The 57,671-nt window shown below is 38.3% G+C and carries 58 protein-coding genes and 2 riboswitches (2 of these 60 running past the window's edge); of the genes, 36 read left to right on the top strand and 22 right to left on the bottom strand.

Going from position 1 to position 57,671, the window contains the following annotated elements; genetic code table 11:
* Positions 1–140 carry the 3' portion of a cell wall hydrolase gene (locus ACXAE4_RS21415; protein WP_165635670.1) on the top strand. The gene continues 574 nt to the left of window position 1, outside the view, so 140 of the gene's 714 nt are visible here — the last part of the coding sequence; the start codon falls outside the window, past its left edge; the stop codon is at positions 138–140.
* Between the two features lie 162 nt (positions 141–302).
* On the opposite strand, the gene ACXAE4_RS21410 is transcribed toward ACXAE4_RS21415, so the two are convergent.
* Positions 303–662 carry a YueI family protein gene (locus ACXAE4_RS21410; protein WP_033578386.1) on the bottom strand — a complete coding sequence of 120 codons (360 nt, stop codon included), beginning with the start codon at positions 660–662 and terminating at the stop codon, positions 303–305.
* Between the two features lie 675 nt (positions 663–1,337).
* Here ACXAE4_RS21410 and ACXAE4_RS21405 point away from each other — a divergent pair.
* The 5 genes from ACXAE4_RS21405 (at position 1,338) to ACXAE4_RS21385 (ending at position 4,419) form a co-directional block, all read left to right on the top strand.
* Complete coding sequence (locus tag ACXAE4_RS21405) at positions 1,338–1,619, top strand: hypothetical protein (protein ID WP_033578387.1); 282 nt, start codon at positions 1,338–1,340, stop codon at positions 1,617–1,619.
* Between the two features lie 230 nt (positions 1,620–1,849).
* Positions 1,850–3,148 carry an NCS2 family permease gene (locus ACXAE4_RS21400; RefSeq protein ID WP_028414142.1) on the top strand — a complete coding sequence of 433 codons (1,299 nt, stop codon included), beginning with the start codon at positions 1,850–1,852 and terminating at the stop codon, positions 3,146–3,148.
* A 173-nt stretch (positions 3,149–3,321) separates the two neighbouring features.
* On the top strand, positions 3,322–3,696 hold the full coding sequence (locus ACXAE4_RS21395; protein WP_099000146.1) for a cytochrome-c oxidase: 375 nt from the start codon (positions 3,322–3,324) through the stop codon (positions 3,694–3,696).
* A gap of 204 nt (positions 3,697–3,900) precedes the next feature.
* Entirely contained in the window at positions 3,901–4,164 is a 264-nt protein-coding gene (locus ACXAE4_RS21390; protein ID WP_013055998.1) for a hypothetical protein, read from the top strand.
* Positions 4,165–4,212: 48 nt separating this feature from the next.
* On the top strand, positions 4,213–4,419 hold the full coding sequence (locus ACXAE4_RS21385) for a hypothetical protein (protein WP_014461041.1): 207 nt from the start codon (positions 4,213–4,215) through the stop codon (positions 4,417–4,419).
* Between the two features lie 57 nt (positions 4,420–4,476).
* On the opposite strand, the gene ACXAE4_RS21380 is transcribed toward ACXAE4_RS21385, so the two are convergent.
* The 3 genes from ACXAE4_RS21380 to ACXAE4_RS21370 all read right to left on the bottom strand — a co-directional run bounded on the left by ACXAE4_RS21380 (position 4,477) and on the right by ACXAE4_RS21370 (position 10,934).
* A complete protein-coding gene (locus ACXAE4_RS21380; protein ID WP_028414140.1) occupies positions 4,477–5,274 on the bottom strand; it encodes a Cof-type HAD-IIB family hydrolase in 798 nt (265 codons plus the stop codon).
* Between the two features lie 377 nt (positions 5,275–5,651).
* Positions 5,652–9,095 (bottom strand): methionine synthase, encoded by a 3,444-nt coding sequence (gene metH, locus ACXAE4_RS21375; RefSeq protein WP_098112874.1) that lies wholly within the window; start codon positions 9,093–9,095, stop codon positions 5,652–5,654.
* On the bottom strand, positions 9,096–10,934 hold the full coding sequence (locus tag ACXAE4_RS21370) for a bifunctional homocysteine S-methyltransferase/methylenetetrahydrofolate reductase (RefSeq protein ID WP_014461038.1): 1,839 nt from the start codon (positions 10,932–10,934) through the stop codon (positions 9,096–9,098).
* Positions 10,935–11,041: 107 nt separating this feature from the next.
* Positions 11,042–11,148, bottom strand: a riboswitch (SAM riboswitch).
* A gap of 332 nt (positions 11,149–11,480) precedes the next feature.
* Here ACXAE4_RS21370 and ACXAE4_RS21365 point away from each other — a divergent pair.
* The 9 genes from ACXAE4_RS21365 to ptsP all read left to right on the top strand — a co-directional run bounded on the left by ACXAE4_RS21365 (position 11,481) and on the right by ptsP (position 22,048).
* A complete protein-coding gene (locus ACXAE4_RS21365; RefSeq protein WP_223546455.1) occupies positions 11,481–12,515 on the top strand; it encodes a YkvI family membrane protein in 1,035 nt (344 codons plus the stop codon).
* A gap of 106 nt (positions 12,516–12,621) precedes the next feature.
* A riboswitch (FMN riboswitch) is annotated at positions 12,622–12,772 on the top strand.
* A gap of 278 nt (positions 12,773–13,050) precedes the next feature.
* Complete coding sequence (gene ribE / locus ACXAE4_RS21360) at positions 13,051–13,710, top strand: riboflavin synthase (protein ID WP_028414136.1); 660 nt, start codon at positions 13,051–13,053, stop codon at positions 13,708–13,710.
* A 16-nt stretch (positions 13,711–13,726) separates the two neighbouring features.
* Positions 13,727–14,920 (top strand): bifunctional 3,4-dihydroxy-2-butanone-4-phosphate synthase/GTP cyclohydrolase II, encoded by a 1,194-nt coding sequence (locus ACXAE4_RS21355; RefSeq protein ID WP_028414135.1) that lies wholly within the window; start codon positions 13,727–13,729, stop codon positions 14,918–14,920.
* A 91-nt stretch (positions 14,921–15,011) separates the two neighbouring features.
* Complete coding sequence (gene ribH / locus ACXAE4_RS21350; RefSeq protein WP_013056007.1) at positions 15,012–15,482, top strand: 6,7-dimethyl-8-ribityllumazine synthase; 471 nt, start codon at positions 15,012–15,014, stop codon at positions 15,480–15,482.
* 382 nt (positions 15,483–15,864) lie between these two features.
* Positions 15,865–16,737, top strand: a complete 873-nt coding sequence (locus ACXAE4_RS21345) for a hypothetical protein (RefSeq protein ID WP_165635675.1) — start codon at positions 15,865–15,867, stop codon at positions 16,735–16,737.
* A gap of 131 nt (positions 16,738–16,868) precedes the next feature.
* On the top strand, positions 16,869–17,717 hold the full coding sequence (glcT, locus tag ACXAE4_RS21340) for a glucose PTS transporter transcription antiterminator GlcT (RefSeq protein ID WP_165635676.1): 849 nt from the start codon (positions 16,869–16,871) through the stop codon (positions 17,715–17,717).
* A 270-nt stretch (positions 17,718–17,987) separates the two neighbouring features.
* Positions 17,988–20,042: a glucose-specific PTS transporter subunit IIBC gene (ptsG, locus tag ACXAE4_RS21335; RefSeq protein ID WP_028414132.1), complete on the top strand. Its 2,055-nt coding sequence runs from the start codon at positions 17,988–17,990 to the stop codon at positions 20,040–20,042.
* Between the two features lie 18 nt (positions 20,043–20,060).
* Positions 20,061–20,327: a phosphocarrier protein HPr gene (locus ACXAE4_RS21330; RefSeq protein ID WP_013056011.1), complete on the top strand. Its 267-nt coding sequence runs from the start codon at positions 20,061–20,063 to the stop codon at positions 20,325–20,327.
* Positions 20,327–22,048, top strand: a complete 1,722-nt coding sequence (ptsP, locus tag ACXAE4_RS21325; RefSeq protein WP_045292764.1) for a phosphoenolpyruvate--protein phosphotransferase — start codon at positions 20,327–20,329, stop codon at positions 22,046–22,048. Before ACXAE4_RS21330 ends, ptsP begins: the two co-directional genes overlap by 1 nt.
* A gap of 41 nt (positions 22,049–22,089) precedes the next feature.
* Here the strand turns inward: ptsP and ACXAE4_RS21320 are convergent, their stop codons facing one another.
* The 3 genes from ACXAE4_RS21320 to ACXAE4_RS21310 form a co-directional block, all read right to left on the bottom strand.
* Positions 22,090–22,776, bottom strand: coding sequence for an LrgB family protein (locus tag ACXAE4_RS21320; protein ID WP_013056013.1), 687 nt, complete (start codon positions 22,774–22,776; stop codon positions 22,090–22,092).
* Entirely contained in the window at positions 22,773–23,141 is a 369-nt protein-coding gene (locus ACXAE4_RS21315) for a CidA/LrgA family holin-like protein (protein ID WP_014461029.1), read from the bottom strand. Before ACXAE4_RS21315 ends, ACXAE4_RS21320 begins: the two co-directional genes overlap by 4 nt.
* A 497-nt stretch (positions 23,142–23,638) precedes the next feature.
* The gene (locus ACXAE4_RS21310; protein ID WP_033578395.1) at positions 23,639–24,514 is read right to left on the bottom strand and encodes a LysR family transcriptional regulator; all 876 of its coding nucleotides are present in this window, start codon (positions 24,512–24,514) and stop codon (positions 23,639–23,641) included.
* 241 nt (positions 24,515–24,755) lie between these two features.
* Between ACXAE4_RS21310 and ACXAE4_RS21305 the strand changes: the two genes are divergently transcribed.
* Positions 24,756–25,532, top strand: coding sequence for a hypothetical protein (locus ACXAE4_RS21305; RefSeq protein WP_033578396.1), 777 nt, complete (start codon positions 24,756–24,758; stop codon positions 25,530–25,532).
* A gap of 139 nt (positions 25,533–25,671) precedes the next feature.
* Here ACXAE4_RS21305 and ACXAE4_RS21300 read toward each other — a convergent pair whose 3' ends face one another.
* Positions 25,672–26,367 (bottom strand): GNAT family N-acetyltransferase, encoded by a 696-nt coding sequence (locus ACXAE4_RS21300; RefSeq protein ID WP_033578397.1) that lies wholly within the window; start codon positions 26,365–26,367, stop codon positions 25,672–25,674.
* A 140-nt stretch (positions 26,368–26,507) separates the two neighbouring features.
* On the opposite strand from ACXAE4_RS21300, the gene ACXAE4_RS21295 reads away from it, so the two are divergent.
* Positions 26,508–27,293 carry an SDR family oxidoreductase gene (locus tag ACXAE4_RS21295; RefSeq protein WP_028414127.1) on the top strand — a complete coding sequence of 262 codons (786 nt, stop codon included), beginning with the start codon at positions 26,508–26,510 and terminating at the stop codon, positions 27,291–27,293.
* A 36-nt stretch (positions 27,294–27,329) separates the two neighbouring features.
* Here the strand turns inward: ACXAE4_RS21295 and ACXAE4_RS21290 are convergent, their stop codons facing one another.
* The 5 genes from ACXAE4_RS21290 to ACXAE4_RS21270 all read right to left on the bottom strand — a co-directional run bounded on the left by ACXAE4_RS21290 (position 27,330) and on the right by ACXAE4_RS21270 (position 30,686).
* Positions 27,330–27,941: a nitroreductase family protein gene (locus ACXAE4_RS21290; protein WP_014461024.1), complete on the bottom strand. Its 612-nt coding sequence runs from the start codon at positions 27,939–27,941 to the stop codon at positions 27,330–27,332.
* A gap of 152 nt (positions 27,942–28,093) precedes the next feature.
* Positions 28,094–29,257, bottom strand: a complete 1,164-nt coding sequence (locus ACXAE4_RS21285; RefSeq protein WP_289578823.1) for an aminotransferase A — start codon at positions 29,255–29,257, stop codon at positions 28,094–28,096.
* A 96-nt stretch (positions 29,258–29,353) separates the two neighbouring features.
* A complete protein-coding gene (locus ACXAE4_RS21280; RefSeq protein ID WP_047751393.1) occupies positions 29,354–29,575 on the bottom strand; it encodes an IDEAL domain-containing protein in 222 nt (73 codons plus the stop codon).
* Positions 29,576–29,778: 203 nt separating this feature from the next.
* Entirely contained in the window at positions 29,779–29,973 is a 195-nt protein-coding gene (locus ACXAE4_RS21275; RefSeq protein WP_013056022.1) for a hypothetical protein, read from the bottom strand.
* A gap of 113 nt (positions 29,974–30,086) precedes the next feature.
* Entirely contained in the window at positions 30,087–30,686 is a 600-nt protein-coding gene (locus ACXAE4_RS21270; protein ID WP_013082269.1) for a TetR/AcrR family transcriptional regulator, read from the bottom strand.
* A 297-nt stretch (positions 30,687–30,983) separates the two neighbouring features.
* Here ACXAE4_RS21270 and ACXAE4_RS21265 point away from each other — a divergent pair, with 297 nt between their 5' ends.
* Positions 30,984–31,889 carry a chemotaxis protein gene (locus tag ACXAE4_RS21265; RefSeq protein WP_033578400.1) on the top strand — a complete coding sequence of 302 codons (906 nt, stop codon included), beginning with the start codon at positions 30,984–30,986 and terminating at the stop codon, positions 31,887–31,889.
* 50 nt (positions 31,890–31,939) lie between these two features.
* Here ACXAE4_RS21265 and ACXAE4_RS21260 read toward each other — a convergent pair whose 3' ends face one another.
* Both ACXAE4_RS21260 and ACXAE4_RS21255 read right to left on the bottom strand, forming a co-directional pair.
* Entirely contained in the window at positions 31,940–32,407 is a 468-nt protein-coding gene (locus tag ACXAE4_RS21260; RefSeq protein WP_013056025.1) for a YkyB family protein, read from the bottom strand.
* Positions 32,408–32,667: 260 nt separating this feature from the next.
* Positions 32,668–33,180 carry a L,D-transpeptidase family protein gene (locus tag ACXAE4_RS21255; RefSeq protein WP_289578824.1) on the bottom strand — a complete coding sequence of 171 codons (513 nt, stop codon included), beginning with the start codon at positions 33,178–33,180 and terminating at the stop codon, positions 32,668–32,670.
* Positions 33,181–33,282: 102 nt separating this feature from the next.
* Here ACXAE4_RS21255 and ACXAE4_RS21250 point away from each other — a divergent pair, with 102 nt between their 5' ends.
* The gene (locus tag ACXAE4_RS21250; protein ID WP_289578825.1) at positions 33,283–34,809 is read left to right on the top strand and encodes a Ppx/GppA family phosphatase; all 1,527 of its coding nucleotides are present in this window, start codon (positions 33,283–33,285) and stop codon (positions 34,807–34,809) included.
* A gap of 73 nt (positions 34,810–34,882) precedes the next feature.
* The gene (locus ACXAE4_RS21245) at positions 34,883–37,006 is read left to right on the top strand and encodes an RNA degradosome polyphosphate kinase (protein WP_034268157.1); all 2,124 of its coding nucleotides are present in this window, start codon (positions 34,883–34,885) and stop codon (positions 37,004–37,006) included.
* A 39-nt stretch (positions 37,007–37,045) separates the two neighbouring features.
* Here ACXAE4_RS21245 and ACXAE4_RS21240 read toward each other — a convergent pair whose 3' ends face one another.
* A complete protein-coding gene (locus ACXAE4_RS21240; protein WP_014461015.1) occupies positions 37,046–37,384 on the bottom strand; it encodes a hypothetical protein in 339 nt (112 codons plus the stop codon).
* A 145-nt stretch (positions 37,385–37,529) separates the two neighbouring features.
* A complete protein-coding gene (locus ACXAE4_RS21235) occupies positions 37,530–38,396 on the bottom strand; it encodes a metallophosphoesterase (RefSeq protein WP_013082275.1) in 867 nt (288 codons plus the stop codon).
* 171 nt (positions 38,397–38,567) lie between these two features.
* Between ACXAE4_RS21235 and fadH the strand changes: the two genes are divergently transcribed.
* From fadH to ACXAE4_RS21220, 3 genes are all read left to right on the top strand, one after another.
* The gene (fadH, locus tag ACXAE4_RS21230; RefSeq protein ID WP_028414119.1) at positions 38,568–39,332 is read left to right on the top strand and encodes a 2,4-dienoyl-CoA reductase; all 765 of its coding nucleotides are present in this window, start codon (positions 38,568–38,570) and stop codon (positions 39,330–39,332) included.
* 105 nt (positions 39,333–39,437) lie between these two features.
* Positions 39,438–40,649: an EAL domain-containing protein gene (locus tag ACXAE4_RS21225; RefSeq protein ID WP_013056032.1), complete on the top strand. Its 1,212-nt coding sequence runs from the start codon at positions 39,438–39,440 to the stop codon at positions 40,647–40,649.
* A gap of 156 nt (positions 40,650–40,805) precedes the next feature.
* Entirely contained in the window at positions 40,806–41,288 is a 483-nt protein-coding gene (locus tag ACXAE4_RS21220; RefSeq protein WP_028414118.1) for a DUF3993 domain-containing protein, read from the top strand.
* 29 nt (positions 41,289–41,317) lie between these two features.
* Here ACXAE4_RS21220 and ACXAE4_RS21215 read toward each other — a convergent pair whose 3' ends face one another.
* Entirely contained in the window at positions 41,318–41,554 is a 237-nt protein-coding gene (locus ACXAE4_RS21215; RefSeq protein WP_013056034.1) for a glutaredoxin domain-containing protein, read from the bottom strand.
* Between the two features lie 280 nt (positions 41,555–41,834).
* Between ACXAE4_RS21215 and ACXAE4_RS21210 the strand changes: the two genes are divergently transcribed.
* The 6 genes from ACXAE4_RS21210 to ACXAE4_RS21185 all read left to right on the top strand — a co-directional run bounded on the left by ACXAE4_RS21210 (position 41,835) and on the right by ACXAE4_RS21185 (position 46,310).
* Entirely contained in the window at positions 41,835–42,071 is a 237-nt protein-coding gene (locus ACXAE4_RS21210; protein ID WP_013056035.1) for a YkuJ family protein, read from the top strand.
* Between the two features lie 382 nt (positions 42,072–42,453).
* Positions 42,454–42,909 carry a cyclic-di-AMP-binding protein CbpB gene (gene cbpB / locus ACXAE4_RS21205; protein WP_013056036.1) on the top strand — a complete coding sequence of 152 codons (456 nt, stop codon included), beginning with the start codon at positions 42,454–42,456 and terminating at the stop codon, positions 42,907–42,909.
* A gap of 99 nt (positions 42,910–43,008) precedes the next feature.
* Entirely contained in the window at positions 43,009–43,887 is an 879-nt protein-coding gene (locus ACXAE4_RS21200; protein WP_013056037.1) for a LysR family transcriptional regulator, read from the top strand.
* A 129-nt stretch (positions 43,888–44,016) separates the two neighbouring features.
* Positions 44,017–44,736, top strand: coding sequence for a 2,3,4,5-tetrahydropyridine-2,6-dicarboxylate N-acetyltransferase (gene dapD, locus ACXAE4_RS21195; protein ID WP_098112880.1), 720 nt, complete (start codon positions 44,017–44,019; stop codon positions 44,734–44,736).
* A gap of 144 nt (positions 44,737–44,880) precedes the next feature.
* The gene (locus ACXAE4_RS21190) at positions 44,881–46,008 is read left to right on the top strand and encodes an N-acetyldiaminopimelate deacetylase (RefSeq protein ID WP_098112881.1); all 1,128 of its coding nucleotides are present in this window, start codon (positions 44,881–44,883) and stop codon (positions 46,006–46,008) included.
* Between the two features lie 56 nt (positions 46,009–46,064).
* Positions 46,065–46,310 (top strand): YkuS family protein, encoded by a 246-nt coding sequence (locus tag ACXAE4_RS21185; protein WP_013056040.1) that lies wholly within the window; start codon positions 46,065–46,067, stop codon positions 46,308–46,310.
* 35 nt (positions 46,311–46,345) lie between these two features.
* On the opposite strand, the gene ACXAE4_RS21180 is transcribed toward ACXAE4_RS21185, so the two are convergent.
* Positions 46,346–47,209: a mechanosensitive ion channel family protein gene (locus ACXAE4_RS21180; RefSeq protein ID WP_071276184.1), complete on the bottom strand. Its 864-nt coding sequence runs from the start codon at positions 47,207–47,209 to the stop codon at positions 46,346–46,348.
* Between the two features lie 356 nt (positions 47,210–47,565).
* On the opposite strand from ACXAE4_RS21180, the gene ACXAE4_RS21175 reads away from it, so the two are divergent.
* From ACXAE4_RS21175 to ACXAE4_RS21150, 6 genes are all read left to right on the top strand, one after another.
* The gene (locus ACXAE4_RS21175) at positions 47,566–48,114 is read left to right on the top strand and encodes a peroxiredoxin (protein ID WP_014461006.1); all 549 of its coding nucleotides are present in this window, start codon (positions 47,566–47,568) and stop codon (positions 48,112–48,114) included.
* A 102-nt stretch (positions 48,115–48,216) separates the two neighbouring features.
* Entirely contained in the window at positions 48,217–48,663 is a 447-nt protein-coding gene (locus ACXAE4_RS21170) for a TlpA family protein disulfide reductase (RefSeq protein ID WP_028414116.1), read from the top strand.
* A 187-nt stretch (positions 48,664–48,850) separates the two neighbouring features.
* Positions 48,851–49,747, top strand: a complete 897-nt coding sequence (gene gnd, locus ACXAE4_RS21165) for a phosphogluconate dehydrogenase (NAD(+)-dependent, decarboxylating) (protein ID WP_025749395.1) — start codon at positions 48,851–48,853, stop codon at positions 49,745–49,747.
* A 260-nt stretch (positions 49,748–50,007) separates the two neighbouring features.
* Complete coding sequence (locus tag ACXAE4_RS21160; RefSeq protein WP_033578405.1) at positions 50,008–51,744, top strand: ABC transporter ATP-binding protein; 1,737 nt, start codon at positions 50,008–50,010, stop codon at positions 51,742–51,744.
* 15 nt (positions 51,745–51,759) lie between these two features.
* A complete protein-coding gene (locus ACXAE4_RS21155) occupies positions 51,760–53,565 on the top strand; it encodes an ABC transporter ATP-binding protein (RefSeq protein WP_098112884.1) in 1,806 nt (601 codons plus the stop codon).
* Between the two features lie 149 nt (positions 53,566–53,714).
* Positions 53,715–54,377 carry a potassium channel family protein gene (locus ACXAE4_RS21150; RefSeq protein ID WP_028414113.1) on the top strand — a complete coding sequence of 221 codons (663 nt, stop codon included), beginning with the start codon at positions 53,715–53,717 and terminating at the stop codon, positions 54,375–54,377.
* A gap of 42 nt (positions 54,378–54,419) precedes the next feature.
* Here the strand turns inward: ACXAE4_RS21150 and rnjA are convergent, their stop codons facing one another.
* Together rnjA and ACXAE4_RS21140 are read right to left on the bottom strand one after the other, a co-directional pair.
* Entirely contained in the window at positions 54,420–56,087 is a 1,668-nt protein-coding gene (gene rnjA, locus ACXAE4_RS21145) for a ribonuclease J1 (RefSeq protein WP_013056048.1), read from the bottom strand.
* A 5-nt stretch (positions 56,088–56,092) separates the two neighbouring features.
* The gene (locus tag ACXAE4_RS21140; protein WP_013056049.1) at positions 56,093–56,302 is read right to left on the bottom strand and encodes a DNA-dependent RNA polymerase subunit epsilon; all 210 of its coding nucleotides are present in this window, start codon (positions 56,300–56,302) and stop codon (positions 56,093–56,095) included.
* Positions 56,303–56,850: 548 nt separating this feature from the next.
* On the opposite strand from ACXAE4_RS21140, the gene ACXAE4_RS21135 reads away from it, so the two are divergent.
* Positions 56,851–57,633 carry a Cof-type HAD-IIB family hydrolase gene (locus ACXAE4_RS21135; protein ID WP_048020014.1) on the top strand — a complete coding sequence of 261 codons (783 nt, stop codon included), beginning with the start codon at positions 56,851–56,853 and terminating at the stop codon, positions 57,631–57,633.
* A 29-nt stretch (positions 57,634–57,662) separates the two neighbouring features.
* Here the strand turns inward: ACXAE4_RS21135 and def are convergent, their stop codons facing one another.
* A protein-coding gene (gene def / locus ACXAE4_RS21130; protein ID WP_028414111.1) for a peptide deformylase crosses the window boundary here: on the bottom strand, positions 57,663–57,671 show its 3' end. It continues 546 nt past the right edge of the window; only the last 9 of its 555 coding nucleotides appear in the window; its start codon lies beyond the right edge, outside the window — the gene reads right to left on this strand; the stop codon is at positions 57,663–57,665.

Raw genomic sequence — 57,671 nt, 5'->3', positions numbered from 1 at the left:
AAGCAGTAGAGCAAGCGTTGACTAGAAAAGATCGTTTAGACGATTCCATTTACTTTTATAATCCAAAAACAGCTACCGATAACTGGATTCGTTCACGTGCTGTAATTAAAACAATTGATCATCACGTGTTTGCTAAATAAAAAAGAGGCTGCAACAAAAGTATTTTAGACGAAGTGAAAAACGAACCATTGATCACATGTTGATCAATGGTTCGTTTTTTTTTGATGGTGAATATAGTTTTATCTGTCTCGTTCCTTCTAGCAGTTGATTGGGTTCATTTCGTTATGTGTCAACCTCTTTTTTTAGTCTAAAAAGATATCTCGTTCCAAACTGCCTTCAGAACCCGTTAAAACTAGACCAATATCGGTATCAGCTTCTAAGTTCTGAACGATGGTAAAAGGCACTTTATGTTGGTTAGCCACTTGAATATAAGGGGAGAGGTATGAATAAGACAAAGAGCCATTTAAAAACAAATGACCGTCTTTCACTTTTTTTAAAAGAGGCTTTATTTTTGCTGCATCCTTTTTCATGACTTGCCCTTTTTTTAGCGCAATTTCAATATTCTCACGTAGAGCAGTTAAGAAATATCTTCTTTCGTCTCTTTTTGTTTCCTTTGCTCCGTACATTCCTCGTTCTAAGTATTCTTCTAGTTGATCAGACATTATGTCACTTCCTTTCGTTATAAACTATAAACGATTATGGATATAAGTAAAAGGGACAGGAAAAAAGGAAAATCATTGTGCTATATCACCTGTTTTTTTGCTGAGTACAAAGAAAAACAAAAAATGTGTTGAAATTTAGCCTAAAATATTGTTTAATGTAAATAGATAGAAAATCATATCGGTTTTTTATTAAAGGTTTGTAAGCGATTACAGATATACATACATAGCAGCGTTTGGGGAGACGCTCCTATGATTTTATGTTCAAAGCGCATTGTATAAAAAGGGGATTATATAGCTTTAGGGCATATACGGTCAAGCAAAGGGTCAGATAAATTAATAAAAAATCGCTATGTATTTTCATAAGAAGAACGGTCAACATGTTTGTTGAGCGTTCTTTTTATGCGTTCCTATTATGTTTATTCCTCATTGCAGCAGCTGCTGAAAATTATAAAGGTACATTCCTCCTTTGCTCTCTCTTATTTTACATAAGTTACATGTAGTATGTTTCAAAGCCTTAAAAAATATATGGCTGTACGCTTGTTTGATCCTAACGAGGTGATAGAAAAAGAATATTTTTTAAGAAATCACAAAAAAAGAGGCGATTGCCTATGCAAGAAGTAGGTGAATAACATATGTAATAAAGAGAATGAAATATAATTTGAGGAGGCATGTATCATGCAAGAATTTGATATTAATGACATAAGAAGACCATTTGGTGGTTTTGGAGGCTTTGGCCGTCCAGGATTCGGTTTCGGTCGCCCGGGTTTTGGTTTCGGTCGTCCTGGTTTTGGCTTCGGCCGCCCGGGGTTCGGTTATGGCTTTGGTCGCCCTTGGGGTTGGGGCTTTGGAGCTCCATTTCTTGGAGGATTAGTTCTTGGAAGTGCATTAGGAGGTCCAGGTTATTACGGTTATCCAGCACCATATTATCCGCCGTACCCACCATATTATTATTATTAAAACAGTGAGCGCTGATAAAGCGCTCTTTTATTATGTCCAATTCAAGGTATATATAGAATGCATGCAAGACGCTACGTTTAGAAAATGATAACAGTTTTAAATAAGGAATGAACGCTTAAGCTAAAGGAGACAAGTTTTCCTTGCAACAATTGTTGATTTTGCTATAATAACTTCGGTGGCATTTTTGGTCACTGGGTGGGCGAGGGATAGATGAAAAGAAGGAAATTAGATTGAACGCATTATTTGAAAAGTTGTTTCGTTTAAACGACCACCAAACAACTGTCGGAAAAGAAAGCTTAGCTGGGGTCATTTCATTTCTTTCCATCGTGTATATTATTGCTGTTAATTCAACCATTTTGTCTGATGCTGGTATTCCGCTTGAAGCAGGAATATTCGCAACAGTGGCTTCGGCTTTTGTAGGCTGTGTTATTATGGCTTTTTGGGCAAATGCGCCTCTCATTCTGGTGCCAGGTATGGGGATTAATGCATTGTTTACGTATACGATGGTTCAATCAATGGGGTTATCTTGGCAAGAAGGGTTATTAGCAGTAGTGATATCCGGCTTTCTTTTTATAGCATTAGCTTTTTCACGACTGTCTGCCAAAATTGTTTCTTCGATTCCGCATTCGTTAAAAGAAGCGATAACAGTCGGTGTTGGCTTATTTTTAACATTTATCGGTTTGCAAAAAGGGAAGCTTGTAGTTCCAAGCGAAAACACTTTTGTAGCACTTGGAGACTTGTCAGATCCGTTTGTTATCAGTACGCTGTTGACGTTAATTATCACAATCGTACTGTTTATCCGAAATGTGAAAGGTAACTTTTTGTTAAGCATGATTGCTGGATCCGTCCTTGCCTTCTTACTTGGTGTAAGAAGCAGTGCAGAAAAAGGACATTCCGCTGGGAGCGTGAACGACTTTTTTAGCAGCTTTGGCACATTGTCTTTTGGAGCTATTGGAGACGTTGCGTTTTGGGCAGCTGTCTTTTCATTAACAATGGTATTGATTTTTGAAAATATCGGGTTGCTGCATGGTCAGCTAGGTATGATGAATCAAGATAGCAAATTTCCGCGGGCCTTTCAAGCAACAGCTGCCTCAGCGTTACTAAGCGGCGTGTTTGGAACAAGTCCAACGGTGTCTTCTGTAGAAGGAGCATCTGGTATTGCAGCTGGAGGGCGAACGGGTTTAACATCGCTGATTACAGGAGTTTTATTTTTAAGTTCACTTCTGTTTATTCCATTTATCAAGCTGGTTCCAGATAGTGCTATTGCACCTATTCTTATTGTTATTGGAGCACTAATGATTCAAAATATCAAAAACATCAATTTACAGGACTTAACAGAAGGTTTCCCTGCATTTTTAATTATTGCGCTTATTCCTCTTACGTACAGCATTGCTGATGGAATTGCATTTGGGTTCATTGCGTATCCACTGCTTAAATTATTCCTTGGTAAAATGCGTGAAGTATCGATGTTTATGTATGTAAGCGCGCTATTGTTTTTCTTGAATTTTGTGCTGCATTATATTGCTTAAAATAGACGGCTGAGTACTTTTGCTCAGCTGTTTTTTGTGTTTGCGGTAAAGAATCCTCTTTTTAGATATCATACTCCGTATTTCGTGTCCTTTGGTTAATCAGCCGCTTCTAAAATGATGTTTCCTGCGTAAAGTAGTACAGAAGTCGGAGGGGATATAAGGGGGAGAAAACGATGGGAATTAAATTAATTAAAATATCAGCCGTTTATTTTGGAATTGGCATCATATTGGGGTATTATATGTCAATTGTTCACAGCTACGCTTTGACGCCTGTTCACGTGCACATTAATTTATTAGGATGGACGTCGCTTACGTTAGCGGGACTTATTTATTATTTGTTTCCTGCGTTTAGCGAAAGTAAATTAGCTAAACTGCACGTATGGTTGCATAATATAGGATTACCGGTCATGATGATTGGTTTATTTCTCATGATCGTACTAGAAAACCAAGCTTTTACACCCCTAGTGGCAGTAGGAGCAACACTTACGGCTATTGGCGTTTTAATTTTCGTATATCACACCCTTAAAAATTTGAAACCTGAACGATAAACCAAGAAGGTCGTTGACGATGGCTGCTAATTTCAAAAGGAAAAAGAACCAGCTATAGCGAATATACATGTAAACAAGGTGAAAGTGCGATTTACATAAAGGTGTGCTAGGCATCTTTATAAGGAGGGGTAAGCTGCAGGAATTTCTAGCTCTTATAAAAGCCAATAAAAGGGCTGATTATAAGTTTCTTGCGGCGGAGATACTATGGGAGAACATCAACAATTAGTGCGTGTTAGGGAGCTAGCAAATGAAATTATTCGACTTCGTCTTCAAGACCGTACGACTTATGACGAATTAGAGTTGCAAAATAATGTAGAGTTGTTGTCTCGTTCTGTGGTTGACTTAGTAAACATTATGTTAGCCGAAGATGTGGATTCGTCTACGTCTTTAAAAGCTACAGCTTCTAAAATGAAAATGGTGTATAATAACATGCATCAAGCTGAGAAAAAAGATTATTTGCATTTCTAATTGCTAGGCTCCTTTTCGCCACAAACGAAATGGAGGTGTACGAGGCAGATGCTATCGTCACTAACGACTTCTGAAGCTATTGTAGCATCCGTTCTTGCACTGGTTGTCATTGCCGTTTCCATTATCTTTTTTGCCACTCTTATTATGGTTGTTGTTCGACGAGAAAGAATCAGCAGCTTGGTTAATCATGGAGAGCATGCAGATGGGAAGCAAAAAAGCTTAGGTGATTTTTTTCGTTCTTTACGAAAAAAATAACTACCGTTTTCTTATTAAATAGATAAAAGCGGTCAATTTAAACGTTGACCGCTTTTTTTAGATTGTTTGCTTATTTTTTTCTAAAACAATACGCGCTGCTTCACTAACAGATGACACAACAGCAGAGGCATGGCGCTGAACAGCTTCAGGAGCTGTAGCCATAGCGAAACTGTTCGGTGTTAATTGAAACATAGGAATATCATTAAATGAATCCCCCACACATGCAATTTCCTCTGGTTTTAGCTGAAGATGATTTAATAAAATTTCAATGGCATTTCCTTTGCTGATATGTTTAGGCATAATATCCAAACACTGCTTGGCAGAAATATATGTATCAATATAATCACCAAACTCTTCGTTCACTTCTTTTTGCAGAGCTACCATTTCATCATGATCTCCAAGAACCGTGATTTTAGATGGAGAAAGAGCGTGACCAAATGAATCTGTCATTTCAATTTGTTCTTCGATAGGGAAAAACATGTGAGTTTCAATTGCTTCAATAATTTCATTTCGCTGCTCTACATAATTCGTGTCGTTTGAACAGACAAGCGTAATACGGTTAGGATCTATCGTTTTTTTATAAAGTTGAACCGCTAAATCATCTTCAAACACTTTTCCATGAAGTTCTTGATTTTCTTTGGTCCACACAAATCCTCCGTTTTGGCTAATGCGATGAAATGTATTATTAATATCAGTAGAAATCTTTAAAATTTCCGTATCCATTCGTCCAGAAGCAAGACAAACCTCTACTCCTTGGCGCTGAAGTTCACTAAGTGCGTCTGCATTATGCTGTTCTACGTATTTTTCTTCGTGTAAAAGAGTTCCATCTAAGTCGCTTACAAATAATTTAATCATCTCTTGAAAATTCCTTTCCCTAAAAAAATTACCTTGATAAGAGTGTTACAAATTTATTACATTCCTTATTCTATCAGTGTTTCCCAAGAAACTCATAAAAAAAGCTCAAACCGGCGGTGAATTCAAAGAGATTAAGACATAACTACATCACTTTTTTTCGCAGGAGTCTTCGCCTTGCCCTCTAATCAACAGCTAGAAACAGCTACATGAAATCTAGTTCGCCATCATAATGAAAACAATCCGAACGGAGTTGATTCTCAATTAAGAATTAACTCCGTTCGAATCTTTCTTCAACTAAAATCCATTTGTCGCAGCCTTTTTTTTAGGTTTGTTCACTGTAAAAAAACAGCCGCGGTCTAAAAGACCGCAGCCATGTTTTACAATACGTTAAAATATTTCGCTTCAGGATGTGCAAAAACAAGGGCTGTAACAGAAGCTTCTGGTTCCATCATGAAACCGTCTGTTAACTGAATGCCGATGTCTTCAGGTTTAATTAATTTAAACAGTTTTGCTTGGTCTTCAAGGTCTGGACATGCGGGATATCCGAATGAAAAACGCTGACCTTGGTATTTGGCTGAAAAACGCTCCGCCATTGTAAAGTCAGGCGAATCGGGGAATCCCCAGCGGTCACGAATTTGCTGATGAACACGTTCTGCTAATCCTTCAGCTAGTTCAAGCGCAAGAGCTTGGAACACGTGACTCTTTAAAAACTCGCCGTTTTCTTTGAATTTCGCCGCGCGTTCGCGAATGCCTGTTCCTGCTGTTACAGAGAAGAAACATACATAGTCCATCTCTTTTTCTTTAGGTTTTGCAAAATCAGATAAGCACAGGAACTGTCCTTTTGCTTGTCGAGGGAAGGTAAAGCGTTCAATTTCTGTTTTTTCATCAGCAGGATCATAAATAATTAAATCATTTCCGTCTGCTTGAGCAGGGAAGAACTGATAAATAACCGCTGGTTTAATTAAGTTTTCTTTTAGTGCCAGTTCGAGAAGGTCATCAACGGTTTCTTTTAATTGAACAGCACGCTCGTCTTTTTCAGCAAGCAGCTTATTCACTTTTCCTTTTAGTCCTAAGTGATGGCCTAAAAGCATCTGCCAGTTAATATACGGAAGAACCTGTGCCAAATCGTAGTGTTTGACAACGTGGCGCTTTAAATCAGCCGGTACAAAAACAGGAACATCCGTTGAAATGGCGGATCTTTCTAAAACAGCCGTAGCTGCTTGAGCGGTTTGAGGCTGGCGTTCTCGAACCGTTACTTTCTTTTCTTGACGCGTTTTTAAATCTGCTAAAAGCTGAATAACTTCTTCTTTGTTCTGCAGCTTATTTGCTAACGCTAATCCGTCCATCGCATCTTTGGCGTAGAGGACGGCACCTTCATATTCCGGGGCAATTTTAAAGTCAGTAAATTTACGGGAAAGGGCAGCGCCTCCTACCATAATTGGAACATCAATGCTTGATTGCGTTAAATCTTGTGCAGTTAAAACCATTTGCTGAGCAGATTTTACTAAAAGACCTGACAGGCCAATGATGTCTGGCTTTTCGTCTTTTACTGCTTCAATCAGCTGCTGCGGCGTTACTTTAATTCCTAAATCAATGACTTTAAAACCATTGTTGCTTAAAATGATGTCTACTAAGTTTTTACCGATATCGTGCACGTCGCCTTTAACAGTTGCAAGAATCACTTTTCCTTTTCCAGAATCATTTTCAGTTGCTTCCATATGAGGTTCTAAAAAGGCAACGGATGCTTTCATAACTTCCGCACTTTGAAGCACTTCTGCTACAATCAGCTGGTTGTCATTAAACAAACGTCCGACTTCCGCCATCCCCTTCATAAGCGGTCCGTTAATAATATCTAACGGATCATCATATTGAGCTAAAGCCTGTTCTAAATCAGGAAGCAATCCTTCTTTTGTACCTTCGACAATATACATTGCCAATCGTTCTTCAAGTGTTAACGTAGAAATTTCTACTTTTGCTTCTTTCTTTTTATCACGATAAAAGTCTGTAAACGTGCTTAGCGTTTCATCAGTTGTGTTAAATAATAACGCATTAGCAAGCTCAATTTCAGCTTCTGGAATAGAAGCATAGCGCTCTAATTTTTCTGTATTAACAATGGCATAATCGAGTCCAGCCTGCGTACAGTGATAAAGGTAAACCGCATTTAGTACTTCACGTCCGACTGGAGGAAGACCGAATGACACGTTACTTACGCCAAGAATGGTCAGGCAATCAGGCAGGGCTTCTTTAATCATTTTAATTCCCTTAACTGTTTCTTCAGCAGAACCAATATATTGTTCATCACCAGTCCCTACAGGAAACACAAGAGGGTCAAAAATAATATCTTTTGGATTAAAGCCATGTTTTTTAACAAGCAAATCATGTGAGCGTTTAGCAATCTCTACTTTTCTTTCTGCAGTAACGGCCATGCCTGTTTCATCGATTGTACCGACAACCAGAGCTGCACCGAATTTTTTTACTAGCGGCAAGATTGCATCAAAACGCTCTTCACCATCTTCTAAGTTAATGGAGTTGATAATGACCTTACCTTGCGAGTACGTTAAAGCTTTTTCAATAACTTTCTCGTCAGTTGAATCGATTACAAGAGGAACCTTCACTTTTTTTACAACTTCTTGAATAAATTCCTCCATGTCTTCCATTTCTTCACGGTCTGGATCTGCTAAGCAAATATCAATAACGTGAGCACCATTTTTAACTTGAGCACGCGCAATTTCAGATGCTTCTTCAATTTTCCCTTCCGCAATCAGACGCTTGAACTTGCGAGAACCGATTACATTCGTACGTTCTCCCACAAAAAGAGGGCGCATAGAATCGTCATATACAAGCGGTTCAATACCGGTTACAGCATGATTATGCTCGGAGCGATCAAGCGAACGAGGCGCAACCTCTTTTACTGCTTCAGCAAGTGCTTTAATATGAGCAGGCGTTGTACCACAGCATCCGCCTACAAAGTTCAGCCAGCCTTTATCAGCAAATCCTTTAATTTTTTGAGCCAGCAGCTCAGGGGACTCATGATAATTGCCTTCTTCATCCGGAAGTCCAGCGTTTGGATAACAGCTAACAGCTGAAGTGGCTAGGTCTGAAAGAGAGCGAATATGATCCGTCATAAATTCAGGACCTGTCGCGCAGTTAAGTCCGACTGAAAGAGGCTTCATGTGTTCCAGTGATAAGTAAAAAGATTCGATATCTTGACCAGCGAGAGTTGTTCCCATTGGCTCAATCGTTCCTGAAATCATAATTGGAACTTCTATTTTCAGTTTTTCAAACGCCGCTGTAATGCCTAAAAACGCAGCTTTTACGTTCAGCATGTCTTGACAGGTTTCGACTAGAAGTAAGTCAACGCCGCCGTCTAACAAACCCCGAGCTTGCTCTTCGTACGATTCTACTAACTCAGGGAATGTAATACCTCCCGTAACAGAGAGAGTTTTAGTGGTAGGACCGATAGCTCCAGCTACGAACCTAGGCCATTCGGGAGTTGAATATTTATCGCGAGCTGCACAAGCAAGCTTCACAGCTTCGATATTCAATTCATACGCCAAGTGGCCTAAATCATATTCATCAAGTACGGTAGATGTTGAGCCAAACGTATTGGTTTCAATGATGTCAGCACCCGCTGCAAAGTACTCTTCATGAATGCGCTGAATCACATGAGGCGCTGTTCGGGTCAAATATTCGTTGCAGCCTTCATATTCTTCGCCGCCAAAATCTTCAGCGGTTAAATCAGCATCTTGAATCATCGTTCCCATTGCTCCATCGATGACGAGTATTCGCTTCTTTAGTTGTTGTTCGATAAGTGAGCTCATTTATATCTTCCTTTCTGATGTAACGAGTTGCTTGTCATGAATATAGCGTGTTAGAATTTCGGTCATTTCATAGCGCATAAACGGCGTAATTAAGTAAATACCGTCGAATAGCTCATATGCTGTATCAATTAAGTTTTTTGCAATCGCAAGGCCTTCGACTTCACCGCGAATCCGGTCATTTCCCGTTGCGTCCATACGTTCTAGAATATCTTCTGATAATTTAATTCCAGGTACTTCATGGTGAATAAATCGAGCATTTCTTGCGCTTGTTAACGGCATGATCCCGATGTATACCGGTGTTGTTAAATGTTTGGTTGCTTCATATACCTCTTCAATTTGCTTAGTTGAATAGAGAGGCTGAGTAATGAAATAGTGAGCCCCGCAGTCGATTTTCTTTTCCAAGCGCTGAACGGCTCGGTCTAAGTGACGCACGTTTGGGTTAAAGGCAGCTGCAATGGAAAAATTGGTTTTTTGACCAAGCGGTTTGCCGGAATAAGATAGTCCTTCATTAAACTGAGCGATTAAACTAATCAAGTCAAATGAAGATAAATCATAGACCGAAGTGGCGCCAGGGAAATCGCCAACTTTTGACGGATCACCGGTAATTGCAAGCACTTGATTCATTCCTAGCGTATGAAGTCCCATTAAATGAGATTGAAGTCCAATTAAATTTCGGTCGCGACAGGTAATATGAATAAGCGGTCGTGCTTTTGTTTCTTGTTGCATCAGTGTTGCCATTGCCAAGTTGCTGATGCGAGGTGAGGCAAGAGAATTATCAGCTAATGTAATAGCATCTACGCCGACTTTATCAAGTGCTTTTGCGCCTTCTAAAAATTTCGTCGGACCAAGCTGTTTAGGCGGATCCAGCTCGACGATAACCGAGCGGCGCTTCTTCACAATTTCGTGCATATGAGGTTTATCCTGCTGCTCACGCTCTTGAACCGTAACGGCTGGTCTCATTTTAACGACTTTGCTTGTAATCGGAGGCAGGTCTTTTAAGGCAGACGACATGGCGCGTACGTGAGCTGGTGTTGTACCGCAGCATCCTCCGATTAAGCGAACCCCTTGTTCGCGGAATAAACGCGCGCTTTCTACAAAGTAGTCTTCATTCGTTTCATATTCCAGCTTGCCTTCCACATACGCCGGAAGGCTGGCATTAGGGTAAGCAGATAAGAAAGCACGATCAGGAAGCGGTACTTCTTCAAGAGACTGAATCATATGATAAGGACCTAAACGGCAGTTTAGCCCGACAACGTCTGCTCCTAAGTCTTCTAATTCTTTTAATGCATCTGCTAAAGGACGCCCATCTTGCAGTACGCCAATATCATGCAGGGAAACGTGAGTAATAATAGGCTTATCCGTTTCTTTTCTTGCTAGTGTAAGAACAGTCTTTAATTCTTCGAAATCATAGTATGTTTCAAATAAAAGGCCATCCACGCCTTCATTTAAAAGCCAAAACATTTGTTCACGAATGCTTCGCTTAACCTCTTCTAAACTAATAGCATTTTTTTGGAAAGAACGAATTCCGCCGAGTGTACCAACCACGTAAGCCTGATCTTTTGCAGCTTGTTTCGCTAATTTTACACCAGCAACATTGATGTCTTTGACTGAATCTTCTAATCCATAACGGGCAAGTTTTTGATAATTAGCAGCGTACGTATTTGTTTGAATAACGTTTGCACCAGCTTCTACATAGGCTCTGTGAATACGAGAAACCTCTTCTGGTTTGGTGATGTTTAGTTCTTCAAAACAGCTGTCAATACCGTGTGAGTAAAGGAGGGTACCAGTGGCACCATCCCCAATTAAAATTTTAGACTTTAAATCTTCAAGTAACCCCATGTCAAAACCTCCTTAAATTGTTCCGCTTCTATTTCACGAGTGATTCGTTTTATGCAATATGCCGATAAAATAGAAAAAGTCTTCTTAAGAAGAAGACTTTTTTCGCCTTCTTATCTTCCAAGCAATAAATTGCTTGCTGGATTTAGCACCATGTCTCTAACGACTGGTTGCTGAGGTTTCAAAGGGCCAGTCCCTCCACCTCTCATGATAAGAATCAATTGTATATAATTGAAACATATTTTTTTAAATAGAAAGAATACTTATTTAATAATTTATCTGATTTTTAGAAATTATACAACAGTAAATTGTGAATTTCCAGCAAATATTGAGGAAAATTTAAAAGCTAAAGGGAAAATATCCGTATATTTTGTTTGAAAACTGCCGTTATGTTAAGGGATAAAGGGTTTTCATGAAAAAAACAAGAAGGAAATAAAAAAACGAAAAAGGAACAGCACCGGGTGAGGCGAGGATTTACATATAAAAGGCTCGTCTTTTTTTAACCGTTTCTACATATAGTGAACTATGAAGGGTAGAAGGGTGATGGGCATGAAAAGGTGGAAACTCACGCTGCAGGTTGCTGCTACGTATGTAGGCACCGTTGTAGGAGCCGGTTTTGCAACAGGCAAGGAAATTGTTCAATTTTTTACACAGTACGGGGAACTTGGAATGGTTGGAATTTTGGTCAGCGGCTTGTTTTTTATTTGGCTAGGTTCGAAAATGATGCTGCTTTCGCACGCAATTGGGGCTTCTTCTTATCAGCAGCTTAATACATATTTATTTGGTGATGTACTTGGAAAAGCGGTAAACGGTGTAATGATCGTCATTTTATTTGGAGTAACTTCAGTCATGCTAGCGAGTACGGGGGCAATAGGAAAAGAACAGTTCGGGCTGTGGCCTCCTGTTGGGATGATTTGTACAATTGTTTTAACTTATATATTTATCGCAAGAGGAATTAACGGTATTTTAATGGTTAATTCTCTTGTTGTGCCGATGATGCTTTCATTTGCTTTTATCATCTTTGTGCCAAATGTCAGCTATTTCTCACTGATTCAAACGAAGCCAGACTTAACGCTCGTCACACAGTGGAAGTGGGCGGTTAGTCCCTTTTTATATATTTCCCTAAATCTAGCTTTGGCTCAGGCCGTTTTAGTTCCATTAGGAAGCTCCGTGAAAGATAAGAGCGTGATCAAAAAAGGGGCCGTAATAGGAGGATGTGTACTTACGTTTATGCTTGTTTCTACTCATCTTGCCCTTTCCAATTTGCCTTATTCATTTCAACTTGATATTCCGATGAGTGCCGTTGTTAAAAATATCTCAGCGTGGGTGAATGTTTTATTTACGGTAGTTGTGTTAGGTGAGATTTTTACTACATTGATTGGAAATGTATTTGGAATCGCTAAACAGCTTCAATCATTTCTTCCCCTGAATGACAAACAAGCTTTTGCGTTTATTATCTTGGCATGCTTTATTATCGGGCAATTTGGATATGCTCAGCTTCTTGAGTTTTTGTATCCGATATTTGGCTATATTGGACTAGCTTTTGTATGGATGCTATGTATTAAAAAAGAAAAAATAAGCTAAAAGCTGGATTTTGCAGAACAGATGTGAAAAACGAAGTTAAATGATGTGACAAGTCGATTTTACTTTGCTATAATGTAAAACAAATAAGACTCTAGCAGTCGAATATATTATCCTTCGGGGTCGGGTGTAAGTCCCAACCGGCGGTGATAAAGCATATGCTTTTAAGCCCGTGACCCGTTTTCATACGATGTATGTTAGCGGTGGATCTAGTTAAAATCTAGAGCCGACAGTAAAAGTCTGGATGGGAGAAGGATCAGGAAGCACAGTTGTTTTTTTGTGTTGTATTAATAAGGGACAGGTTTGCCTTTTTTAAAGCTACCCTTGTTTTTGTACACAAAACATAACTGTTTATTTCGTATACAATTAGCGGAATTTTGCATAGATAAAACTGATTCAGCTCAGCCGACCCCTTGGACATTTGTTCAAGGGGCTTTTTTATTTTCAGTGGTTGGGGGAAAGATAAATATGAAAAAAAAGCAGCTGCTATTTCAAAACGGCATAAGAAGTTGGAATAGCGCCAAAGCAGGTGAAGAAAATGTTCACAGGTATTATTGAAGAAATTGGAAAAATAAAACGGATTCAAAAGGCTACAGAAGCAATTGTTCTTACGATTGATGCGAAGACCGTGTTAGAAGATGTGAACTTAGGGGACAGTATTTCAGTTAACGGCGTTTGTTTAACCGTAACGGCTTACTCTCAAAATGAATTTACGGTCGACGTCATGCCGGAGACGATTAAAGCAAGTACCCTGCAGCTTCTAACCGTTGGATCACGTGTTAACTTAGAACGGGCGATGGCTGCAAATGGCCGGTTTGGAGGGCATTTCGTCAGCGGACACGTTGATGGAATTGGAACCATTGTAAGCAAAACACGTAAAGGAAATGCCTTTTATTATGAAATTCAAGTGGATCCTGAACTTCGTGAATTTATGATGTTAAAAGGATCTGTTTCTGTAGACGGAACAAGTCTTACTATTTTTGATGTCAGCAATCAATCATTTACTATTTCTCTTATTCCTCATACGGTGCTTCACACAGTCGTGGGAGACAAACAGCGAGGAGACAAGGTGAATATTGAATGCGATATGTTAGCTAAATATATGCATCAGATGATGGCTAACAAGTCAACTCCTGGCGCCTCGAATCGGTCAGGTAATATGAAGGATTTATTGCAGCAGCATGGTTTTACAAATTAACAGTGGGGTGAAAGAGATGTTTCATAAAGTAGAAGAAGCCATTGAAGAGTTAAAAAAGGGAAAAGTGGTTATTGTATGCGACGATGAAGATCGAGAAAATGAAGGAGATTTTATTGCATTAGCCGAAAAAACGACGCCTGAGGTTATTAACTTTATGGCTACTCATGGAAGAGGATTAATTTGTACACCTGTTAATGAAGAAATTGCGCATAAATTGAATCTTCACCCGATGGTAGTGAACAATACGGATGTACATGGAACAGCATTTACAGTAAGTATTGATCATATTTCAAGTACAACAGGTATCAGTGCGTACGAACGTTCTGCTACCGTTATGGCTCTTGTAAATGAAGCAACGGTAGCAAGTGATTTCCAACGACCAGGACACATTTTTCCGTTGATTGCAAAAGACGGGGGCGTTCTGCAGCGTGCGGGTCATACAGAGGCCGCTGTTGATTTAGCCGTGTTAGCAGGAGGAAAGCCTGCGGGTGTTATTTGTGAAATCATGAATGAAGATGGAACAATGGCACGCGTACCGGATTTAACAAAGATTGCAGAGCAATTTGATTTAAAAATGATTACAATAAAAGATTTGATTGCCTACCGCCGCAAACATGACCAGCTGATTAGCCGTGAAGTAGAAGTAAGCTTACCTACGGCATTTGGTGATTTTAAGGCTGTAGGATATACAAATAAACTTGATAATAAAGAACATGTGGCTCTTATCAAGGGTGATATCGATCATAATAGCCCCGTTCTCGTGCGGGTTCACTCCGAGTGCTTGACTGGAGATGTGTTTGGCTCTGAGCGCTGTGACTGCGGTCCTCAGCTTCACGCAGCTCTTACGCAAATTGAAGAAGAAGGACGCGGCATTCTGCTGTATATGCGTCAAGAGGGCAGAGGTATTGGCTTATTAAATAAGCTAAGAGCATATAAGCTGCAGGAAGAAGGATACGATACCGTAGAAGCGAATGAAAAACTCGGGTTTGCTGCGGATTTACGAGAGTATGGAATCGGTGCTCAAATCTTAAAGGACCTTGGAGTCAAACAAATGAAGCTTTTAACGAACAATCCTCGCAAAATTACTGGGCTAAAAGGCTACGACCTTGAAGTGGTAGAGAGAGTGCCTCTTCAAATGCCGGCAGTGGATGCCAATAAAAAATACTTAGATACCAAAGCTAAAAAACTAGGTCATTTATTACATTTATAAGTTTACACTTTTTTTCGTTATAACAAATGAAGCTAATTCATGAAAAGAAATGTAAATAACTATATATTACTACTAGCAGGAGGAACAAGAGATGAATCATTTATATGAAGGAAATTTAGTTGGCACAGGATTAAAAATCGGAATCGTGGTAGGGCGTTTTAATGAATTTATTACGGGGCGTTTACTTAGTGGAGCAGAAGATGCGCTTAAACGTCACGGCGTAGCTGATGAAGATGTAGACGTGGCTTGGGTACCGGGCGCTTATGAAATTCCATTAATCGCTAAAAAATTAGCTGAATCTAAAAAATATGACGCGGTTATTACGCTAGGAACGGTTATTCGAGGAGCTACTCCACACTTTGATTTTGTATGTAATGAAGTAGCAAAAGGCGTTGCATCTCAAAGCTTACAAACAGGCGTACCAATTATCTTTGGTGTATTAACAACTGAAACAATTGAGCAAGCAATTGAACGTGCAGGAACAAAAGCAGGAAACAAAGGATGGGAAGCTGCAGCATCAGCTATCGAAATGGCTAACCTTTCAAAAATGATTGAAGGATAATAGAGGTCATTCCAGTTTTTGTAAACTAAAGAGTTAAAAGAGGCTGAAACAAAAGTATGGTAGTTGAAAGAAGATCCGAACGATGAATCGTTCGGATTTTTTCATGGTTAGGGTTACATTACAACGTAGGTTTCCTGTATGTAGGCTTCTAACTGTTGAGTGGAGAGCAGGGCGAAGGCTCCTGTAGGGAAAGCGAAGACTTGCAGGGAAATCACCTGCAGTGCAGCAAGCGATCCATACTATCTCATGTATCCGATTTGTTCGCCTTTAGATTGGATTGATGTAGTATGTCTCAATCTCTTTTGAATAGCAGCTAGCTATGTATAATTTAGCTAAAACGTCTTACTCTAAGTAATAATTAGGTCGTAAAAGGGAGACGTCTATGCCTCATTATACTGCTTTTTTTGCATTGATTATTATCAGCACAGCCGTTTTGCTTACAGTATTCATACGTAAAAAAGATAAAAGGCTAGTCGTTTTGCTTTTTTTTATCATTGGAATGGCTTATGTACTAGAGTATGTTGTATTTGTGTTGTTTGAAAGTTACGAGTACGATCCTGATTTTATGACCAATGAATATTTTGATAATTTGTTTGGGTCCTTAACTTCTCAAACGTTTGCTTTTCCAATCATGGCTATGGTGGTAGCTGCTTATCAATTAAAATTCCGCTATATTTTAATCATTTCGGCTATGTTTATGGGGATTGAAGAATTATTTTTACACTGGGATATTTATACACATCACTGGTGGAAAACAATTTATACAGGCGTTTTAATGACTATAGGCTTTAGTATTTCAAAGATTTGGTATGTATGGCTAACAGAACGGTATATGACATTTGTGCATTACGCTACATTTTTTCTGGGAATGCTCGCCATTACTTCTACTATTATGTTTCTGCTGTTAGCATACTTTCATAATAATTGGTTTTATACGGGATGGTTTGCGTCGGCTACTCATGATTCCGTAAATGCAACGATGATTTATGTTTGTATTGTTACGATTCTCCTCGTTTGGAGTGTAGTCAAAGAATTTTTTATTGGAGCTGGGATCATTATAGCGGGGCTGCGTATAGTAGATATTTTACTAATTCACTATGGGATTTTACTGGTATCTATTACCACTTCACTTGTTCTTTTTACGCTTTTACAAGCGGGTGTATTCATTCTGAGCGTTATGCTTCAAAACTTTATTATGAAAAATTGTTATGGGACGAGCAAAAAAGACGTTGCGTTTCCAGCAAAGAACTACTAAGATAATACGTAACTCAAATAGTTTAGTTCAATAATATTTGAAACAAAGAAAAATGAATTGACGGTTATGCGTATTATTTGTAAGATAGGAAAGCAAATAATAGAAAGCCGAAACAGGGGAGTGAAGGATTCGTGAAAGAGTCCTTTTTTGTAGAAAAGGTACTTAATAATAATGTTTTAATTGCTAAACACCTTACCTATGATGAAGTTGTGCTAATTGGGAAAGGAATAGGGTTCAATAAGAAAAAAGGCGATGAAATCGATGCAAAAGCCGTGGAGAAAATGTTTTTGTTAAAGAGTGAAGAAGAGCAAGAACAGTACAAGCAGCTTTTAGCTCAGGTGGATGAAGACGTGATTGAAATGATGAATGATATTGTAACGCACATTCAAAAGCGTGTTAACATTCCTTTGAATGAGCATATACACATTTCATTGACGGATCATATCGCGTTTGCGATAAAACGTTTTCAGCAGGGAATGGGGCTTAAAAATCCATTTTTACTTGAAACAAAAGCCTTATATCCAGAGGAATACACGATCGCATCTGAAGTGGTAGAAATTATTAGTCGTAAAATAGGCGTGAAGCTTCCAGTAGGAGAGATTGGTTTTATTGCGCTACATATTCACAGCGCGCTGACTGAAAAAAATCTGCTGGAAGTGAATCAAGACTCGCAGCTTATTCAAACGATTATTAATGTGATTGAAGAATCGCTTCATCTGCAGGTAGACAAAGAATCTGTACACTATATGAGATTGATTCGTCATTTACATTTTGCCATTGATCGAGTAAAAACAGGAGAAAAAATAGAAGAGCCAAAAAAAATTGCTTTGCTATTGAAAGAAGAATATCCTCTGTGTTACAATGTGTCTTGGAAAGTGATAAAAGTAATGCAGCAAGCGTTACATTTACCTGTGTATGAAGCAGAAGCAGTTTACTTAACGATGCATTTGCAGCGACTTATAACAAAAACGGATTTATAAAATCATTTCAATACGTGTTACTGATACGATCAGGCATGAGTGAGAAATGAAGCGATGTGTAATTGGATGAGTGTATCCATTTGTCGTTTCTTTTTCCTCATGCCTTTTTTTGTTATAAGAAAGCGCAATCATTGAAGACTTCGCCTCATAACACCAGGAGATGTAATGAGTTTTCTAGTTAAAGAAAGCGTTTTATGAAAGCGCGTTAATGATTCACGTATCAAATAAATAGCTTGTTGCACACTAAATATATAAAAGGAGGTAAGCGCCATGTTTAAAAAACTTTTTGGAGTATTACAAAAAGTCGGAAAAGCGCTTATGCTACCGGTTGCGATTTTACCGGCAGCAGGGATTTTACTTGGAGTAGGGACAGCGCTTCAAAACCCTACATTGTTGGATGCAGTACCGGCACTTGGTGCAGACTGGGTTCAATTAGTTTCAAATGTTTTGTCGCAGGCGGGTCAAATCGTATTTGACAACTTATCGCTATTGTTTGCCGTTGGTGTTGCCGTTGGTTTAGCCGGTGGTGACGGTGTAGCAGGTATTGCTGCAATCGTAGGTTACTTAATTATGAACAAAACGATGAGCACAATCTTAGTTGCTACAGGACAACTAGATCCTGACAAAATGGGTGCTAATCCAGCTTACACTAGCATCTTAGGAATTCCTACGTTAGCTACGGGTGTATTCGGGGGTATCATAGTAGGTATTTTAGCTTCATCCATGTATAATCGTTATTTCAATATTGAATTACCATCTTACTTAGGGTTCTTTGCAGGAAAACGATTTGTACCAATTATTACTGGGGTATTTTCAATTCTTTTAGGTGTTATTATGATTTTCATTTGGCCGCCAATTCAAAGCGGATTAAATGCTTTCTCTACCAACATGATTGATGCAAACCCAACTTTATCAGCGTTTGTATTTGGATTAATTGAACGTTCATTAATTCCATTTGGACTTCATCACATCTTCTACTCTCCGTTCTGGTTTGAGTTTGGTGATTATGTCAATAAAGCAGGTCAACATATTCATGGTGACCAAAAGATTTTCTTTGCTCAATTAGCAGATGGCGTGCCTTTAACAGCAGGAACATTCCAAGTTGGTAAATTCCCGTTCATGATGTTCGGATTGCCAGCAGCCGCTCTTGCGATTTATCACGAAGCGCGTCCTGAAAACAAAAAATATGTAGCTGGTATCATGGGTTCAGCTGCTTTAACATCTTTCTTAACGGGTATTACAGAGCCGCTTGAGTTCTCGTTCTTATTCGTAGCACCAGTATTATTTGCGATTCACGCAGTATTTGCTGGTTTGTCGTTTATGGTTATGCAATTATTAAATGTTAAAATCGGTATGACATTCTCAGGTGGGGTTATCGATTACGTTCTATTTGGAGTTATGCAAAACCGCACAGCATGGTGGCTAGTTATTCCAGTAGGTTTAGTTCTAGCAGTTATCTACTACTTCGGTTTCCGCTTTGCAATCCGTAAATTTAACTTAAAAACACCGGGTCGTGAAGATAAAGAAGAAGGAGAAGAAGATGTAAAAGTAGAAGCAGCAGAGCTTCCGACAAATATTTTGGCTGCACTTGGCGGTAAAGAAAACATTACACATTTAGATGCTTGTATTACGCGTTTACGTGTTTCAGTAGATGATGTGGGTAACGTTGATAAAAACCGCTTGAAAAAACTTGGAGCAGCTGGTGTTCTTGAAGTTGGTAACAATATTCAAGCTATTTTCGGTCCGAAATCTGACACGTTAAAAGGTCAAATTCAAGACATTATGAATGGCAAAACACCGGTTGTCACAAAAGAAGAGACAAAAACAATTGAAAAACCTGTTGCAACATCTGAAGTAGGAAGCGATAATGGTAATGATATTGTTTCACCGATTGAGGGAGAATTGGTACCTTTATCGGAAGTACCAGATCAGGTATTTTCACAAAAATTAATGGGTGACGGTTTTGCGATTATTCCGAAAACAGGCACAGTAGTTGCACCAGTGGACGGAAAAATAGTAAACTTATTCCCGACGAAACATGCTTTAGGTATTGAATCAACGACTGGACGTGAAATTTTAATTCACGTTGGTATTGATACAGTTAATTTAAAAGGCGAAGGTTTTGAAGCTTTAGTTGCCCAAGGCGATGAAGTGAAAAAAGGACAGCCTCTATTGAAAATTGATTTAGACTTTGTAAAAGAAAATGCGCCATCGACGATTACGCCGATCATTTTCACGAATTTACAAGCTGATGAAAAAATTGATATCTTAAAGCAGGGCCAAGTTTCTCAACAAGAAGCAAATATTATTAACATTTCAAAGTAAAAAGGAGATTGATTTAACATGGCACAAAAAACATTTACAGTAACAGCAGACTCAGGAATTCACGCACGTCCAGCAACAACTTTAGTACAAGCAGCAAGCAAATTTGATTCTGACATCAACTTAGAATTCAACGGTAAAACTGTAAACTTAAAATCAATCATGGGCGTTATGTCTTTAGGTATTCAAAAAGGCGCTACAATCACTATCTCTGCAGAAGGTTCTGACGAAGCAGATGCACTTGCTGCTCTTGAAGATACAATGAGCAAAGAAGGATTAGGCGAATAATGACAAAGGAAATTCAAGGCATTGCCGCTTCTAGCGGCATTGCTATTGCTAAAGCATTTCGTCTAGAAAATCCAGAATTAACCGTTGAAAAAAAATCAGTAACTGAAGTTGAAGCAGAAGTAGCACGTCTAGAAGCTGCGCTAGAAAAATCAAAATCAGAACTTGAAATTATTAGAGAGCACGCTCGTAAAGAACTTGGAGATGACAAAGCAGAAATCTTTGAAGCTCACTTATTAGTTCTAAGCGATCCTGAACTTATTAATCCAATTAAAGATAAAATTACGAATGAAAATGTAAACGCTGAACATGCACTTGATGAAGTAGCGGCAATGTTTATTAATATGTTTGAGTCAATGGACAATGAATATATGAAAGAACGTGCTGCTGATATCCGTGACGTAACAAAACGTGTATTAGCTCATCTTTTAGGTGTAAACGTTTCAAATCCAAGCTTAATCTCAGAAGAAGTTGTCATTATCGCAGAAGATTTAACGCCGTCTGATACAGCACAGTTAAATCGTAAGTTCGTAAAAGGATTTACAACAGATATTGGCGGACGTACTTCTCACTCAGCAATTATGGCGCGTTCAATGGAAATCCCAGCTGTTGTAGGTACAAAAACAGTTATGGAAGACATTCAAAACGGCGTATTAGTAATTGTTGATGGTTTAGATGGCGAAGTTATCGTTGATCCAAGCGAAGAAACAGTAAAAGCTTACGAGAAAAAAGCCGCTGAGTATGCAGAACAAAAAGCTGAGTGGGCTAAGCTTGTAAATGAAAAAACGGTTTCAGCTGATGATCATCACGTTGAACTTGCAGCTAACATTGGTACACCAGAAGATGTAAAAGGCGTATTAGAAAACGGCGGGGAAGGCGTTGGCCTTTATCGTACAGAATTCTTATATATGGGCCGCGAAGAGCTTCCGACAGAAGAAGAGCAGTTTACTTCTTATAAAACAGTTCTTGAACGTATGGAAGGCAAACCAGTGGTTGTTCGTACTCTTGATATTGGTGGAGACAAAGAGCTTCCTTATTTAAATCTACCAAAAGAAATGAACCCATTCTTAGGATTCCGTGCCATTCGCTTATGTCTAGAGATGCAAGACATGTTCCGTACACAGCTTCGTGCGCTTCTACGTGCAAGCGTATACGGTAATCTGAAAATTATGTTTCCTATGATCGCTACTGTTGATGAGTTCCGTCAAGCAAAAGCTATTCTTTTAGAAGAAAAAGCTAAACTTCAACAAGAAGGCGTACAAGTTTCGGAAGACATCGAAGTAGGGATGATGGTAGAGATTCCTTCTTCAGCGGTAATCGCAGATTTATTTGCTAAAGAAGTAGATTTCTTCTCTATCGGAACAAACGATTTAATTCAATACACGCTTGCTGCTGACCGCATGAATGAGCGCGTGTCTTATTTATACCAACCGTATAACCCAGCGATTCTTCGCTTAGTGAATATGGTAATCAAAGCGGCTCACAAAGAAGGTAAGTGGGTAGGCATGTGCGGAGAGATGGCAGGAGATGAGATTGCCATTCCAATTCTTTTAGGCTTAGGCTTAGATGAATTCTCAATGAGTGCAACATCTATTCTGAAAGCTCGTTCTCAAATCCGTCAATTATCAAAAGCTGATATCGAACCTCATTTAGATACAATTCTATCAATGTCTTCTACGGAAGAAGTTATTGAGTTCGTAAAATCAACTTTTCATATTGGATAATAAAAAGGTGTGATCATATATGATCACACCTTTTTTATCTTTTAAGCGAAAATAGTAGGCAGAAGCATATTCGCAAACAGCATTGTAAGAAGTGCTGCTACGATCATGCCAAGGCTAGAAAAAGTACCTTCAATTTTTCCAAATTCAAAAGCTCTTGCTGTACCTGTCCCATGAGAAGCTACGCCTAAAAGAAGACCTCTTGCTAGAGAAGAGTGCAGTGCGAGGAGCTTAATGAGTTTTGGAGCGACCATACATCCCACTACACCGGTTATAATCACAAACATAATGGTAATATTCGGATCTCCTCCTAGCGTCTGAGATACATTAACAGCAATAGGAATCGTCACCGATCTTGGAATCAAGCTATGAACCAGCGTTGATTGTAAATGAAACACTAATGCTAACAGCATGGAAGAAATCATGGCAGCAAACGTTCCGAGCCCTACGCTTAAGCTGATTTCAACACGATGTTTTTTGAGTAAATCAAAGTATTTAAACATAGGAACAGCAAAAGCAACGGTTGCTGGTCCAAGCATAAAGCTAATAGCACTGGCGCCTTGCTTATAATGATCATAAGAGCCATTCGTTACTAATAAGATGCCAATTAAAAGAATGGGGGCTAGTAAAATAGGGGAAACTAGCATAGACTTATATTTTTTATAGAGCACTTTTGTGCCGACATAAACGAGCAGTGTAAGCGGAAGAGCAATCCATGTGAGTAATGTCATTTTAGCGAACCTTCCTTTCTTCTTGAAATATGTTCTGCAATGATTCCCGTTACAGACATCACAATAATCGTACTGATTGTGATAATAATCACAATCTGGATTCCAAAATGCATCAATACATCTCCATAATTGATGAGTCCAACGACGGCTGGTATGAAAAATAATAATAGTTCTCCCACTAACAGTGTTCCACCTTGTTCAACCCAGCTTAATTTAATTACTTTAAAGTACAGTAAGAAAAACAGTAAGAAAAATCCGATGATACTACCTGGCACTGGGAGGTCAAACCACTGTGAAATACTTTCTCCTATTAAAAACAGAGCCGTTAGTAATAAAATCTGTAAAATCACCATAATCAGTTTCATGATTAGCCTCCTTTATTTATGTTTTTATTCATTCATTCCTAGTTTGTTGAGACAATAATGGAGTCGTCTATGCTGAAAAGACGACTCCATCATGGGAAAAGAGAAACTATTTGGATTTTGCAAATGGGGATACAACTTAAGTAAATGAATGCTACACACTTATCTTACAAAAAAACGACTATAATATGAAATATATAATAACTATGATAACTATTCTTTTTAGTTATAGTCGCAAGAAATCTCTTTACAAATGCGTTGGTAACCTTTTCAAAAAAGCGTTTGTGAAATATAAGGTGTAATTATTTAATAAAAGGCAATCAAAAAAAGAAATTGTGACATGCCTACATCCATTCAATCTAAAGACGAACCAATGGGATAAATGATTTAGTATGAATGACTTGTTACACCGCCATGAAAAAAATCCGAACGAGTTTGATTCTTGATGGAGAATCAGGCTCGTTCGGATTTTTAATTAAACTACTTTTGTCTTAGCTTTGTTAAACTGTACTTTTAATATAATCAATAAAAGCCTGCGTAGCATAAGAGATATATCGATCTTTTTTAACAATTAAAGCAATTTCCCATGGAATAGCATTCTCGAGATTAATTACTTTCATATGCTCCAAATCAAGCTTTTCACATAGTGAATAAGGGAAAAGAGCAATGCCGAGATTAGCAGCTACCAGCTCTCCAATGAAGTCCCACTGAGAGCTTTTAAAAGCAATATTAGGCGTAAATCCATTTTTTAAACATTCGTTATAGACCATTTCATGCATGGTGAAGTCTTCATGAAAGGAAATAAGCGTTTCGTCTTTTAACTCTTTTAATGAAATCGTAGAATGCTGAGCCAACGGATGAGATTTATGCACAACAAGCTGCAGCGTTTCTCGAGCTAAAGGAGTCGTAAAGAACATATTTTCATCAACTGGAAGTAAAACTACCCCCACGTCCACTTCTCCTTGTTCCACAAACTTTTGCATTCTTTTAGCGCCATATTCCACTAATTGAATATCAATCTCAGGGTATTGCTCTCGAAATGCTTTAATAATAGTAGGAAAAAACAATGTACCAATAATAGGGGGAATGCCTATTTTGATGGTTCCTCTTTTTAAATGCATTAAATCATAGAGGGAATCCGATAAATCTCGGAGAGAAGATAAAATGCTTTCAGCTTGCTCGTACACAATTATTCCTGCATCGGTAAGCTGCACTTGTTTGCCAGCGCGATCAAACAAAGGTGTGCCGAGCTCTTCTTCTAATGATTTAACCATTTTACTGAGAGAAGGTTGAGAAATATGCAGCGCTTCAGAAGCTCTTGTGAAATTTTTATGTTTAGCCACTTCTGTTAAGTAATGCAAATGGCGAACATCCATTTTGTATACCTCCGTGTTCATACATGCTAATTAATAAGATACACACATTCTACCACATTCACGATCAGCTCTATACCTTTCTGTCCTATCCAATAAAATGATCAGTAGAAGGGGGAGTGAATACAAAAGAAATTGCCAACAATATATATTTACACATTGTTTATTTTAGAAGTATAATATATAAATCAGTAGAACGGTTACATATCGATCACAGAATCAATCAATAAGGTGGTTAGAACGGTTGAGTAAAGCAGATGAAATAAGAGATATCGTTTATATTAATGGCCATGTAAATAAAAAATGCTTTATTACATATGGAATTGAATTTAAAGAGTTTTATCATTCCCTTCCTACGCCGCTTGCAAATATATTATTGTTAAAGCACGGTTTTGAAGACAGTGATTACCATTACCAAACCCATATGGACTATGTAGAAGAAGAACAAATTCATCTTTTAGCAGAGGATGATGTTTATAATTATGGCGATTTTTGTTGGATTGATTTTGAGGATATATCTTCGTTGGATTTGTTAGAACCTCAAGATATTGCAGCGCTGCTGTATTTAGGTCATTTAAAAAAACCGCTCAATTCGCCATTTAATAATAAACTCGGTAATCAATTTGTTTATTTAGCTCACGATGATGGATTTTATAACAAAATCTATTTTCGAGACGTGTATGATATGAAGCACATTTTAAGTCGAATCATTCCGTTAAAAATGTCAGCAATTAAGCAAAAAAGATTTGTATTTAGAAGGAAGAAGTTAGAATATCCGATTTTGCCGCTCGTGTTAGCAAATACGCTTCTTACTTTAACGAATGACGGTTTGTTTATTGATTTTGAACATATGGTTCAATCCCGTAAAGATATTAAAATTCCTTTGTATACAATCGGTGATTTTGACGATATGAATGAAATGTATAATGATCGGTTTGAGCACAAAGAGATGAGTAAATTGCAGGCGCATCTTGTTCTGACTCATAAAGAACTGGAGTGGAGCATTGAAGAAGTTCAATAATCTAAAAAGAAGTTGAGACATAACGTAATGAATCCAATCAACTGCTAGAAGGAACGAGACAGATAAAACTATATTCACCATCACAAAAAAACGAACCACTAATCAAACATGTTGATTAATGGTTCGTTTTTCACTTGGGCTAAAATGCTTTTGTCCCAGCCTCTTTTTGAATAGACGTATAAAATGGATTTTTCCATTCCATTAGTACGGCGTAGTTGTGTGAATCTTCATCTTCAATATAGTTTGCTGCGAGGCCAATAGGCGTTCTGCCACAGCGCATCAAAAAGGTCATAACGGGGTCGTAGAGAGTTCCGGCTGATACAAGGTTCATATATTCAACGGGCGTGTACAAGGAAGACACTGGTGCGTATCCAGGGATGCGGCACCCGCCGAGCAGCCTTTCTAACTTGTAATGAATCACCACTTCATATAAAGACTGCAACAGCAGCTTCCCAAGCCCCATTGATCGATGCGAAGGAGTGACGCACACGTCCACTACATAAAGCGTATTACCAGAAGGGTCGTGCGTATGAATATATCCGCTTCCTGTTACTTCATCCCATGTGTGAGCCGCATTTCCTTCCACTGAAACAATCGCGCTTGTGATAGATCCGCATATTGTCCCGTCTATCTCCACACATAGCGCTCCATCCGGAAAAAGGGAAACATGGTTATTTAACTGATCTTTACTCCATAATAATTCAGAAGGGAAAGGAGGGGGAAAACTTTCTTCTTGAATCCGAATCAACTCATCAAAATCATTCGATGTATATGATCGTACCGTACATATTACAGGCTTATTTTGATGAAAGACAAAGCATTGCTTTTTATACACTGCTTTTTTTCCTCCTTTAAGAAATAATTTTCAGATAATTATACCATATGGAAAAAAGAAATTATTTCATATTTATTGAAGAATTTGACGAGAACGTGATAAAGTTAAAAAGATTCGAACTATTAGATGAGGTGAAAGAAATGGATGTTGAATTAAAAGGAAAAACAGCGCTTGTATTTGCAGCCAGCCAAGGGCTTGGCAAAGCGATTGCTGCTAGACTCGCAGAAGAAGGCGCAAACGTTATGATTGCAAGTCGTTCAGAAGAGAAACTAGCCCAAGTAGCAGAAGAGATTTCATACCTTGGAAGCGGACAAGTGTTACATAAAACGGCAGACGTTACAAAAACAGAGGACATTCAAGATGTTATTCAATATACAGTAGATACGTTTGGAACTATTGATATTTTAATTAATAATACAGGAGGTCCTAAAGCTGGGAACTTCCTTTCGTTAACAGATGATGATTGGAAGCAGGCATTTGAGTTAAATCTCCTCAGCTATATTCGTATTATTCGTGAGGTAGTGCCCTTTATGAAAAAGAGCGGAGGACGTATTGTCAATATTGCTTCTTCTTCCATTAAAGAGCCAATTGCTGGACTTATTCTGTCAAATACCTTCCGTACAGGAATCGTGGGACTTACGAAAACACTTGCTTCAGAACTAGCAGAGGACGGTATCTTAATTAACACGGTTGCGCCAGGAAGAATTGCAACAGACCGAGTGAAAGAGCTAGATACCATTCGTGCTGAAAAAATGGGAGTAGACGTTTTAGAAGTTGAAGAAGAGATGAGAAACCAAATTCCTCTTAAGCGCTACGGTCAGCCTGAAGAGTTTGCTAAAGCCGTTGCTTTCTTTGTTTCGGGAGCGAATTCATATATGACAGGCCAGTCGTTTCTAATCGACGGAGGCATGGTGAAATCCATTTAGTTACATAGAAAAACCCTGCAGCTGCAGGGTTTTTTGTTAAATCCAAGTTGTAACTTGATCTAATGGTAAACGATCGCTAGCATGTGCTTCTTTAGCTGCTTTTCCAACTGAAATAAGCATAACTGGAATGTATCGATCCTCAATTTTAAACTCTTCTACAAATTTTTGTGCGTTAAATCCGCCCATTGAACATGTGTCATATCCTTTTGCTTTTGCTGCAAGCATGAATGTCATAGATGCAAGCGAAGCATTTGTAAACGCGGCATCGCGGGCGAAAGCACCGTTTTTATAAGCGCCGTTAATTTGTCCTGACAAAATGTTTTTTACGTCTTCTGTCATGTGACCTGCTTCGACTAGTGGGTTGTACACGTCATCTACATTTTTATTGGCTTCTAAATCACCTAACACAGCTACTACAGCGCCTGCTTCTGTAATTTGTTTTTGGTTGTAAGCAATTGGAAGTAGACGTTCTTTCGCATCTTGGTCTGTAATAACAACGAAATGCCAGTGCTGTAAGTTCCAAGCTGATGGTGACTTCACTGTTGCTTCTAAAAGTTCCGTTAATTCTTCTTTGCTTAATTTAGCTGAAGAGTCATATTCTCGAATCGATGTACGTTCATTTACCACATCAAAAAAATCTTTTGTCATAATAAAAACCTCCGTTAAAAGTATGTATTTCTTTAGTGAATCGATGCACATTTTATAATGATACACTATTGAAGTCAATTTATATGCTTCTAGTATACCCGCTCTTATGTGCTATCACTCACAAAAAAATGCATACACTTCTTACCATCGGTTTAACGTGATTGACGAGATGTAAGATAAGCTTCAATTCGATCACAGGCTTCACGCAGCGTGTTCATGGAATACGCATACGACAGGCGTACATATCCTTCACCGTGGGAAGAAAAAGCGCTGCCGGGTACTAGTGCAACACCCGCTTCTTTGACTAACTCCAGGGCAAAATCAAATGAATTACTGTGGAAGTTCTGGATAGAAGGGAAGATATAAAAAGCACCAGTCGGCTTTTCTACGTCAAATCCCATGTTTACTAGTCGGTCATACACATAATTCAGTCTTTGTTCGTATTCTTTTTTCATATCCACCGCATCGTTTTTACCTGCTGTCAGTGCCTCGAGTGCAGCTGCTTGAGAGACAGAAGAAGCACAGCTCACGTTGTATTGATGAACTTTTAAAATATGTTTGGCTAAATAAGAAGGAGCAAATAAAAGACCAATTCGCCAGCCCGTCATGGAGTGAGACTTTGATACTCCGTTAATAACAATTGTTTTCTCTCTCATAGATGAAATGGAGGCAATGGACTGATGTTTTTTATCAAAAACGAGCTCGCTGTATATTTCATCAGATAGTACAAAAATATTTTTATCGCTTAAAAGAGCGGAAATTTTTTCTAATTCTTGCTGTGACAACGTCACGCCTGTAGGATTAGACGGATAAGGTAAGATGACGCATCTTGTTTTAGAGGTCAAATGTTGTTCGATTAAATCCGCAGTTAGTCGAAATCCTGTTTCGGTTGTATCAATATGTACAGGTTTAGCCCCGTTTAACCGGATAAGCGGTTCGTATCCTGGATAAACAGGTCCAGGCAAAATAACTTCGGAATCTTCTTCTAAAATGGTGCGAAGAGCAATATCAATTGCTTGACTAGCTCCAATGGTCACAATTACTTCATCCGCTGGGTTATAGTGCAAGTCATATTTTTCTTTGACAAATTGAGCTGCTGCCTCGCGCAGTTCGATTGTTCCAGCATTGTGGGTATAAGAAGTTTGGTTACCATCAATTGCAGATTTTGCCGCTTCTTTTACATGCTGTGGTGTTAAGAAGTCAGGTTGTCCAATTGTGAGGGATAAAACATCTTGGTATTGTGAGACCATATTATAAAATGTACGTATTCCTGATAGTTCAATTTCTTTGACACGTTTATTGATTAAGTGCTCCATGGTTTCAAATCCTTCCGCGTATTTTCAACTCATTTTATCACAATGAAAATAGGTAAAAAACCACTATTTGCGCATTTTGCAAATAGTGGTTTTAAGTTAGGTGTTATATAGCTTATTATAAGCAGTTGTTAGTTCATAAAATTGTTCTTCATCTCTGTTATCTAACGCATCGTCGATAAGAGATTTCAAATGCTGTTTATTAAAGTTTGTACTCATAGTCGTCAAAATACGATTGGCCTCTTTTGCGTAATAGTGTTGGTAAGGTGTGTACTGAGATGAGTGAGGATAGTGATTCATATTTTTTCGATAAGAACTCATAACATAAACCTCCTTTTTTAAAATAAAACGCAGCTTCTATTACTTGAAATGTACCCTTTCTATATAGTTGTTAACCCTGTTTTTAACTGCGAATGTGCTAAGGTATGTGTTAGGAAATCAGAGGTTCCTTGCTTCACGCTCAATTCTAGATTCAAAAAAATAAGTGAATAAAAAGACCTGCATATATATGCAGGTCTTGTATATTAGTCAGTGTGTATTTGGCCTTCACGCCAATAAACGGGGGAAACGTAGCCAAAATCAACTTCATGATCGTCCAATGTGACAACGCAGTGATCAGAGCCTTCTTGTTCTTTAATATCTTGATATACAGCTTCTTCTACGTTTTCAATAATGGTCATTTCATTATCGTCATTAAAAAGAATGACGGAGCCTTTCATATTACGAACACCTTCTTTTAAGATTATTCATTCACTTTGTGTAGTATAAACCGTTTTGGCTGTAGAGTCCACAGCTATCTTCGATTTCTTGTTAAAAATTTGTGAACAGGCTTTTAGGAATGAATAAGAAACCCTCTAAATAGAAGAGTAACCGACTTGTCTATTCTTTCTTGAAGGGTAGCAGAGTCGGGTTGGTTAGTACACCAGTAGAGAAGGGTGCCAAAAAAATTAAGTATAGCAATAGAAGCCATTTCTTCCGCAGGGATATCAACTATAAGTTCACCACGGTCTTGTCCTGTTTGAAAAACTTTTGTAAAATGAGCGCGCATTTTTTCAATTTGAAGAATTTCAGATTGTTGAAAGGAACTGTTGGTAATAGCAATATGAAACCAAGAACGGATTAGGTGAGGGTTCGCTTCTTCGTTTGATTGTGCTAGTAATAAAAACAGTTGTTTAACAATGGCAGCAGTTGATTCTTCGGTTTGAAGGAGCTGTTCTAATTTATAGGAGATACGGTTTGTGAAATTAATTCCAAGGTAATGAAGAACTTCTTCTTTTGTTTTGAAGTAATTAAAAAATGTTCCCTTTGCTACACCCGCTTCATGCGTAATTTGAGACACAGTCGTTTTTTGATATCCCTGCTGTTGGAATAAAGAGATAGCTGCTTTTTGAATGCGTTTTTTTGTTTCTTCTTTTTGTAATCCTCTGTTCATAAATTACACCTCATTTGAATAGGAGTGGTCGTTTGACTCAAGTTCATAAGCTAGTATAGAGAAGTAAAGTAGAGCAAGTAAAAAACTGAGCAGAGGATAAGACGAAAGGGATCAACGCTCATGTTTTTATATAGTATATAATATTCTGTTAATTCGTAAAACAATATTTTATGTATATGTTTTAGGGAAAAAGGATAATAAAATAAGAAAATTTTTCTTTACGGATATAAGAGGCGGTCACTATAATAGGAAATATGGACTATTAGATAAGCGGGTGAGATGAGAGGAGTAAGTGATATGAATCAAGATAAAGGAATACTGTTAGAAAGTGGTACAAACGAACTGGAAATTGTCGAATTTGAGATAGGAAATGTTTTATTTGGCATCAATGTAGTAAAAGTTAGAGAGATTATTAATCCTGTATCTATTACACCTGTTCCAAATGCGCATTCTTACATAGAAGGTATTATAGAGCTAAGAGGAGAAGTTCTTCCTGTCGTTGACATAGCAAAAGCGTTAAAAATGGAACCTTCAAATACGCCGGAAAAAGATAAGTTAATCGTCACAGAGTTCAATCAGCAAAAAATAGTCTTTCACACACACGCAGTAACGCAAATTCACCGTATTTCTTGGAAAGAAATTGAGAAGCCTTCAGATTTGTATCAAGGTTTGGAAACGCAGATTACTGGAGTGGTAAAATTAAACGGGCAAATGCTTCTGCTGTTAGACTTCGAAAAGTTGATTTCTGATGTGAACCCTGATGCGGGTATTAATCAGTCGAAAATAAAAAAGCTAGGGGCTAGAGAACGTTCTAATAAAAAGATTGTCGTGGCTGAAGACTCGCCGCTGCTGCGCCGAATGATTGAAGATACTCTTGCACAAGCAGGTTATGAGAACACGGAATTTTTCGAGAACGGTGAGGAAGCATGGAACTATCTAAGCTCGGTGATCGATAAAGGAGTGGAAATCAGTGATCAAGTCCAGCTGCTTATTACAGATATAGAAATGCCGCAAATGGATGGCCATCATTTAACTAAAAAAGTGAAAGAAAATCCTCAGCTTTCTATCCTTCCAGTTATTATTTTCTCTTCTCTTATCACAGAAGATTTACGTCACAAGGGAAAAATGGTAGGAGCGGAAGGACAAGTAAGTAAGCCGGAAATCGGAGAGCTTGTTGAGTTGATTGATCTCTATATTTTGTAGGAAGACAAAAAAGTGCCTGAAAGCAGATTGCTCCACTTCAGGCACTTTTTTTAAAAATAACTTTTACCCAGCGGTTTAAACACAGGTGCTTGCCGTTTTCTTGGAGTCGAAACAGGGCTTTTAGCCGGCTGTACGAGATGACCCGTATATTTAGATAATAAGCGCTTCGCATAAGATAATGACATAGTCGTTTTGGGATTTCGATACTGATGGTTTAAATGGCCGAGGTGTGATAACTCTTTGAAGTCTTCTTTCTTTGGAGGCATATGGAAAAAGTAGTCTCCAACTGATACAAGTACATCTGATTTTTGTTGACTTTTACCAGGGTTTGGCGAAAAGTGAAGTCCTTCTTTTTTTGCTTTTCCTTCTAAAATTAGTTGATCTAATGCAATTTTTTTTAACGTATATAACTGCTTAGGATCAGGAGCAGCTTTTGCGTGACGATTTACAGTGAAAATAGCTTGTGCAATCTCAGATACAGACGGGGTCAAAGAGCCTTGTCCATTTGCTTGAGACATACGTTCACTCCCTTTCTATCATATCAGCTGTTCAACCTATAAGGTGAAAGGTGAAAGCTGATACGTTCATTATAGCGTGTCTTGTCCCATTTGAAAATAATTACACGAAGAAGTATTTTGGTAATTAATGAAATTTCCTATGTATAGGGTTTGTTTTGTTACGCTTCCTTATACAAGTAAAGTGGAACAGCACGCTATACTTTCTATTTTTAAAAATGCTGCTCGCACAGTTAAACAATCATTAATTAGTAAATCCTGAACTATTGAGCCATTCGTCGAGAAGGGCGAATATAAACACCAGTACCATTTGGCACAATTTGAGCTAGCTCATTTACTTGGGCATTATACATGCGAATGCATCCTTTGGATACGGCTTTTCCAATAGAACTTGGATTATTTGTTCCGTGAATGCCATATGACTTTTTAGACAAGCTTAGCCACATTGTACCAAAAGGCCCCCCGGGGTTTGGTTCCCGGTTAACGATAACAAAGTCTCCAGTAGGGGTTGCGCTCAGCATTTTTCCTGCTGCAATGGGATAGACTTTTTGTATGATATTATTTCTTCGTAACTCAAGCTGTTTTTCAGCAATAAACACGTGGATCGTGTAAGGAATGAGCTCTTTATCGGGGAGGTTTGGAATGATGATTACTTGCCCAGGCTTCAGCGCATGATGGCTTACAAAAGGATTAGCCATCCACAGGTCTTCAACCGGAATCCGGTAGTCACCTGAAACGCTTTGCCAGGTTTCACCGCGCTTTACTATATATCTCATTAACTTCGCTCCTTTGATATATGACTATGCTGTAACAGTATACGATTGAAAAAAGTAAAAGTGACTTTTTAAAGTTATTTTGAAAAAGGTGTTGAAATTACATTGACTTATAAGCATGGACTGATTGATATAGGTTCAAATACGATACGCCTTGTTATTTATGAATACAAAAAAGGCAGAGGGTTTAAGCAAATTGAAAACGTGAAAGTAGCTGCACGGATTCGAAATTATTTAGATAAAGAAGGAGTGTTAACGGCTAAAGGAATACATACCTTGCTTGATACGCTTAAAACGTTTGGAGTTATTACCAAGCATTATCAGCTGCTGCGCGTTACCTGTGTGGCCACAGCTACCATCCGTCAAGCGACTAATGCAAAAGAAGTTCTAGCCCTTGTAAAAAAAGAAACGGGCTTTTCTATTCAACTATTGTCTGAATATGAAGAAGCGTATTACGGCTTTGTTGCAGTTATTCATTCCACTTCGATCGAAGAAGCCATTACAATTGACATTGGCGGGGGAAGTACGGAAGTTACATATTTTCGCAATCGAGAGTTAGTGCAGTACCACAGCTTTCCATTCGGTGCCTTATCTCTACGTCTGCAGTTCGTCAAAGGCAATATTCCCACTGCAGAAGAAAAAGCGAAAATCCGGGATTTCGTGATCCGGCATTTCCATGCTGTCCCTTGGCTTTTAAATCGTCATGTGCCGATTGTAGCAATTGGAGGAAGTGCAAGAAGTATGGTGCAACTGCATCAAGGTTTTATCCACTATCCTCTCGCGGGGCTGCATCAATATGAAATGAATTTAGCTGATATATTGCATGTGAAATCTGCTATAGGCTCATTGTCTTATCACAATCTTCAAAAGCTAGACCGCTTGTCAAACGATCGTGCGGATACAATTTTGCCAGCGATTGAAGTATTTCAATCAGTATATGAAACAGTGAACGCGACTCGCTTCATCCTAAGCCGCAAAGGCTTGAGAGAAGGGGTGTTATTTAAAGAAGCATCTGATGCTAATATCCAGCCAATGTACCCCGATGTCATACAGCAAAGTTTTCAAGAAATAATGGAAGAGTTTGAAGTAAGTAAAGATTACGTCAAACAGCTTACGCGCACAGCTAGTATGATGTTTCAGCATCTTAGGGAGCAGGGACCGGTTGAGTTAAAAGAGGATGACTTAGCGCTTCTTATAAAAGCTGCGCAAGTGTATGATATAGGAAAGTATATTGATGGGGAATCAAGCAGCCAGCATACGTTTTATGTGCTTGCTAATCGTACAATAGATGGAATTTCACATAGAGAACGTTTAAAGCTGGCACTTGTTTCTTCATATAAAGGGAAGTCTTCTTTTAGGCAATATGTTGCTCCTTTTAAAAAGTGGTTAACAAAAGACGAACAAAAAAAAGTTCAGCTGCTCGGTGCACTTTTAAAAATAGCTGATGGCTTACATGCAACAAAGCGAAATGTTGTTCAACATATTGATGTGAAAAGCGATGAAAACACAGTGACGATTAAACTATTATGTACAAAAACCTTTCTTCCTGAACAATATCAGGCTGAAAAACAGAAAAAGCATCTAGAAAAAGTAGTGAAAAAAAATATTGTTCTTGAATTTACTAAGCTTTAGAATAACGCTGGATCGGTTAGAATATTCAGTATAGCTAACTAGATTAAATTCATTATCCTGGAAGGTGAGGCTAATGTTAGAAAGTAATCGCACTTATAAGCAAACCATACAAGTGGCTGATTCAGCTTATTACAATAATCGTGAATTGAGCTGGCTGGCCTTTAACAAGCGGGTGCTGGAAGAAGCTGTAGATACGAAAAACCCTTTGCTTGAGCGATTTAAATTTCTAGGGATTTTCAGTTCGAATCTGGATGAGTTTTTTATGATTCGGGTAGCGGGGTTAAAAGATCAGGTGAAGGCTGGATTTAACAAACCCGAAAACAAAGCAGGCTTAACTCCTACACAGCAGCTATTCTCTATCTCCAAACAAAACCACGAGCTTGTCAAGCAGCGGTATGATACGTATATTCACACACTTCTTCCCGAATTACAGAAATACGGTGTGGAAATCATTTCGGTTGAAAAGCTGGAGAAATCAAATCTAGATAAGCTTGAACAGTATTTTGACGAGCAAATCTTTCCCGTATTAACTCCTATGGCTATTGATACATACCGGCCGTTTCCTATGTTGATGAATAAAAGCTTGAACTTAGCAGTCGTCCTTTCAGAAAAGTTAAATGATGAGCAGCAAATTGCCGAGATAAAAGGAAGACTAGCTATCGTTCAAGTACCTTCGATGCTAACGCGCTATATTGAAATAGCTACGTCAGATTCTACCCGTCTATTTGTATTGCTAGAGGATGTGATTGCCTATTTTATTAAAAAGTTGTTTAAGGGATACTGCGTTTCTTCCGTTTCTCAATTTCGAATTACCCGCAACGCAGATATGACTATTCACGAAGAAGACGCTCAAGATTTATTAAAAGAGATTGAAGAAGAGTTGCAGAAACGAAAATGGGGAGCGGCTGTTCGGCTTGAGATTAAGAGTCCATACGATCAGGGTGTACTAGCGTATTTAAAGTCAGTCCTTGAAATTGACGATGAAGATGTGTATGAGATCAAAGAACAGTTGGATTTAACCAGTTTGTTTTCGTTTTATAGATTACTTAAATCTACCCATGAAGAGCTCGCTGAAAAAGCCTTTATTCCTAAGGTTACAACACAGTTACACCCGGATCAAAATGTTTTCGATCAAATGATTCAAAGAGACATTTTGCTTCACCATCCTTATGAATCGTTTAAGCCGGTGCTTGACTTTGTTAACTGTGCAGCAGACGATGAAAATGTGCTTGCTATTAAGCAGACGTTATATAGGGTAAGCGGAGATTCTCCCGTTATTAAAGCATTAAAACGAGCGGCTGCAAAAGGTAAACAAGTGACGGTACTAGTTGAACTAAAAGCAAGGTTTGATGAAGAGAATAATGTGCAATGGGCTAAAGAGCTAGAGCGGGCAGGATGCCACGTGATATATGGAATGACGCATTTAAAAACGCATGGTAAAATTACGCTCGTGGTGAGAAGAGAAGGAGAGCATATTAAGCGATTTGTTCATCTTGGTACTGGGAATTACAACGATGCGACGGCAAAGATCTATACGGATATAAGTCTTTTTACTGTCAACCAAAACATCGGGATAGATGCGGCCAATTTTTTTAATTACTTAAGTGGCTATACGCAAAAACCAGTATATCATCATTTATCCGTTGCACCATTTGATATAAGAAACGATTTTTTGCATCTCATTGATCAGGAAATCCAGTATCACAGACGGTATGGCAATGGAAGAATCATTGGGAAAATGAACTCATTGACGGATAAAATTTTAATTATGAAGCTATATGAAGCTTCTATAGCGGGTGTGACAATCGAACTCATTGTTAGAGGAGCGTGCTGCTTGCGCCCTCAAATTCAAGGCGTTAGCGAGAATATCAGAGTAAGAAGCATTGTCGGACGATTTTTAGAACATAGCCGAATTTATTATTTTCATCATAATAAACAGGAAAAGTTTTTCTTTTCATCTGCAGATATGATGACAAGAAATATGGTGAAACGAGTAGAAATTTTATTTCCTATCTTGGATACACATTTGAAAAAAAAAGTGTGGAAGTGGCTTGAAGTTATGCTTGCTGATAATGTAAAAGCACGAGAACAAGATCAAGAAGGGAATTATCATTACGTCATAAAAAAAGAACATGAGCTCTCTATTAATAGCCAAGAGATCTTTTGTCAATATGCTCTTTGCGACGATCAAGAATAACATAAAAAAAGCCGAGTGCTCGGCTTTTTAGTCATGTTATTATCTAGGAATGGGACCACCAGGACCGTATCCAGGTCCGTAGTATGTGTTATAAACAGGAGCACCGCCTCCATAACCGGCACCAGGGTAGCCTCCTCCAGAAAATCCAACGCCTCCAAAGCCGGCACCAGGGTAGCCTCCTCCAGGAAATCCACCGCCGTAAAACGGAACTGGATAAGGATAAGGTGGTGGACAGCACCCAGGTCTGCCTCCAAAACCGCCAACAGCTAGTCCGCCAAGCAGCCCACCAGCTAAGCCAGCAACAAAAGGAAATCCAAAAAAGCGCTCGTCACCATTTGGAATATTACGATATCCTGTATAGGGATATTGATAGTACATAATTTAACCTCCTTGTCAGTTGTCTTTGTAGTGTATGGCTGAACGGAAGCTTTTGAGCCTGGTTTATTTCTTTAAGACTAGAATTAGGCGGTCACGATCAGCTAAAAAAAGACAATCAACATAAAAACGCCCTGTAAGGGCGTTTTTATGTTGATTGCAAGGTGAAAAGCGTAATTTCAGGCGTAGCTAAAAAACGAAAAGGAATGCGCGTGGTTCCTAAGCCTCTATTCACATAAAGCTTCATTTTAGAATCTCCAACTTCGTACATTCCTTCAGGGTAAACCGTCCCAAAGGGCGGTGTAATCAAAGGACCGTAAAAAGGAATTTGAATTTGGCCTCCATGACTATGGCCGGAGAGCTGAAGATCCACTGGAAAAGGAGCTGCTTTGACAGCAACGTCAGGTTCATGAATCATAGCAATAGAAAAGATATCCGGCTGTAATTGTCCTAGCGTTCCCTCATATTGTGGATTCCCAAGCATAATATCATCGAGTCCACAAATATGAATGTAGCTTTTATCGGGCATGGACACTGTGTCAACTTCATTTACTAGAAGTCTAAATCCTGCGTCTTCAATGGCTTGTTTGTAGATATTTGTTCCATATCCTCCATGATCATGATTACCATATATAGCATATTTTCCAAGAGGAGCCTGAAGCCTCTGTAAAATCGGGGGAATTCTTTCTGGATGCGGGTATTCATTAGGTACATCCATTAAATCTCCAGTAAATAATATAATAGTAGGCTTCAAATTATTTATGGTTACCATAAGCTGTTCTAGTTGTAATAAATCATAAGAGAGTCCAAGGTGAATATCACTAAATTGTAAAATTTTTATTCCGTTAAAGCTTTTCGGAATGTTTTTAGAAGTAATTGTATGACGAACAATTTGCAGACGTCTAGGCTCAATATATTTGGCATATGTATACCCAAAAGACGTGGTGAGCAAAGACCCTAACGAAATAGACGCTAGTCCTTTCAAAAAAGATCGTCTTGTATACGTCTTTTTCATGCAAAATCAACCTATTCCTTATAGTTTTCAAGTTTTCATTATAGCATTGTTTTTTTTATCATCACAACGAGAAGTCTGCTTTTAAGTTAAATAGATAAAAGTTTCACTTTATTCAGAAAAAATAGTAAAATAATAGTTGTAAAACACTTATGTTTTGGGGAGGAAGATAAATTGAAGAACAAGGTCGTAATTGTTACTGGCGGTTCAAGTGGAATGGGAAAACATATGGCGAAGCGATTTGCAGAACAAGGTGCTCATGTGGTAATCACAGGTAGGTCAGCCGATCGATTACAAGAGACAGAAAAGGAAATTAAAACGTTTGATGGACAGGTACTTTCCGTGGTGATGGATGTACGCAATCCAGAAGATGTGGAACGAATGGTTCAAGAAACAGACAAGGCATTTGGACAAATTGATTTTTTAGTTAATAATGCTGCAGGAAATTTTATATGTGCAGCTGAAGACTTATCCGTTAACGGATGGAACAGCGTAATTAATATTGTATTAAATGGTACATTTTATTGCAGTTCCGCAGTAGGGAAATATTGGATCGATAAAGGTACAAAAGGAGCCATTACAAACATTGTGGCTACATATGCGTGGAACGCAGGAGCAGGTGTTATTCATTCAGCTTGTGCCAAGTCAGGAGTTTTAACCATGACGCGCACGCTCGCAGTAGAGTGGGGAAAGAAATACGGTATACGGGTGAATGCGATTGCGCCGGGGCCGATTGAGCGAACAGGAGGAGCCGATAAGTTATTTGAGTCAGAAAAAATGAAAGCGCGTACATTGAATTCTGTACCATTAGGACGCCTTGGAACTCCTGAGGAAATAGCAGGATTAGCTAGTTTCTTATTCTCCGATGAAGCATCTTATATCAATGGTGAATGCATCACAATGGACGGGGGACAGTGGCTAAATCAGCATCCTTTTTAAGGTTGGATACGCACTAAAAAGTACAAAGCAAACCTAGAAGGACTAGCAAAATTATGCTATTCGTATTATACTAACGTAAAGTGAACAAGGAGAGGGGAGAGTTGAGTGGACCCGTTAGATGTATTAACAAACATAGAGAAAACTCTTCCGTATTATCAAGCAATTTTTAGTGCAGATGGACATAGAGTAATTGGCTATGAAGTGTTGGCGAGGTTTCAAAATGAAGGGGAAATTGAAAGTCTCGGCCCATTCTTTCATGATGATGCGATTCCGGATGAATATCGCATAGAAGTTGATTATGCTGTTTTAACACAAGCGCTCGAGCATATGTTGACCCAGGAAGAACAATTTTTAATTTTTATTAATCAGAACCCTAATTTATTAATGAACGATCATGGAGAATCCTTGCTAGAATTATTGCAACTTTTCGAAAATAAAGGATTATCGCTTGATCGAATTGTTCTCGAAATTACAGAACACAATTTTAGTGGAGATTTGGAATCGCTTCAACACTTACTAAAGTATTATCAAACATATGGTATTAAGATTGCAATTGATAATATAGGAAAAGAAAGTAGTAATCTAGACAGAATTGGGTTGCTGTCACCAGATATCTTAAAAGTAGATTTACATATTCTAAGACAAACGGACATGGCGCAGTCGTATCAAGACGTATTGTATTCTTTATCTCTTTTAGCAAGAAAAATGGGTGCTACGCTTCTATACGAAGATATAGAAGCCTCCTATCAGCTGCAGTATGCATGGAGAAACGGAGGCAGATATTTTCAAGGTTATTATTTACATAAGCCGGCTGCTGAACTTGTCGATCCGAACATCTTAAAGGATAAACTAAAGGAACGTTTCGAAATGTATATCGCTCATGAAAAGAAAAAGCTGCTTGCTGTTTACCAGCTGACGGAACGCTTTCAAGATAAAATGCAGCAGGTAATGACAAAGTGCAGAAAGCTAGAAACGTATGACGATATGCTGCCTGTTATTGCAGAAGAACTATCCAACGTGTGTTTTCGCCTTTACATCTGCGATGAAAATGGATTTCAAAAGTCTTCTAACTATGTAAAGAAAAACGAGGATTGGATTCTTGAGCCTGAATATGTAAAGAAAAATTGGAGCTGGCGCCCATATTTTCTTGAGAATATTATTCGAATGAGCTATGAAAAAAAAGGCATATTATCAGATTTGTATAATGATATTGAAACAGGTGAGAATATCCGGACTTTTTCGTATCCGATTGATAATATGCACTATATATTCCTTGATATTTCATATTCTTTTTTATATGAAAGAGACGTTTTGTAGAGAATATATAAGTTGAAGTTAAACCGGCAATCAGCAAAAGCGGTTGCCGGTTTTTTATGTTTTTTTAGAGGGGAACGACAGTCGGTTATAGAGATATGCATAGGCAGGGGAAATTTCGGAATTCTAATAAAAAAGAAGCGAAGGAGCTGAGTTAATTTGAAGAAAATATGCTTACTTGTCTTTTTGATGATGACCTTGTACTCAGGAAAATCTGTTCATGCAGAAGTGTCAGGAGAGATTAGGCATGAAATCTTTATAAATTTGCAGGACGCTTATCAGGCTCAGCTAAGAGCTGCGTCTGCCCATGCTAATCAAGATGCTGCTCGTGAGCTGAAATTATTTTTAGATGATGAGTATGCATCCGTATTTTTTAATGAGGCTCTCTTACAAAAAGCTCAAGGGTATGTCGGAGAGGGACCTGAATATTTAACACACTACATCCCTTTCTTTTCTTTCGATGAACAGACGAAGGTAGCTCTTCATTCCGACCAAAACAAAGCTTATGTCTATCAATTTTTTCCGGCCGTGCATAATGAACGAGTAAAATACCAAGATCATTATGAAATGATCACTTTAGTAAAAAAACAGGGGAAATGGAAGGTGCAAAAGCTTATATATAGTAAGAAACACTCAAAATAGCCGAGAAAAGCTTATTTTGAGTGTTTCTGTTACCCAATGTTCAGAAGCTTCTCAAGCGCTTGAAGGTCAAACCCTCTGATAATTTCCTGATCAACACGAATAGTCGGAGTGGAATAAGACTCTAACTCAGTAGTCATTCGTTTTCGAGCAGAAGCATCTTTAGATACGTCAAATTCTTTATAGGAAACGTGGTGATGCTGTAAAAACTGTTTAACAATTTCGCAAGGTGGGCAAGCTGGTTGTGTGTACAGCTCTATAGATCTCAATGAAAGCACCTCCCTATATCAAAATGAATGGTGTTAAAGTAGAATGAAGTTTTGGATGATACATAGTATATCGCTATGTTATTATAATAAAAAACGACATATATCGCTATAATAAGGCATTTTCTTATGAAAAATCACGTAAAGTACTTGTGTTTTTTTAGTATGTGGCATATAGTGAAATGGTGTCTTTTAAGTATTAGTTTAGATAAAGTACTTATTTGAATTGATATTGTAGAAAAGTCGAATGCGTAATGATGTAATAGGTGAAAGGAGAGATTATATGTCACAATTACAAGGTATTTTAACTCGTCTTGTGAATCTCCGTGAGCAAGCAAGTGGAAGTGAAGCGCCACAACGCTTCTTCGAAGTAGAGGGAAAAAGAATTTGCAGCGTGAAATATCATGCAAAAACTGAAACATACGAACTTGAAGTATATCAAGATGGTGAAAAGCCAGCTGTTTATCAATTTGATAACGTTGATATGATTGCAATTGAAATTTTTGAACTTATTCATTAAGGGATAAAGCAAAACGAATGCCGCAAAGGATTTTATACTTTGCGGCATTTTTTTGTTACTGCGTATGGAGTTTTTGCGGTGGCTTCTGTCCTATTTTCCCGAGAAATACCGACAAAGTGATAGCGGATTTTCTGATAAATGAAAGGAAAGGGTCGAATGCTGTAAAAAAAACAAAATAAAAAATTCAGATAATTATGAACTTTCGTTGACACTTGTTTTAAAAAAATCTAGACTTAACATATAAGGGAGAACATCGAGTGTGTCTGCTTCTATTCCCTCTTAAAGGTTCGCATTTACGTAAGCAAGCTATTTTCATTTTGTAGCTTGTTCTTTTTCTCTTTACACACGTGGAAGTTATGAGAAATGGAAGGAGAATGTATAAATGATTGATATTGATCACAATCAGTTAAATCAAATTGAACTTCGAGATTTGCTTGTCACTTCTGATAAAGTTGCTCATGTTCAAGTGGGAAATAATTTAGAACATGCTTTGCTTGTGTTAACAAAGACTGGCTATACGTCCATTCCCGTATTAAATCCAAGGTTTCAGCTGCAGGGGTTCGTGAGCATGACGCTTATTTTAGATTCGATTTTAGGGTTAAAGCGCATTGAATTTGAACGATTAGAAACCATGAAAGTAGAAGAAGTTATGAATCAAAATGTTCCTCGTGTCTCCATGAAAAAATCCGTATTAAAAGTCATAAATGCCATGATTAACCATCCTTTTTTGTGCGTAGAGAATGAAGATGGTATTTTTGAAGGGATTTTAACGCGAAGAAATTTGTTAAAGTCATTAAGAAGGCAGTCCATCATTCTCCCGAAAGAGTCATTTCAATAATTTTTTTAAGAAATCGTGTTTCAGCCTATCTTTCTCCGTTTTTTTCTTATATGATAAAGGTAAAATGAAAGTAAAAAGAGGCTTGAAAGGAATAACTGAATGCAATTAATAGAATGTCGAATGCTCGTTGTATTAGCTCAAGAATTAAATATGAGAAAAGCTGCAGAGAGATTATTTGTATCGCAACCAGCTTTATCACAGAGGCTGCAAACCATTGAAAAAGCATGGGATACACAAATCTTCATTCGTTCGCAAAAAGGACTGTCATTAACGCCTGCTGGAGAAAAGATTGTTCAATTTGCAAAAGAAGTAGTAGAAAAAGAAGATCGGGTTCGCGAGGACTTGCATCATTTAGATAATGAAGTATATGGTACACTCAAATTAGCGGTGGCTTCGATTATTGGACAGCACTGGCTGCCGGCGGTGTTAAAACGCTATATGGATCGTTACCCACATGCTAAAATCTCTCTTGTAACCGGCTGGAGCAGTGAAATGCTTCGCTATCTGTACGAAGATGAGGTACATATTGGAATCATACGCGGAAATCCGGATTGGAAAGGCGTCAAAGAACATTTGTTTACAGATCCTCTTTACCTAGTTGATTCAGAAATTGAAAGGGCAGCGGAAGTAGTAAATACTCATCGACCATTTATTCAATTTAAAAGTGACTCAACGTATTATCAAGAAATTTTAGAATGGTGGCATCGAGAGTTTCATACTACACCGAAGCGTACGATTGTAGTGGATCAGATTGAGACGTGTAAACAAATGGCTTTAAATGGTCTTGGTTTCGCTATTTTACCATCGATTGCTATCAAAGAAGCTGGAAGCCATATTCATCGGACGCCGCTTCTAAAAGCAAATGGCGAGCCAATTACACGAGACACTTCTTTAGTTGGATATGAATCAGCGTTTAAACTGAAGCAAGTTCGAGCATTTGTTGATATTGTACGTGAATACGTAAGAGAAACGGTCTAAAGCGAGCTCAGGTGCTCGCTTTTTTTATTTGCAATCGTTATCTTTTTATTAAAACGATAATGATGCTTGTCATTGTGAAAGCATTTTGTTACATTAAATGAGACATTGCTTACTTAGGAGGAATACATAATGAAAATGATGGATGCTAATGAGATTATCTCATTTATTCAAAACAGTACAAAATCAACACCGGTAAAAGTTTACGTAAAAGGTGAAGTAGAAGGAATTGACTTTGGTTCATCTTCTAAAACATTTGTAACGGGCAACACAGGTGTAGTATTTGGTGAATGGAAAGACATCAAAGCTGCTATTGAAGCAAACGAAGGAAAAATTGAAGACTACGTAATTGAAAACGATCGCCGCAACTCTGCGATTCCTTTATTAGATATGAAAGGAATTAAAGCCCGTATTGAGCCAGGCGCTATTATTCGCGATCAAGTTGAAATCGGCGACAACGCTGTTATTATGATGGGTGCATCGATTAACATCGGTTCTGTAATCGGTGAAGGAACAATGATCGACATGAACGTAGTACTTGGTGGTCGTGCAACAGTAGGAAAAAATTGTCATATTGGCGCAGGTTCTGTATTAGCTGGTGTTATTGAGCCACCTTCTGCAAAACCAGTTGTAGTAGAAGATGATGTAGTAATCGGTGCTAATGCTGTTGTTCTTGAAGGGGTAACAGTAGGTAAAGGTGCCGTAGTTGCTGCAGGTGCAATTGTGGTCGAAGATGTAGCTCCTTACACAGTAGTAGCAGGTACGCCAGCACGCGTTATTAAAGAAATTGACGAAAAAACAAAGTCTAAAACAGAAATCAAGCAAGAATTGCGTCAATTAAACGAAGAATAAGAAAAACGATCAGTTTGCGCTTTTTCTTTGCTGAATTAATAGGTTTTAGCGATTGGGATACTGAATCCTTAAACGTATCATATGGACAAGTTGGAAGCGTGGGCAACCACGCTTTCTTCTTTATTTCGTGAGGAGGACATACACATGGCTGAAAATGAATTTGTGAAAATAAGAAGAGAGCTACATAAAATTCCTGAATTAGGGTTTCAAGAGGTGAAAACACAGCGTTTTTTGCTTGATTATATTAACACTCTTCCGCAAGAGCGCTTAGAAGTAAAGACGTGGAAAACGGGACTCTTTGTTAAAGTACATGGTACAAACCCAACTAAAACAATAGGCTACCGAGCAGATATTGACGGTCTTCCTATCACGGAAGAAACGAATTATTCTTTTCAATCACAGCATGAAGGACTCATGCATGCCTGCGGACATGATATGCATATGGCCATTGGGCTAGGCGTACTGACTTACTTTGCTCAGAATGAAATCAAAGATAATGTACTGTTCATCTTTCAACCTGCAGAAGAAGGTCCAGGGGGAGCACAGCCAATGCTCCAAAGCGATATCATGAAAGAATGGCTTCCAGATTTCATCTTCGCCCTTCACGTAGCGCCTGAATATCCGGTTGGCTCGATTGCACTGAAGGAAGGGTTACTATTTGCTAACACGTCTGAGCTATTTATTGATTTAAAAGGAAAAGGCGGGCATGCTGCTTATCCACATACAACAAATGATATGGTAGTTGCTGCTTGTCAGCTCGTTTCACAGCTTCAAACGATTGTTGCTCGCAACGTTGATCCGCTAGACAGCGCTGTAATTACAGTAGGAAAAATTCAAGGCGGGACGGTTCAAAATATTATTGCGGAGCGAGCTCGCATAGAAGGAACCATTCGCACGCTATCTCCTGAATCAATGATGCGTGTTAAAGAACGAATTGAAGCGATTGTTAAAGGAGTAGAAGTAGGGTATCAGTGTGAAACAGCCATTGATTATGGTTGTATGTATCATCAAGTATATAATCACCATGAAGTCACGCGAGAGTTTATGGAGTTTGCCAAAGCGCAAACGGACGTGGATGTTATTGAGTGCAAAGAAGCAATGACAGGAGAAGATTTTGGCTATATGCTAAAAGATATTCCTGGATTTATGTTTTGGCTTGGCGTTCAGTCTGAATATGGGCTTCATCATGCAAAGCTGCAGCCTCATGAAGGCGCAATAGATACTGCGATTTCACTCATTACAAAATATTTTGAACATAAAGGCAATCAATAAATCGTATAATCATTTTTCCTTATGGCTAAATTAATAGCATGAGGAGGTGGGCAACGATGGCACGAATTGGTGTAGAATACGGTTTAACAGATGTACAGGCTGCACTTCAGCAGCTCGGACATGAAGTGGTACAATTACGCAACGAAAGTGATGCACAAGGGTGCGATTGCTGTGTTGTAACAGGACAGGATTCAAACGTAATGGGGATTTCTGATGCAGTAACGCAAGGCTCAGTTATTACAGCTAGCGGATTAACGGCAGAAGAAATTTGTCAGCAAGTAGGCAACAAGGTACAAGGATAAAAGAAAGCCGAAGGAACAAATCCTTCGGCTATTTTTTATGCATGCTGAGGCTGCTTGGCATCTTCAGGCTGCTTTTTATCAATATTTACTTGATGAGGGAACGGAATATCAATACCGTTTGCGTCAAATGCTTCTTTAAACTCTTTGCGAAGCTGACGTTCAACCCCCCACTGCTCACCGTTTTTAGCTTTGCCAACTACACGAAGCACAACGTCCGACGCGCCTAGACCTTGAACTCCTATTACGCTTGGTCCTTCTACAATGTTTTCATTTGTTGCAGCAACGCGCTCGCATACTTTTTCTAGTACGGAAATTGCTTTGTCAATATCATCATCATACGAAATGCCAATATCAATCAACGCGCGCATATTGCCTCGGGAATGATTGCTTAAGCTTGTAATTTCACGGTTAGGCACATAGTGTAAAGTTCCATCGAACCCGCGAATTTGAGTAGTACGCAGACCTACTGATTCGACAATTCCTGAAAAACTTCCGGTTGTTACATAGTCGTCAACATCAAGCTGTTTTTCAAGAAGTAAAAAGAAACCTGTTACAATGTCGCTAACCAGTCCTTGAGCACCGAACCCGATTGCTAGACCCACAACTCCGGCACCAGCTAATAAAGCTGTCGCATGGATATTTACTGCTTCAAGCAGCATGACGACAAAAATAAAAATAAGTACATATGAAAACACATTAACGGTTAAACTTTTGAGTGTGAGCATACGTCCGCGCGTAGCGTTTTCGCGCTCACTCATTCTTTCAAAGGAACGTTCAATAACTTTTTTACCAATTGCTCGTACAAGTAAAAAGACGATAGTAATGGCAATAAGTTTTAACACAATAACTCCAGCATTGGTAAGAAGCTGTTCCCAGTTGATGTCTTGCATCTTAAACATTCGTTGTTCATCCTTCCTATGTTCTGTTTCAATATTACTAAGTGGGAATTTATTCTGTGGAAAAGATTTTGTAAGAGTATGAGCACATTTGTTTATTCCCGATATTAGACATGCTAAACTGAGAAGGTAAATAAATGCAACCCTTTTATAGCATTTTTTTGCTAAAGTCAGGGTTTAATTTGCCCTCAAGGCGGGCATAACAACTATGTTACCATTATAAGGTGTTGTTTAAATTCATTCTTAATTAATATTGACTAAAAAAACAATATCCATTATAATGAAAACCGTTATAACAGTACATAAGTGAGAATGTTTTATACATTTTCTCATTTAATAATTATTTGGAGGGATCATGTATGCCAGAACGTATGGTAGGTAAACAAGCTCCACGCTTTGAAATGGAAGCTGTATTATCAAACAAAGAATTCGGTAAAGTTAGCTTAGAAGAAAATATTAAAAATGACAAATGGACAGTATTATTCTTCTATCCAATGGACTTTACATTTGTATGTCCAACAGAAATCACTGCACTTTCTGACCGTTATGATGAGTTTGAAGATCTTGACGCAGAAGTAATCGGTGTTTCTACAGACACAATCCATACACACTTAGCTTGGATCAACACTGATCGTAAAGATAATGGTTTAGGTGATCTTAAATATCCATTAGCAGCTGATACAAATCACGTTGTTTCTCGTGAGTACGGCGTTTTAATTGAAGAAGAAGGTGTAGCACTTCGCGGTTTATTCATCATCAGCCCAGAAGGCGAATTACAATATTCAGTTGTAAACCACAACAATATTGGCCGTGACGTTGATGAAACTTTACGTGTTCTTCAAGCGTTACAAACTGGCGGACTTTGCCCAGCTAACTGGAAACCAGGTCAAGCTACTTTAAACGCGTAAGCACAACGTTTAAAAGGTCTAACGTCCACGTTAGGCCTTTTTTTCATCGGATAATAAAGAACATTTAGTTAATAATAGTGAAAATAAGGGAGGCTTTTATTCATGAAATTACGTCAGCCAATGCCTGAGTTAACGGGCGCTACAGAATGGTTAAACGGAGAGGTTACAAAAGAGCAGCTAATTGGCGAAAAGCCAACGCTTATTCATTTTTGGTCAGTAAGCTGTCATCTATGTAAAGAAGCAATGCCTCAAGTAAATGAATTTCGCGACCAATACAAAGAACAACTAAACGTAGTAGCCGTTCATATGCCGCGCTCTGAAGATGATTTGGACTTAACAAAAATTAAAGAAGTAGCAGCAGAACATGATATTACGCAGCCAATTTTTGTAGACAGTGAACATAAATTAACGGATGCATTTGAAAATCAATATGTACCTGCATATTATGTATTTGACAAAACAGGTCAGCTACGCCACTTCCAAGCTGGCGGAAGCGGTATGAAAATGCTTGAAAAGCGCGTGAATCGTGTATTAGGCGAGAACGAATAAATACAGGCAGTTGTAACAGGTGAAAAGCATTCGATGCTTAGTAGAACTTGCATCGAATGTTTTTCTTTTTTGTGTGTAGGAAGTAACTGATAAAGGAAATATAAAAATGTGGATTTTTTCTTGTGAGTTTACACCATACTAACACTAACAACATGATACGAAACTTACTATTGGAGGTAATTTACATATGAAATTAGGTATGATTGGCTTAGGAAAAATGGGAGCAAACTTAGTATTGAATTTACTAGATCATAATCATTCTGTGGTAGCATTCGATGTGAACAACGAAGCAGTACAGAAAGTATCAGAAAAGGGAGCAGAAGGAGCTTCTTCCATTCAAGAATTAGTAAGCAAATTAGAAAAACCACGCATTGCTTGGGTAATGGTTCCAGCCGGAGAGCTCACAGAAAAAGTAATTTCTGAGCTTCAAGAATTACTTGAAGAAGGAGATATGATTATCGAAGGCGGTAATTCTAAGTATAAAGATTCCGTACGACGTGCTGCAGCTTCTGCTGAAAAAGGAATTCACTACTTCGATGTTGGAACGAGCGGCGGAATGGAAGGTGCCCGAAACGGCGCTTGTATGATGATTGGCGGAGATAAAGAAGCATTTGCTACAATCGAACCTATTTTCCGCGACATCAACGTAGAAAACGGCTATCTCTATTCAGGTGCAGCAGGAAGCGGTCACTTCTTGAAAATGGTTCATAACGGAATTGAGTACGGCATGATGCAAGCAATTGCTGAAGGTTTTGATGTGTTAGAGAAAAGTGAATTTGACTATGACTACGAAGCTGTAGCCCGCGTATGGAACAATGGCTCTGTTATTCGCTCATGGTTAATCGAATTAATGGAACGTGCATTTTCAAAAGATGCAAAACTTGACAGTATTAAAGGAGTTATGCATTCTTCCGGTGAAGGGAAATGGACGGTTGAATCAGCTTTAGATTTACAAGTGCCAACGCCAGTTATTGCTTTATCTTTAATGATGCGCTATCGCTCACTTGAAGATGATACGTTTACAGGTAAAGTAGTTGCCGCTCTTCGCAATGAGTTCGGCGGACATGCAGTGGAAAAACAATAAAAAAAGAAGCTGGGACAAAAGTATTTTAGACGAAGTGAAAAACGAACCATTGATCAATATGTTTGATTAGTGGTTCGTTTTTTTGTTTGGGTGAATAGTTTCGTCTTTAGATGGAATTCATTTAGCTATATCCCAACCTCTTTTTTATGACTATTTACCTTTTTTTTGAAAAAATATCTAAAAATTATGGTAATTTATTTCGGGAACCGATATATTTAAATATGTGTGCCACATCTTAACTAAGGGAAAGGACGGGGTATATGGGAACGTTTAAAAAACTAAAAGATTTTTATTTGCCGTACCGAATGTACTTTTTTTATTCTGCTATTTGCTTGTTATTTGTAACCTCCATCACTGTGATTTACCCTATTGTGCTGCAATATACGATTGATCATATCGTGTTAGGAAAACAATATCAGCTAGTCGATAATGTAGCATTTATTTTTATTGGACTGATGATCATCAAAGGAATCTTTACATATATTCAGCAATATTACGGCGACTTATTTGGAATTAAGTCCGTGTATACTCTTCGCAATAAACTTTACCGCAAACTTCAGTATTTACCGTTTTCTTATTATGACAATGCTAAAACAGGGGACTTGATGTCCAGGTTGACAGCTGATGTAGAAGGATTTCGTTTTTTTCTATCTTTTGGCTTCTCAGAATTAATTCGCTTCGTCATTTTACTTACTGCCAGCTTTTCCGTTATGTTCTATTACTCTATTTCACTCACTCTTGTCACAATCTGCCTGCTGCCTTTTTTGGGGGTAGCTGTTTATCGTTTTGATAAACGCGTTCATCCAGCGTTTCGCTTAATTCGCCAATCGTTTGGAGAACTTAATACAAATGTTCAAGAAAATATAAGCGGCATACAGACGGTCAAATCATTATCAAGAGAAAAATTTCAAACCTCTAAATTTAACGATTCCAACGGAGTTTATAAAAATCGAAACATTGAAACAGCGAATGTGTGGGCAACTTATTTCCCCTTAATGGAGTTTATAGGGAATTTATCTATTGTTGGTCTCCTTGCTTACGGAGGAGCGCTTGTTATGAACGGAAGCGTACGTCCTGGAGAGCTTGTTGCTTTCTTTAGCTTAACCTCTTATTTAATGTGGCCTATTATGAATCTAGGGTTTGTTATCAATATGTTTTCACAGTCTAAAGCTTCAGGTGAAAGGCTGCTAGAAATTTTAGAAGAAGAAGAAAAAGTCCATGAGCATGCCGGAAGTTTCTCTATTAATGGAACGGTCGAGTTTCAGCATGTTAGCTTATCCTATCCAAACGAGGATAAAAAATCGCTTGAGAACATATCGTTTTCTGCTTCTAAAGGGAAAGTAGTAGGTTTAATCGGTGCAACTGGAGCCGGCAAAACAAGCTTAACACAGCTGCTCACGAGGTTTTATGAACCGACTTCAGGACAGATCTTAGTTAACCATCGTCCGATTAAAGAGTATCCGCTCTCTGTTCTTCGGAAAGAAATTAGCTTTGTACTTCAAGAAACGTTTTTGTTCTCAAGCAGCATAGGAACCAACATCTCTTATGGCGTGCCGGGTATTTCTAGAGAAGACATTATTGATGCTGCAAAACGGGCGCAGGCGCATGATTTTATTATGGAACTTCCAGATGGATATGATACGATGCTGGGAGAGAGAGGACTGGGGTTATCAGGGGGGCAAAAGCAGCGTATTGCGATTGCACGAGCGCTTATCTTAAATCCTAGTATTCTAGTATTAGATGATGCCACCAGTGCCGTTGATATGAAAACAGAAAGAGAAATTCAATTGGCTTTAAAAGAAGTGATGAAAAATCGTACGACGTTTATTATCGCGCACCGCCTTTCTTCTTTGCGACATGCCGATGAAATCTTGGTCTTACATGAAGGTCGTATAAAAGAGAGAGGAAGCCATGAAACGCTCATTCAAAAGCAAGGGATTTATAAAAACATTTACGACATTCAATATGAAAGCAGTACGTCGGTGATGAACGTATAACAAGGGAGGAATAGAATGGCAGGCGAAAAAAATAAAGTTGTGCGAGAGCGCTTTTATTATCAAACAGATCAAATCATTGATAAGACGTTTAACTGGAAGCAAATGGCCCGCTTGTTTCGTTATCTTCATCCATATCGAAGAAACTTGCTTCCTTTCTCGTTTCTTATGGTCATTATCACGACGGTCATTAGACTCGCTATTCCTATTTTGATAGGTGTCTATACGCTTGATCATGCTGTAAAAAATAAGAATAGCACGCTGCTCATGCAGTTAGTTTTCATCATTTTTAGCTTGTATATCCTATCTTATATTGCGAATGTCTTTCGGATTAAATGGATGAATCAACTCGGGCAGCACGTGATATATGATTTAAGAAAACATTTATTTACGCATGTTCAAGGGCTGTCGCATCGGTTTTTTGATACGCGTTCAGGAGGCTCTATTCTTGTAAGGATTATGAATGATATTAACTCTCTTCAAGATTTATTTACCAATGGGGTAGTTAACCTATTTATGGACCTCTTATTGTTAGTGGGAATTGTGGTTATATTATTTTCTCTCAGTCCTGCTTTGACATGTGCTGTTTTAGTCATTTTACCGATTATGTTTTTGATTTCTACAAAGCTGAGAAGAAGAATCCGCCGGTCATGGCAAGTTGTTCGTATGAAGCAGTCAGTATTAAATTCACATTTAAATGAGAGTATTCAAGGCATTCGCGTTACTCAGTCATTTGCTCAAGAACAAGAAAATATGCTGTTTTTTGATCGCATAAACAGTGAAAATTACGAGAGCTGGAGGCAAGCTACTCGAAAAAATGCCATGTTTCGACCGTTTGTAGAATTCACAAATGCTGTCGGAACGGCCATTTTAATTTGGTTCGGTGCTGCACTTATTCAAGATGAGCGGCTAACAATTGGTATTTTTGTATCATTTGCTTTTTATCTGGGGATGTTTTGGGAACCGATTTCTCGTTTAGGGCAAGTGTACAATCAATTATTAATGGGAATGGCTTCATCCGAGCGCATTTTTGAATTTCTAGATGAAAAACCTCTCGTCGCAGATTTGGAAACCGCTACGTCTTTAGAGAATATGAAGGGGAAAGTTGAGTTCAAGCACGTCTCATTTTCTTATGATGGGAAGCGGAAAGCTCTAAACAACGTATCAATTGAAATAAAAGAAGGACAGACGGTTGCTTTAGTGGGGCATACTGGATCTGGAAAAACGTCCATTGCTAATTTAATCACCCGTTTTTATGATGTGAACGAAGGGCAGATTTTAATTGATAATATGCCTATTCAAGATATTACGTTAGCGAGTTTACGAGCACAAATTAGTATTGTGCTGCAAGAAACCTTTATTTTTTCAGGAACCATCACGGAGAATATTCGGTTTGGAAAACCGGATGCTACCGATGATGAAGTAATTAAGGCCGCAGAAGCGGTAGGGGCTGCAGATTTTATAAAGCGTCTGAAAAAAGGCTATGATACGGAAGTAGAAGAGCGAGGAAACGTCTTATCGGTGGGAGAGCGTCAATTGATTTCATTTGCTCGAACGCTGTTGGCTGATCCTCGTATTATCATTTTAGATGAAGCGACAGCAAGCATCGATACAGAAACAGAAGTGAAGATTCAACAAGCGCTTAAAACGCTGTTAAATAACAGAACGGCCATCATGATTGCTCATCGGCTATCGACTATACGAGAAGCAGATAACATCATTGTGTTAGACCACGGAAGCATTATTGAAACAGGCAATCACGGGGAACTTATGCAGCAAAAAGGCGTATATTATTACCTTGTTCAAACCCATGCTACAGCTTAAAAAGCAGAAGGAGCTGATCCTTCTGTTTTTCTATGAGAAATAGTAAAGACATATAAGCGTTGTTAACGGGAAAATGAGGTTGATACAAAAGAATTGTGGTAAAATAACGGTAGTTCAGATTTTTTCCTGTACATAATGGAGGAATTCAAATGAAAAAAGAATTTGCAGTCATCGGATTAGGTAGATTTGGTGGAAGTATTTGTAAAACATTAAGCGATCAAGGAATGGAAGTTCTGGCGATTGACATTGATGAAGAAAAGGTAAATGAGTATGCTAACGTTGCTTCGCATGCAGTAGTAGGCGATTCAATGGATGAAGGGGTTCTAAAAAGTTTAGGAATTCGTAATTTTGATCACGTTATCGTAGCTATTGGCGACAATATTCAGGCAAGTATTTTGACGACCCTTATACTAAAAGAGCTGGGGGTTGAAAAAATAACGGTAAAAGCGCAAAATGATTATCATGCCAAAGTATTATCAAAAATTGGCGCCAATTTTATCGTGCATCCCGAACGAGATATGGGACGAAGAATTGCCAATAACATGATTTCAAACAGCGTGCTGGATTATTTGGAGCTATCTGAAGAACACAGCATTGTCGAATTAGTAGCAAGCAAAAGAATGGCTGGTAATACGCTGATTGAGTTAGACATTCGTGCGAAATATGGTATTAACATTGTAGCCATTAAGCGTGATCGAGATATCATCGTTTCTCCTCAGGCGTCCGAAACGATACAAGAAGGAGACGTGTTGATTGTTATTGGAGCAGACGCAGATATCAACCGCTTCGAAAATAAATTTGCCAGTTCCTAATAAAAAAGAGCAGATGCAATTGCATCTGCTCTTTTTCTTTTATTAAACCTCCATAATGATTGGTAAAATCATTGGACGGCGCTTTGTTTTTTCGTAAAGGAATGGAGCCAATGTGTCTGTGATTTCATTTTTAATCTCAGACCATTGTGACGTACGACGTTCCATCACTTTGTTCAAGTGTTTTGTAATGAGGGACTGTGCATCATTAATTAAGTCGCCAGATTCGCGCATATAAACAAAACCACGAGAGATAATGTCTGGACCAGCAGCGATTTTGAAGTCTTTCATATTGATGCTTACAACGACAATAACAAGTCCTTCTTCAGATAAAATACGGCGGTCACGAAGTACGATATTTCCAATGTCACCAATTCCGCTTCCGTCAATATATACAGAGCCTGAAGGGATTTTTCCAGCTACTGAAGCTTCACTGTCGCTTAAAGCTAGCACCTCTCCATTATCCATAATGAAGCAGTTTTCTTCAGGAACTCCACAGTCTGTTGCAAGTTTGATGTGCATCTTCTGCATGCGATACTCACCGTGAATTGGCATAAAGTATTTTGGTTTCATCAAACGAAGCATTAATTTTTGCTCTTCCTGTCCGCCGTGTCCAGAAGTATGAATATCGTTTAGAGCACCGTGAATAACCTCTGCTCCTGCACGGAATAGCATATCAATTGTTTTGCTAACACTTACTGTATTTCCTGGAATAGGTGAAGATGAGAATACAACCGTATCTCCAGGGATAATTTGAATTTGGCGGTGAGTACCATTTGCAATTCTAGATAGCGCTGCCATCGGTTCACCTTGGCTGCCTGTACATAAAATAGTCACGCGGTTAGCTGGAATTCGGTTAATTTGAGAAGGCTCAATGAACGTATCTTTTGGACATGAAATATATCCAAGCTGTTGGCCAATCTCAATAGCTGCTTCCATACTGCGTCCGAATACAGCAACTTTGCGGTTATGCAATACGGCTGCTTCCACTACTTGCTGTAAGCGGTGAATATTTGAAGCAAACGTTGCAAAAATAATACGGCCGTCTACTTTACGGAAAATGTCATGAATGCTGTCACCTACGCGGCGCTCAGACATCGTAAAGTTAGGAATTTCACTGTTTGTACTGTCTGAAAGCAAGCATAGAACGCCTTCTTTACCGATTTCAGCCATTTTTGTTAAGTTAGCCGGTTCGCCCACTGGTGTAAAATCAAACTTGAAATCTCCTGTATGTACGATTTGTCCGTTTGGTGTTTTTACCACAATTCCGTAAGAATCAGGAATACTGTGAGTTGTGCGGAAGAACGTTACCGATGTTTTACGGAATTTAATTACGTCATCTTCAGTAATTTCATGAAGCTGAGCTGTACGAAGCAACCCATGCTCGTCTAATTTGTTGCGAAGAAGTCCAAGGGCTAATTTCCCTGCATAAATAGGAATGTTTAATTCTCTTAATAAGTAAGGAATTCCGCCGATGTGATCTTCATGACCATGTGTAACGAAAAGGCCACGGATTTTATCTGCATTTTTTACCAAATAACTGTAGTCAGGAATAACGTAGTCAATTCCTAAAAGCTCATCTTCAGGGAATTTAATTCCTGCATCAATAAGAATAATTTCATCTTGAAACTGTACGGCATACGTATTTTTACCGATTTCGCCTAGTCCACCCAGGGCGAAAACTGCCGTTTGATTATTTTTTACAAATTTCATTTTCATCATATCTCCAATACTTTAAAATCTTCATGCTGTTGTTCATATTCTAGATAGTCTCCAGTCACTGCTTGAACAAACTCAATATTAATTGAACGCGCTTTTAACTTTTTACGAACGTCACGCTCAGAATCTGCGTTCACATACACTGTTTTTGTATTTTCACGTACAGCTACTTCACTCATTTTTTCTTGAAAATAAACTTTAAAAATCATAACAAAAATCTCTCCTTAATTCCGAAATTCAAATAACTTATTTTATTATATTATAAAATGTGTATGTATTTCATGTATTTTCTAAAGAAACTTGCTTTCACTACATTTTAGTCATCTAAATATAACAAGTCAATTAATTATAGAATAATATTAATAGGAAACGGATACAAGACTATATTTTCCGGGCGTATAAAAAATAAGGGCTATTCCATTGTACGATGCAGACACACACTCTGCAAATTTTACAACAGAAAGCCCTAAAAAAATCGATTATGCCATCGTTTTTTTACGCAATAATTCATTCCAGCGTTTTAGCAGCCTTTTTCGAAAATCTTTTAACATGATTTTTCAGCTCCTTTGTTTTTTGCAATACCTGCCTGTCTCTCTCTGTACTTTTATTATATGATGAAAAGGGAGAGGTTTCTCGTGGTTAAATATGGAAAAATTGTAAATAGGGGCGTCCATTTATAGAGAAACTAGTACTTGTTTGATATAATTGGAAAGGCTTAACAAAGAGATAAAAAATTATAAAAAATAAGGTGATAAACGTGGAACGAAAGATTATTTTTTTTGATATTGATGGAACGTTGTTGGATCATGATAAAAAACTGCCTGCTTCTACAAAAAAAGCTGTCCAGCTGTTAAAAGAGCAGGGGCATGAAGTGGCAATTGCAACTGGAAGGGCTCCTTTTATGTTTAAAGATCTGCGTGAAGAGTTGGATATTCAAACATATATTAGCTTTAATGGTCAATACATTGTTTTAAATGGAGAAGTTCTTTACAAAAACCCGTTAAATAAAGAAGAGCTTCAGGATTTAACAGCTTTTGCTGTTGAGCATGATCACCCTGTCGTATACATGGATCATGAAGATATGAAATCAAACATTGAATTTCATGATTATATCGAATCCAGCATCAGCACGCTGAAAATTGGATTTACCCACCCTCACCATGATCCTGCTTATTTCAAAGGTCGTGAAATTTATCAATCCCTCTTATTCTGCACAGCGGGAGAAGAAGCTCCTTATGAAGAAACATTTAAGAAATTTGATTTTATTCGCTGGCATGAATTTTCAACTGATATTCTGCCAAAAGGTGGATCAAAAGCGCGAGGGATTGAGACCATGATCGAAAAACTTGGCTTTGATAAAAAAGATGTATATGCATTCGGAGACGGCTTAAACGATATCGAAATGCTTGAGTTTGTCGGAAATGGCGTAGCGATGGGAAATGCGGAAGAAGTCGTGAAAGAAGTGGCTGATCTTGTTACAAAAGATGTAGCAGAAGATGGCATTCTCCACGGATTAGAGCTAGTGGGATTGTTAAAATAAGAAAAAACGCGAGCTCTGGCTCGCGTTTTTTAGCGTTC

The organism is Priestia sp. ABM2_011, assembly GCF_056158845.1.
The sequence above is the reverse complement of the archived record's forward strand: the minus strand, read 5'-3'. Positions and strand labels throughout refer to the sequence as shown.

Bases quoted from the DNA above. Each gene is read 5' to 3' on its own strand.
- ACXAE4_RS21380 (WP_028414140.1), bottom strand. From the start codon at position 5,274: ATGATTAAATTATTTGTAAGCGACTTAGATGGAACTCTTTTACACGAA.
- ptsG (WP_028414132.1), top strand. From the start codon at position 17,988: ATGTTTAAAAAACTTTTTGGAGTATTACAAAAAGTCGGAAAAGCGCTT.
- ACXAE4_RS21275 (WP_013056022.1), bottom strand. From the start codon at position 29,973: ATGAAAGGCTCCGTCATTCTTTTTAATGACGATAATGAAATGACCATT.
- ACXAE4_RS21410 (WP_033578386.1), bottom strand. From the start codon at position 662: ATGTCTGATCAACTAGAAGAATACTTAGAACGAGGAATGTACGGAGCA.
- ACXAE4_RS21370 (WP_014461038.1), bottom strand. From the start codon at position 10,934: ATGGGGTTACTTGAAGATTTAAAGTCTAAAATTTTAATTGGGGATGGT.
- ACXAE4_RS21240 (WP_014461015.1), bottom strand. From the start codon at position 37,384: ATGTACTATCAATATCCCTATACAGGATATCGTAATATTCCAAATGGT.
- ACXAE4_RS21235 (WP_013082275.1), bottom strand. From the start codon at position 38,396: ATGAAAAAGACGTATACAAGACGATCTTTTTTGAAAGGACTAGCGTCT.
- metH (WP_098112874.1), bottom strand. From the start codon at position 9,095: ATGAGCTCACTTATCGAACAACAACTAAAGAAGCGAATACTCGTCATC.
- ACXAE4_RS21185 (WP_013056040.1), top strand. From the start codon at position 46,065: ATGGCACGAATTGGTGTAGAATACGGTTTAACAGATGTACAGGCTGCA.
- ACXAE4_RS21270 (WP_013082269.1), bottom strand. From the start codon at position 30,686: ATGAACAGAGGATTACAAAAAGAAGAAACAAAAAAACGCATTCAAAAA.
- ACXAE4_RS21180 (WP_071276184.1), bottom strand. From the start codon at position 47,209: ATGTTTAAGATGCAAGACATCAACTGGGAACAGCTTCTTACCAATGCT.
- ribH (WP_013056007.1), top strand. From the start codon at position 15,012: ATGAATCATTTATATGAAGGAAATTTAGTTGGCACAGGATTAAAAATC.
- ACXAE4_RS21245 (WP_034268157.1), top strand. From the start codon at position 34,883: ATGTTAGAAAGTAATCGCACTTATAAGCAAACCATACAAGTGGCTGAT.
- ACXAE4_RS21255 (WP_289578824.1), bottom strand. From the start codon at position 33,180: ATGAGATATATAGTAAAGCGCGGTGAAACCTGGCAAAGCGTTTCAGGT.
- ACXAE4_RS21150 (WP_028414113.1), top strand. From the start codon at position 53,715: ATGAAAAAAGAATTTGCAGTCATCGGATTAGGTAGATTTGGTGGAAGT.
- ACXAE4_RS21345 (WP_165635675.1), top strand. From the start codon at position 15,865: ATGCCTCATTATACTGCTTTTTTTGCATTGATTATTATCAGCACAGCC.
- ACXAE4_RS21290 (WP_014461024.1), bottom strand. From the start codon at position 27,941: ATGACAAAAGATTTTTTTGATGTGGTAAATGAACGTACATCGATTCGA.
- ACXAE4_RS21395 (WP_099000146.1), top strand. From the start codon at position 3,322: ATGGGAATTAAATTAATTAAAATATCAGCCGTTTATTTTGGAATTGGC.
- ACXAE4_RS21355 (WP_028414135.1), top strand. From the start codon at position 13,727: ATGTTTCATAAAGTAGAAGAAGCCATTGAAGAGTTAAAAAAGGGAAAA.
- dapD (WP_098112880.1), top strand. From the start codon at position 44,017: ATGAAAATGATGGATGCTAATGAGATTATCTCATTTATTCAAAACAGT.
- ACXAE4_RS21385 (WP_014461041.1), top strand. From the start codon at position 4,213: ATGCTATCGTCACTAACGACTTCTGAAGCTATTGTAGCATCCGTTCTT.
- ACXAE4_RS21320 (WP_013056013.1), bottom strand. From the start codon at position 22,776: ATGACATTACTCACATGGATTGCTCTTCCGCTTACACTGCTCGTTTAT.
- ACXAE4_RS21390 (WP_013055998.1), top strand. From the start codon at position 3,901: ATGGGAGAACATCAACAATTAGTGCGTGTTAGGGAGCTAGCAAATGAA.
- ACXAE4_RS21210 (WP_013056035.1), top strand. From the start codon at position 41,835: ATGTCACAATTACAAGGTATTTTAACTCGTCTTGTGAATCTCCGTGAG.
- ACXAE4_RS21265 (WP_033578400.1), top strand. From the start codon at position 30,984: ATGAATCAAGATAAAGGAATACTGTTAGAAAGTGGTACAAACGAACTG.
- ACXAE4_RS21190 (WP_098112881.1), top strand. From the start codon at position 44,881: ATGGCTGAAAATGAATTTGTGAAAATAAGAAGAGAGCTACATAAAATT.
- ACXAE4_RS21170 (WP_028414116.1), top strand. From the start codon at position 48,217: ATGAAATTACGTCAGCCAATGCCTGAGTTAACGGGCGCTACAGAATGG.
- ACXAE4_RS21280 (WP_047751393.1), bottom strand. From the start codon at position 29,575: ATGAGTTCTTATCGAAAAAATATGAATCACTATCCTCACTCATCTCAG.
- ACXAE4_RS21330 (WP_013056011.1), top strand. From the start codon at position 20,061: ATGGCACAAAAAACATTTACAGTAACAGCAGACTCAGGAATTCACGCA.
- ACXAE4_RS21285 (WP_289578823.1), bottom strand. From the start codon at position 29,257: ATGGAGCACTTAATCAATAAACGTGTCAAAGAAATTGAACTATCAGGA.
- ACXAE4_RS21405 (WP_033578387.1), top strand. From the start codon at position 1,338: ATGCAAGAATTTGATATTAATGACATAAGAAGACCATTTGGTGGTTTT.
- ACXAE4_RS21160 (WP_033578405.1), top strand. From the start codon at position 50,008: ATGGGAACGTTTAAAAAACTAAAAGATTTTTATTTGCCGTACCGAATG.
- ribE (WP_028414136.1), top strand. From the start codon at position 13,051: ATGTTCACAGGTATTATTGAAGAAATTGGAAAAATAAAACGGATTCAA.
- ACXAE4_RS21310 (WP_033578395.1), bottom strand. From the start codon at position 24,514: ATGGATGTTCGCCATTTGCATTACTTAACAGAAGTGGCTAAACATAAA.
- ACXAE4_RS21175 (WP_014461006.1), top strand. From the start codon at position 47,566: ATGCCAGAACGTATGGTAGGTAAACAAGCTCCACGCTTTGAAATGGAA.
- ACXAE4_RS21365 (WP_223546455.1), top strand. From the start codon at position 11,481: ATGAAAAGGTGGAAACTCACGCTGCAGGTTGCTGCTACGTATGTAGGC.
- ACXAE4_RS21295 (WP_028414127.1), top strand. From the start codon at position 26,508: ATGGATGTTGAATTAAAAGGAAAAACAGCGCTTGTATTTGCAGCCAGC.
- ACXAE4_RS21200 (WP_013056037.1), top strand. From the start codon at position 43,009: ATGCAATTAATAGAATGTCGAATGCTCGTTGTATTAGCTCAAGAATTA.
- gnd (WP_025749395.1), top strand. From the start codon at position 48,851: ATGAAATTAGGTATGATTGGCTTAGGAAAAATGGGAGCAAACTTAGTA.
- rnjA (WP_013056048.1), bottom strand. From the start codon at position 56,087: ATGAAATTTGTAAAAAATAATCAAACGGCAGTTTTCGCCCTGGGTGGA.
- ACXAE4_RS21155 (WP_098112884.1), top strand. From the start codon at position 51,760: ATGGCAGGCGAAAAAAATAAAGTTGTGCGAGAGCGCTTTTATTATCAA.
- ACXAE4_RS21315 (WP_014461029.1), bottom strand. From the start codon at position 23,141: ATGAAACTGATTATGGTGATTTTACAGATTTTATTACTAACGGCTCTG.
- ptsP (WP_045292764.1), top strand. From the start codon at position 20,327: ATGACAAAGGAAATTCAAGGCATTGCCGCTTCTAGCGGCATTGCTATT.
- cbpB (WP_013056036.1), top strand. From the start codon at position 42,454: ATGATTGATATTGATCACAATCAGTTAAATCAAATTGAACTTCGAGAT.
- ACXAE4_RS21260 (WP_013056025.1), bottom strand. From the start codon at position 32,407: ATGTCTCAAGCAAATGGACAAGGCTCTTTGACCCCGTCTGTATCTGAG.
- ACXAE4_RS21140 (WP_013056049.1), bottom strand. From the start codon at position 56,302: ATGATTTTTAAAGTTTATTTTCAAGAAAAAATGAGTGAAGTAGCTGTA.